Below are 44,638 nucleotides of genomic sequence, written 5' to 3' on the forward strand. Positions count from 1 at the left end.
CCGCAACACCGGCCACCGGCCACCGGCCACGACACGGTGCGGCACATACACCACACACACGCCGAAGGGCGGGGGAACACCACCCCCGCCCTTCGGCACGCCCACATCCCAGCACGGCGTCGACGCGGCTTCGACGTCTCCAGGTCGAGCCCGCGGAAGGATCGGTGCGGTCCCCGATCCTCGGGGACGGCCCGTTCGGCGAGCCGGCGCCCGTCGTCCGGTCCCGTCGGCGGGCACGCCGCCCGTAACGGGTGTATGTGCGGCCCTCCTTCATGGCGGGACCGCCGCGGTCGGCAGATGGCAGGACCACCACGGTCGGCCGGCGGGAGATCGCCTCCGTCCGTCCGCCTGACCGACTGCCGGCGGAGTCGGGCGGCCCGATCGCCGTTCCCGCTGCACGGATCGAGCGGGCTCGATCCCCGGCCGGGCGGGTGGACGACGCGGCAACAGGACGACGAGGCAACTCACCCGACACGACGCGGAGTTCCGTACGGGAGGGGAACCACCGCGGAAAACCGGAAACACCGAACGGCCGACGACGACGGGGATTCCGTCGTCGTCGGCCGTGGGTGTCGTGTGGGGAGCGGAAGAACTGCGACGCTACCGCGCGCCGAGGCCTCGACCGGTGGCCCGGCCGGCGACCGTGCTCGTCATCCGCGCCTACCAGCCGGTTCCGACGCCGATACGGCTGCCGAAGGTGTTCTGCCCGGTGCCCGGGTAGAGGTACATGTCGCCGGTCGCACCCTGTGGCGCCTGGACCGCGTCGAGGTCCGTCCTGCCGTCGCCGTTGAAGTCCCCGCTGACGATGGTCCTCATGATGCTCCACCCGGACCCCGCGGGTGCGGCGGCGTCGAAGGCGCCCACGCCGTTGCCCGGGTAGATGTACATGACGCCGTCGCCCTTGCCGACGGCGGCGATGTCGGACTTCCCGTCACCGTTGAAGTCACCGCCGGAGAGTTGATCCAGGTTGTTCCAACCGGTGCCCGCGAAGATCGGTGTACTGAACGAGCCCACGCCGTTGCCCGGGTAGACGTACAGATTTCCGTCACCCTTGCCGACGGCGGCGACGTCGGACTTCCCGTCGCCATTGAAGTCGCCCGCGGTGAGCTGGTCGAGGTTGTTCCAACCGGTGCCCGCGAAGATCGGTGTGCCGAACGAGCCCACGCCGTTGCCGGGGTAGATGTACAGCGTGCCGTCGCCGCCGACGCCGGCGATGTCCGCCCTTCCATCGCCGTTGAAGTCGCCGCCGACCAGGTTGCTCACGCCGTCCCAGCCGGTGCCCACCGTCGAGGGCGTGCCGAACGCGCCGCCACCGTTGCCGGGGTAGAAGCCGAGCTTGCCCGTGGAGACATCCACCGCGGCGATGTCGGTGGTGCCATTGGCGTCGAAGTCGCCGGACACCATCTTCGTCATGCCGAATTCCTGCTGCGGCGGCTCGGGAGTCGAAGCACAGTTGCGGCTCGTGAGCGTGGTTCCGTCGACGAACTTGGCTCCGTTGAAGACCGATTGCTGCACGGTTCCGTTGAGCTTCTGCTCGTAGTGCAGGTGGGGACCGGTCGAATTGCCCGTGCTGCCGACTCGTCCGAGTCGGCTGCCCGCCGCCACCGTGTCGCCCTGCTGGACGTCGAAGCTGTTGAGGTGCGCGTACAGCGTCTGCCAGCCGTTCGCGTGGGTGACGACCACGTACTTGCCGTAGCTCGTGTTGCCTCGGTCGGCGACCGTACTGACGGTTCCGCCCGCGCTGGCTGTGACCGGCTGGTTCAGGGTCGAAGAGGGTCCGCCTCGGGTCCAGTCGATCGCCAACGGCGGACTGTGATTGGTCCGTACGCTCCCGGTCCAACTCTGGTCGCAGGTGAACGGCATCTGGAAACCCACGACGGCGGCGTGGGAGGGCGGCGCGGCGGCGACGACGGAAGCCGCGACGGCGACGCAGAGGGAGGCGAGGATCGGAACGCTACGGCGCAGGCCGGCAGAACCCGACATGTGGTGAACTCCGTTTCGGGACTGGTACTTCGATGGATTGTGTGCTGATGGCACAGGCGGGACGCCGACGTGGTCCGGCACGGACGGTCGATGATTCGGTCGGTGTCCGGGCCGCGTCGGAGGGTCGAACCGCGGTGACTACCAGCCGAATCCGATGTCGAGGCGGTTGCCGAAGGTGTTCTGGCCGGTGCCGGGATAGAAGTACATGGTTCCGGTGGAGCCGGGCGCGGCCTGGACCGCGTCGAGGTCGCTCCGGCCGTCGCGGTTGAAGTCACCGCCCACGATGTCGCGCATGGTGTTCCAGCCGGTGCCGGCGGATGCGGCGGCGTCGAAGGCGCCCGCGCCGTTGCCCGGGTAGATGTACATGACGCCGTCGCCCTTGCCGACGGCGGCGATGTCGGACTTCCCGTCGCCATTGAAGTCGCCGCCGGTGAGCTGGTCGAGGTTGTTCCAACCGGTGCCCGCGAAGATCGGTGTGCCGAACGAGCCCACGCCGTTGCCGGGGTAGATGTACAGGTTTCCGTCGCCCCTGCCGACGGCGGCGATGTCGGACTTGCCGTCGCTGTCGAAGTCGCCGGCGGACAGGTGGTCGAGGTTGTTCCAGCCGGTACCGGAGAATATCCGGGTGCCGAATGTTCCGTTTCCGTTGCCTGTATATATGAACAGGTTCCCGGTTGATTTCTCGACGGCGGCGAGATCCGCCTTTCCGTCGCCGTTGAAGTCACCGCCGACCAGGTTGCCCACGGTGTTCCAGCCGGTGCCCGCCGCGCTGGGGGCGTCGAAGGAGCCGACGCCATTGCCCGGGTAGACGGAGAGGTTCCCCGACGTCGGAACGGCGGCAATGTCGGAATTGCCGTCCCCGTTGAAGTCACCCGTTGCCAACTCGGCCATACCGGGAACTACCGGCGGTTCGGCCGGGTAGGGGTCGGCGTGGTCACGACCCAGCCCTGCCGCCGGTCCACACGTGGGCCAAGCCCTCTCCGTCTGCCGGGCGAGTACCTTTTCGCCGATCAGGATCTGCTGCTTCTTGGTCGCGAGGTCGGCGCGGGCCGCGTATTGCGCTCCACCGAACTCCCGCCACGTGCTCATGGAGAATTGCAGCCCACCGTAATATCCGTTGCCGCTGTTTATCGACCAGTTTCCGGTGCTTTCGCACTGGGCAACCTTGTCCCAGGTGGCGATGGAGGCTGCGGTCGAAGGGCTTGCGGAGAGGGCGACGAGGGCGAAAGCGCCCAGCGCCGGCACGGCGGATGCGGTGATCAGACGGCGAAAAGATGACGCAGGCATGGTTTTCCCGAGGGTGAGTTTCGACCAGGAAGGCGAGGGCGCCGAATTCGAATTCCGATTCGAAATAAGTGGCACACGCTCGTGAATGACGCCGTGGTTCTTCCTTCGACTGCCGAAGGTGGCGGTCGTGGAAATCCTGGTCGCTGCTCGTCGGGCTTTCCATGGGGTGCGGCCGGCCCGAATCTGCCGTGGCACAAAGCGGCCGCGCGGTCCCGTACGGGATGCGAATCGACGTCCGGGGCAGCGGCTTCGGCACCCCCGGATGCGCGGGAGCGCAGGGGCACGAGCGCACGGCGGCGCACGGGGGCACGGGGGCACGGCCGGCGTCGCTCGGGCCCGGGTCGGCGGCTCGACCCGGGCGCCGGCGTCTTCGCCCGAGGGCCGGCCGCTACTCGAACCGCGCGGTGTCGCCCGCTCCTCGGCGTACGATCTCGGCCTCGTCGCTGGAGAAGTCGACGACCGTGGTCGGCTGGGTGCCGCAGTCGCCCGAGTCCACCACGGCGTCCACCACGTGGTCGAGTCGTTCCTTGATCTCCCAGCCCTGTGTCAGCGGTTCGTCCTCGCCGGGCAGGAGCAGCGTGCTGGAGAGGATCGGCTCACCGAGTTCGGCGAGCAGGGCCCGGGTGACGACGTGATCGGGAATCCGGACGCCGACCGTCTTCTTCTTCGGGTGCAGCAGTTGCTTCGGCACCTCGGACGTGGCGCGGAGGATGAAGGTGTAGGGACCGGGCGTCGATGCCTTGATGGCACGGAACACGTCGTTGTCCAGGTGTACGAACCGGCCCAGTTGGGCGAAGCTCTCGCACACCAGGGTGAAGTGGTGCCGGTCGTCGAGGTTGCGGATCGTCCGGATCCGACCGATGCCGTCACGGTTGCCCAATTGGCATCCCAGTGCGAAACAGGAATCCGTCGGGTACGCGACGAGCGATCCGGAGCGGATCAGGTCGACCACGCTGGTGATGGTGCGTTGTTGGGGGTTCTCGGGGTGCACATCGAAATACTTCGCCATCCGCCGACCCTAAGGGGACGACCGCCCGTTGCCGGCCAACGGATGTGGCTTCGGGCTTGATCGCGGCCCCGGACCTCGGTGCGTGGGTGCCGGCGCCGGTGTCGGGTGTGGTCGGCGGGGTGGGCCGGGAGCCGACCGACGAGGGCACGGACGGCTCCGGAGACGGCTCCGCCGAGGATGATCTCGGTGAGGGTCCGGCGTCGCGGATCCGGTGGCGGCAGTCGACTCGCGCACGTGCCCACGCTCGACGGGAACGCGGTTCCATGGGCCGCGCGTCGTCAGCCTTTTTCCAGGCTTTTATGCACACCGGCACCGGGTGCCAGGAATGCGCTGGGGATGGAATTTTGCAGAATCCGATCGGCCGCGGCCGGCTGATTCGTCAGCACGCGGGACGCCGGCACGAAGCCCCGGCTGCCGATCACCGGGTCCTGGGTGCGGATCGGGTTCGACTTTTCGGGTTTCTGCCCTGCGACCGCGTCCGGCGTGGCCCAGCGAACAATATCCGGTAGGGGCATACGGGGGTCGTTGAGGAAGGCGTTGGAAACGGCGGGACGGGGCTTGAAAACCCGGGCCAGGTTACGGAACCTGTGGGCGAGGGCCACAGTGGCCCAGTTCACTCTTCGCAACGAATCCACGACACGGGCCCCGACACGTCGGGCGCCCGTTCGATCGGCGATTCGCCCTCCCCATTCCCGGACGGAGTCGCCGGCCCGTTCTCGGAGGTTCGAGCGGCGGCCGGCACCGCTTCCGTGCCACGGGAGATCGAGATCGTTCATGAGTTCGCCATAGGCATCAAGGGCAACCTCGTGCGGCCGCACGGCACTGAGGCGCACGGCCTCGAAGGCTCGGGCACCCAACTCGTACTCCTGTCCATTACGAAATTCGAGCGCGTACTTTCCGAGGACCCGCCCGGCCTCGACAGTCGTCGTATTGTTTCTCGTGCGCCGAGCATTCCTTCCGATCTTGGAAATTATGTCGCTTCCCTTCACGCCGCGGCCGCCGTTCTTCTTTGCCTCTGCGTCGGCTTGTAGAATGTGTGCGAACTCGTGGGTCGCGACGGAGATCGGATTCGCCGGGACATCCTGCCCGCTCCATCCCTCCCTGACACCCTGGCTCAGAGATTTCAGGAAGACGTCCCGATTATCGACTCCCGCCCATTGCTTATCGAATACGATCCGTCCGTCGTCGGCAAACGCATAGGCATTGTTAAATGATTCCGGTATTTCCTCCACCACGACCTCGTACAATCCGGCGTCGGGAAAATCCTCGATACACCGCAGGAGGCCCTCGACATACTCACGAGCCGTCTCCGGATGTGTGTACTCACCACCCAGGCTGGCGGTGATCCCGACGCCGGCCATCCAGGCCTCGTCGACGAAGACCATCTCGATTTCGTCGACGGTTCTCGCGTTTCGCAGGCTCTCCCGAATCTCGGTGGGAGTTTCGGGAGGACGAAACGGGACGGACCTGACCCATGGATTCTCGATCGCCGGTCCCCTTCCGTCACCGATGATCCGACGGCCCATCGAGGCGCCAGGATCCCAGGCCCCCACACCCCTACCGCCACCGACCCCGCCCTTGGAACAGCCGGTTCGTCCGCCCACCCGTCCCGGTGCGAGGTCTCCGCGCACGCCCCGTTCCGGGGCGGCCGCGGTGCACGCAGCGGCGTACGGCACCCGAGGCGCGGTCGTGGTGGGCGCGTCCGGCGCCGGAGGCGGCGGTCCGGCGTGCCGTGGCGTTGCGCATGAGGTGCCGGCCGGCCGGGCGGGACGGAGCCTTTGGCACGTCCGACGCGCTGGGTCGACCGCCACGCACCGATCGCCGAACCCCCGCCGCAGGTTCGGCCGTTCCCGGCGGCCGAAGGGCCCGTGGGTGGGGTCGGACGACGCGCCGGTGCGCATCGTCCGACCCCGTTCGCGATCAGCGGTCGACCGTCAGCGGCCCGCCGTCGGCGGTCAACGGTCCGCGGTCAGTGATCGGTTGGCCGTTGGACAGGCTGCGCGCGGGGTCGGGCGCGGCGGGTGGTCGGCCGGGGTCTGCACCCGGGACTTGAGCCATACGTGGGGAACGCACACCTCTCCGTAGTCGGGGTCTTCCACGCCCCGGATCCCCGGTTCCACGCGCGCGAGGTAGGTGTCGGCGTCCGGATCGGGATTCGGGTCGGGGCCCGGACCGTCGGGCGCGGGTCGTGGTGCGGGCGGGCCCGCGGGCATGTGCCGGTTCCACCACGCCGCGTCGTAGCGGTCGTTCTCGGCGCAGTGATGCAGGACCAGGAAGCGCATCGCCTCCGCGTCCTCGGCCCCGGCGCCGAACCGCCACCAGAACGCCGCCGGTTCGGTCCGGCCGGTGAGGTAGAGCAGGCATCCGAACACCACGGCCCCGGCCGGGGTTCGGTGGTCGACGAAGTCGGCCAGCAGCCCGGTGGTGTCGGGGCGGGCGACCACCAGTCGGCACAGATGCTCCAGTTCGACCGCCGCCCGACCGCGGACGTTGTCGTCGACGCCCGCCTCCCCCGGGGACGAAGTGCGGGGCGGGGTCGGTCGGATCAGCTCGGCCGCGAGCCGTTCCTGCACGACGCGCGATGCCAGGCGCCGGAGCGCCGCGGCGGGGTCGTACTCGGCGAACGCCTCGTCGAGGGCTCGGCGTTGCTCCTGGAGTGCGCGGTCGAGTGGCTTCATGTCGTCTTTCCCTCGGGAGGATTGGGTCGGACGGGGTCGTAGGGGACGGTTCCGTACTGCGCGGCGGTGAGTTCCCGGCGGGCGGCGTGCACGTGGGAACGGACGGTGGAGATGGTGATCCCCAGGTAGTCGGCGACCTCGGCGGGCGGGATCTGCATGACCAGGTGCAACCAGGCGCAGGCGGCCCGCTTGGGGGGCATCAGCGAGATCGCGCGGTGTACGCCGTGCAGGTCGGGGACGAAGGTGGCGGGGTCGCCGAGGGCGCGGGTGCCGGCCGGGGTCGGGAAGACGGTGAAGTCGACGCTGATCTCGCGGCGGTGCACGGCCCGGCGCTGCCAGTCGACGGCTTTGTCCTTGAGCATGCGATAGGCCAGGGCCTGTGGCGGGCTGGGGTGTTGGACCAGAAGGTTCCAGCGCACGCACATGGCGAGCATCACCTCGGAGACGACGTCCTCGGCGTCCTGGCGCAGCGAGCCCAGGCGTCGGCGGGCGAGCGAGGTCAGGGTGGGACGGTAGGCGCGGGCGAAGTCGACGAACTCGTCGGCCCAGGGCAGTTCGACCGGCAACCTCGGGCCCTCGTCGGCGTTGCGGTGGGGTGCCATGGCGTGGCGGACGCGGGCGCAGCGGGCGGCGTGGTCGTCCAGGTGCTCCATCAGGAGCTTGACGACGGTGTCGACGGGCGGGCCGGGCGCGCGCAGGAGTTCGTCCCAGCGGCGGTCGACGACGACCATGACGTCCTCGACGGCCCGGACGGCGTCGTCCACGGATCCCAGGGATCGGTAGGCGAGGCGGGTCAGGGTGGGCAGGTGGGTCTGCGCGAACGCGTGGTAGTCGTTGCGCAAGAGGTCCGTCAGGTCTATGTCGAGGGATCCGTCCCGGGTCGGTGTCGCATGGATGGTCTCGACGGCGGGGGTGGGCGGTTCGGTTCTCGGGCGCGGCGTCGCGAAGGGGTCGGCCGGGTCGATACCGGCGAACACGTCGAGGTCGTCGAAGCCGTCGAGGCATCGGAAGACGTCGACCGGTTCCAGGCCGAGCGCGCGGATCTCCGCCTCGGTGGGGTCGAACCAGTGGGCGTCGATCCTTTCGGGGGATTCACTCATCGTCCGCCGCCTTTCCCGCGCACGGCGCGCGGGGCACGGAGGCCGTGACCGGGGCGGCCTCGGTGTCGGGAGACGCCGATCGGGCACGGTGTGGGAACTCCGTTGCGTACGAGGGAAACGAAGGTGAGCACGGCTATGAGGGGCCGGACGTTCCCGGCTCCGGTGGGCCAGGTGGTGCCTATCACTGGGGTGATCCTTCCGAACGATCGATACACGCGACCCGCGGATGTCCGGGGCGTACGCCGGGAGCGCGCGGGTGGCGTGCAATGCCTTCGCCGTTATCCCGTTCGCGGGGCCTGTTCCGTCCAGTCCGGGTTCCAAGATCTTTCGAACGGTGCTCGAACGGTGGGCGCTCGGCGCGCCGTCCCTCGTCGGGTCCGGCCGCCGTTCTCACGGCCCGGCGGACGGCGCCCGCGAACGGGTCGTCGTGATCGGGCCGTTCGGGATCGATCGAGGAGGCGGGGCCGGGATTTCATGGCGGATCGGGTGGTGATCGTACGACGCACGAGGCGGTGCGGGCCGGGCGACGGGGGGAAGACCCGCGGGCCACGGCTTCGCGCGCTGGGGTCCCTCAGGAGTCCCTCGCGAGTCCCGAAGGGTGTGGTCCGGGCCGGGCGCGGCCGTTCATGATCGTCGGCATGCCGTCGGTCCTCCGGATCCGTCGGCTCCATGCGATCACGACACGAAGGGTGGCTTCATGCGCGCCATCACCAGCAGGCTCGGCATCGGCGTTGCGGCCGGCCTCGCGGTTCTCGGGGTGACCACCGCCGTCGCCGCGCCCGCGAGCGCCGCGACGACGTCGATCTCCAACCCCACCAGGGGGGCCAGGGCCACGTACGACCAGGGCACCGGCTACCTCACCATCAAGGACACCGCGTCCGACGGTCGCCGGGCGACCGTGCACTACCGGAACCAGGGCCAGGTCGGCTACTGGTACCTGGACGCCAAGCGCGGATACGGAACGAGCGAGCGGGTCAAGGTCGGCCCCGGTCGTTGGTTCGAGATGCGGGTCTGCCTCACCGGCGACTACAAGTGCAGCGGCTGGACCATGGTCTACGGCTGACGGTTCGCCACTCCCCCGGGCCGGCGCCGTCGACCCGACGGCACCGGGTCCCTGGTGACGGAGCGACCCGGCCCGGAGTACCACGCGCAGACCCCGGCCCCATCCGCACGGCGGGCCACGCCACCGGCCGAGGCTCGCCGTGCGGTGCGTGGCGACAACGGCCGAGGCTCGCTGGGCGGCAGGCCACGGCAACGGCCGCGGCTCGCCGCACGGTGGGTCGCGACAGCCGCCGTGGGTTTGCGGGGGCTGTGGCCGCGATCGAGTCCTCTCGGGTGTGCGGGGGCGGGTATCGGGGTGGTTCGGCGGCTGGGTCGAGAGCGGGATTCGTGCGGCGATCGGGGCTTCGGCGCGGTGACGGCTTCCGGGCGCGTGGGTGTTCGGGTCAGGAGGTCGCGGGGGTGTTGGCGGTGGTCATCGAGGTGACCGCGTCTGCGACCGTGCTGCGGTAGAGGCCCAGTTTGGGCTTGAGGACCGCGGTGGCGGAGCCGAGGGGGAAGTTGAGGGTGTCCGCGTTGGCCATGTGCTGGGGGTCGGCGAGGACGTTGAGTTGGTCGGCCCGGGTGGTGGAGGTGCTCGCGCCTTCGGGGTTGAGGTCGATCACCGCATAGGCCGTTTGGCCGGCCGACAGCGGGTACGCCGGCGCGCCGCCCAGGCCGCCGGGGATCAGCGGCTTGACGCTCGCGGAGCGATCGGAGGACTTCGCGGTGTCGAGGTGGACCAGTGGGTAGTGGCTCAGACCGCACGCGGTGGTACCGGTGTTGCGGACCTCGATCACCCGTTGACCGGTCGCGCCGGGGCGCGGGGTCACGCGTATCGACAACTTCTGCGTGACGCACGGGTGGGCGTAGGCGTAGGCGTCGTCCGCTCCGCCGCCGGGCTTGCCGTTCGCGCCGGATGTGCTCCCGGCGGGCGCGCTCGGACGCGAGGACGCCGATGCGGACGAGGGCGGCGTGGCGGCGGGCTGCCCCGACGTGAGGGAGCCGGGCTGCGCGGCGAGTGCCCCGGCCGGCGGGGACGACACCGAACCACCAGCCGCGGGCGAGGATTCACCGTCGGACCCACAGGCCGCGAGGGTCAGGACGGCACCGGCGACGAGAGCGGTCGACAGGATCAAGGGGCGACGACGCACAGACATGGGGGCTCTTCTCGAACACGGGCATGAACAACGGGACGGTTTCAGGGACGAAACCAAGATCCGTTCGAGTTCCGCGCCGCGCGTCACAATCGACGAGACAACACACCCACGAAACCGTGACAGACGAACCCCTTGAACCCCGGGTGACGATCCGATAACCGGCGGTGCGGCCGTCGGCGTGAGTGCGACGGCCACACGCCATCGCCCCCGGGCCCGCCCGCCCGGAGTTCGGTGGCGGGGACGGGTCCGGGGACGAGAGGAAGGCGGATCGAGGGCGGAACGAGTGCGGGACGACGAGTCGGTCAGACGCCCGCGATGGACTGGATCCACGAGCGGTACGCGGTCACGTTCGTGTAGGCGGTGGTGGTCTGTCGGTCGCTGGTGGACGCAACGCCGACCTGGATGCCGTTCGCGTTCATCGGACCACCCGAGTCGCCGCCCGCGGTGATGCCGTTGCCGTAACGGGCGCAGATCGCCGAGCCGTTGTACGCGTCGCGGCAGCCGCCGGTGACCGTCACGTTCGCGACCTTCAGGAACTGCGACTGGCAGTTGATCTCCTGGCCGCACCGGGACGTCGCGCCCCAGCCGTAGACCTGGACGCTCTGACCCACCGTCACCGATCCGGGCTGCCCGAGTCGGGAGTAGGTCGCCGAGACGGAGCGGTCCAGGCGTACCAGCGCCAAATCCGCAGACGGATTGGTGTAGGTCTGGGCGCCGTTGGCCACGGTGCCGCCGGAGCTCTGGTCGAGGCTGCCGATCCGGAACGTCAACTGCCCACCGCTGACGCAGTGTCTGGCGGTGAGGATCCAGGTGGGCGCGATGATGGTCGAGGTACAGGTCTGCCTGCCGGCGGAGAACAGGCGGGCCGCCCATGGGGCGTTCTGCGCGTATCCGCCACCGATGATCGGCTGGGGACCGTTGGCCGACGGGTTCTCCTGGGAGACCCCGGATGGGGCGGGGGAAGCGGTGGCGGTGGCGCCGAGGGTGAGCACCATGAGCAATGCGGCCAAGAGGGCGGGGACGATCTTGGTTGTTCGCAAAGTTCCTCGTTTCCGACGACACGCGATATCTCGCGCGTGGGGTGCAGGGGGTACCAGGATCCCCAACGCCGGATTCCACGGGTAATAGCAGTCTGCCCTCTCGGCGATGGTATGGCTGGGAGGCGAATTGTGGTCGCCGCGGCGGGAGTTGGGCTGCTTGGGGAGGAATCGCGGTGGTGGCGGGATTCGCCGCGACCTCTCGACCCGAGACCGCAAGGGAGTTCGCATCATGAGCCGGTGAGTGGGTTCGGGTTTCGAAATTCCTTGATCGTTCAGGCGGGCGGCGCCTGCCGGACATGGTTCCTGCGCCATGGTCTTGGCGGCCGGACCTGGTGGTGCGGCCTGGGCGCGACGAGGAGTTGGGTGAACGTGAAGCTGATCGTGCGGGGTCGGAAAGCGGTATGGCGAGGACTGTCGGTGGGCGCGGCCTGCCTCGCGCTGTGTGCGACGGTCGGGCTCACCGGTACGGCGCACGCGGAGCAGGCGCCGCAGGGCACGAGCGCGGCGTTCCCGTCCGCGATCGAGGGGTGGAAGGCGATCGGGCAATACGAGATCGACGCTCGGTCCCAGGCTCAGGGGCTCGCCGGCGTACGGCCGCCCGGCGCAAAGCCGTACATGTACTACGCGGGGAACACCTCGATTCCCGCGCCTGTGCGGGAGCGCGGGTGGTCGCACATCGGGGACCCGGACTCCTCTCGCGGGTATGTGTTCGACGCCTATCAGGGCGGCGGGGACGCGACGTCCAAGATGTTCAGGGTGACCACGCCCTCCGGTGTCGCACACGAGTACGTACATGCGTTGGCGCCGGGTGAGGCGATGAACAACTCGTTCGCGGCGGTTGCCCCCGACGGCCGTTGGCTCGTCTCCGGCGAGTGGGACACGATGACCCGGCTGCTGGTCTTCCCGACGCCGATTCTCAATGGGGCCACGCCGCGCGGCGGAGGCGCGCTGCCGCTCGCCGCGACGATCGAGCTGGATCGTCCGGTCAAGGACATCCAGGGATGCACGTTCCTGGACGCCAAGCAACTGTTGTGTGCCTCGGACGACTCCGACGCGAAGCTGTTCCCCGTGCCCAAGCCACTCCTTCGGATCGAACTGAGGAAGGCGTTGAACGGGAAGACGGTGACCGGACACGTGACTTCGCTCGGTGCGCTCCCCCTGCTCAGCGCGTGTCCCGGTGCGGCCGTCGACTTCGAGACCGAGGGCGACGACTACGACCGACACACGGGGGTTCTGCGTGTCGAGATGATTCCGCCGCGTGACTGTGCGGCGCGCGCCACCGTGTACGAATTCAAGCGCGAGCGCTGACACACCGGTCGGCAAAGTGGGGGCGGCGGGCAGCGGGGGCGGATCCCGGTCGGCGGGGGCGCGGCGACGGGTCGTGGCGGGGGCGGGGGTTGTCACCTCGACGGCGTCGTCGCGCTGCGGTGGCCGTCCGCCGACCTGGTGGGAGTGGACATGACTCCGCACCGTCCATGATCATCCACTTGTAGAGTTGGCTGGTGTGCCGGGCACAAGGTGTGTCGCGGGCTGATGCCGGCCGGCGCTTCACGGGGGGGGTGGGGGGCGTGATGGGCGAGCGTGACGACGCCGCGTCCTGGGACGAATTGCGCACGGAGTGGGAAGCTCTGGCCGCGCTCGGCGAGGCCGTTCCCGAGCTGGGGATCGGTGCCGGCGCGCAAGGGACGCCGATTCCGGAGGATCTGCGCCGCACTCCCGTGGTGTTGTGCGTCGCGCCGGAGGAGGACCCTGCCTCGCTGCTCGCGGTCGTGGCCGCCGCACGCCGTGCTCCGGAACTGATCGCGGTCGTTGTCGAGTCGGAGTACGCGTCGATGGTCCGGGCGCTGTTGACCGCGTGCGATCGACGCGATGTCACGGTCACGGCACGGGCGGTCGACGCCGTATCGGCGGTGGACGGGCGTGTTCGCTGGGTGGGCACCGACAACGTGGCTCCGCTGCTATCGGTCTGCGAGGGTCTCCACGACGTGGCGACCCGGCTTCGGGTGACACAGGTGGTCGATCCCGCGAACGCGTCGAGCGTCGCGGCACTGCTGTCGGTGTTGTCCGCGGCAGGCGTCCCGGCGCCCGAGCTCCTTCCGCGATCGTTGTGCGCCCGGGCACTCACCGTGCACCCGGGAGAATCGTTGCACCTCCTGCTCGGACGGAACCTGCTTGCCTGTGTGGGGATCGCCGCGATCGAGGTGCCCGAGGGATGGTGGGCGCGGACGGCGAAGAGTCCCCTCCGTCTCACCGCCGCGCTCGCGCTGTCGGCCGCCATCGAGTTGCCCTTTCTGGACTCCGACCTCCTCGAGTGGCCGGGGCAGGACCGGACGCCCTGGACGGGTGTCGACGTGCACACCGATGCCTTCATCCAGTGGCTTCGCCGAGCCGTTGCCATACCGCGGTCCTGATGCATCCGCTCGAACAGAGGTTTCCCCGCGTCGGTGCGATCGTCGACTACTTCGGGCTCGGGGCCGGGGAAGCGGTCGCCGTCGAAACCGCCTACCGGACCGTCCACGACGTGTTCGGCCCGATCGTCACGTCCGTCGTCGACCACATGGCGCACGATTTCCGGGCAAGCGTGGCACGGAATCCCGCACATCGGATCGCGTTCCTGGGGCGCGACGGGCATGCGTTGGCAGCCGCGCTTCGTGGCCTCGACCCCGGGTTCTTCGAACGCCATTGCAGCGAGGTGGTGCTTTCCCGTCAGCTCGCCGACGATGCCCTGCGCGACGCGGAATACAGTCTCGGTACCCAGAACCCGCAGGTCGCGGCCCTTCGCGGCGACCTTATAGGGTCTCCGACGGACGTCGGGGGGACGGCGCGGATGCTCACGCGATACCTGCGCTCGGCCGGCATCCCGGTCGGCCGGCCCGACAGCGCGGTGACGATCGTGGACAACGGCTTCAAGGGAAGCATCCAGGAACTGTTGGCCGCCCTGTACCCCCGCACCACGTTCTCCGGCGCCTACATGGCCTACCTCGGCACACCGGACGATCCGCATCCCGGCACCAAACGCGGCTATCTGGTCGACATGCCGGAGGGCCCCGGCACTCCGTTCGGATTTCTCCCGGAGGATCGCGCCCAAACGTTCGCCTCTCTCGAAGGTGTCCAGACCTACGAGTACCTCCTGGCCGGTCCCCTCACCACCGCCGCCGGCCTCGAACGGGACCGCCCGGTCCAGGGTCTCCAAAGTCGGGCGCCGATGAACTGGTCCGGGCTCGCCTTCGTCAATCCCGTCCTGGTCGACGAACGACTTCGTCCCCCCACCACACGCGATGCGGTCAAGGCCGGGGCCTGGTTGGCGATCCACGACTATGCGCGAACCCATGCCGTTTCCGGAGCCTCCCGGGAATCACTCGACGTCCAGCGCGACGCGGGGACCGAACAGGTGCACAACTGGGTCGCCCGATCGGGCCCGGTCGAGCCCGAACTGCACAGCCTCCTGGACAGCTTCGCCCCCCGCATGGACGCGTCGAAGATCCTCAAGTTGTACGCGGCACTGGGCGATGCGCGTCTGCCGGCCGCGGCGGTGCGGCCGTGGTGGGAGGGCCTGGCGAAGATGGCCGATCAGGACAAGGGCGCCTACGTGGACGGTGTGGCAGCCGAATTGCGCAAGCCGAAGGTCCGTGAGGCGTGGGCGAAGTGGGCTGTCGGCCAGGGAGTCCCGGTTGAACCGGCGGACGCGAAGGGCCCACTGCCCATGTCGATCGCGGCGGCGGGGTGGGCTCCGGCTTCGACGACGCTGTCCTCTTCGGCGCAAACCGCGCGCTCGGAGACAGCGCGATCCACGGAATCCGGTCCCTCACGGAACAGCACGATGGACACGACCCGTGGGAGCGGGCAGGAGCAGCGTGGGCCCGCGGTGTAGGTCGCGAAGGGCGTGCGGACTCTTCGATGCGTCGGATGGTGGGCGAGTGCACGCAGTGTCGGGGTCCGGCTCCCGTCGTCGGCGTCATCCCCGGTCCGATTCGCGACCGAATCGGGCGGGGGGCTCGTGTCGGGGCTCGGCGCCATCGACCGTACGAGCGGCCTCCCCCGAACTCTCGTCGGCGGGGCCGCGAGAGGCGCCGATGTCGCCGGCCGGCGTGAAGCCGGCGGCGGTCACCCCCGCGCCCGCCTGGCGTCGTTGTTCGATGATCGCTCGGGCGCGTGCCGCCCGTGCCGATGCCTCCTCCAGGCTGATCGGCTCCTCCGACGGCCGGGGTTTGCCCGAACGCGGGTGCGGTGTGGGCGCGTTGCCGGCCTGCTCGGATCGGGGCGGACCCGAGGAGGCCGGGTCTGCGGTGGCGCCCTTGGCCTTGTGCCAGGTGGCCGCGGTGGCGCCGTTCCTACTGCTTCCGCCGTCCCTGCCGCTTCCGCCGTCCCTGCCGCTTCCGCGGCTTGAACCGTTTCCACCGCTTCCACCGCTTCCGCCGTCGACGACGCCCTCGGGTCGACGTCGGGCGCCTGCCGACCCGGGTGTCCGCAGCTCGAATCCATCGGCGCGCATCGCGTCGGCCCGGCGCTCGCGCCGGTCCAGTTCCGCGGCGGCCGCCCGAGCCTGTTCGCGTGCCTCGGCCGTGTGCGCGTACCACGCGAGCCGGGCGGCATGGATCGTCTCCAGCGTCCGGGCCCGAGTCTCCGCCGACGCGGCGCGCCACGCGGCCAGTTCGGCCGATTGCTTCGCCGCCTCCGACTCCCGCGCGGTGCCGGCGGTCCACGATGCCATCAGCGCTTGGACCCGCTCCTGTTGCCAGTGCGCCTGCTCCTCCGCCGCCGCCTTGAGTCGATCCGCGACATGCGGCGGGGCCCAGAGTTCCTCGCGCTCGTACCGCTCCAGGGATCGGCGCAGTTCGGCTTCCGAGGCTCCGTCGGCTCGGTGTGCGCCGGCCTCGACGCCGAGCGCCTCGGCGGCCCGGTCCCACGCGTACCGGGCGTCCACCGCGTCCGTGGCCGGGGTCGGACCGATCGCGTCGCCCGGCCGGGTGTAGCCGTACGCCTCCCGGTAGTTCGACACCAGGCCGGCCCGGCGCGTCCACTCCTCGCGGGCACCGGGATCGTCGGGCACCGCGCCCAGCCGCTCGAGGGCCCACGCGGGCGGGGACTGCGCGGCCGCGCGGCCCAGTTCGTCCACCCGCTGGTCCATCACCTCCGCGAGCCGTCGCAGGTACACACCCACGGAATCGTTCGCCGCGGGGGTGCGGGCGAGATAGCCCGATCGGGCGCGTGGCGCCCGGCGTTCGTCGCCTGCCCGCGTCGCCTGTTCGGCGTGACCCGCGGAACCGGGCGCGGCGCCTGCGCCCGAGGACCGCGTATCGCCGGTCGCGCCCTCCCCCGGGGACCGCGTGCCGGGTGTCGTCGCCGAGCCCGCTCCCCGCCCCTCCGCGCTCCGCGTCACGTGCCCGGTGGGCATCCGGCGGTCCGCGAGCTGGAGTTCCTGCTCCAGCCGCCAGTGCAGCACCTCGGCGACGCTGTCCGCGTCCGCCAACTCCCGGGCCTGTATCGCGGTCCGCAACAACCCGTAGGCGTCGTGGCCCGCCCCCTCGACGCGCCGCACCAATCGGGTCAGGGCACCGAACGCCGGGTCGTCCTGGACGCTCGCGCCTTCGCCCGCGCCGAGTTCGTCCATCAGCACGCTCAGACAGTCCGCCGCGACGCGCTGCTCGACCAGGTCGCTCCACACCGGCGCCCACGTCCGCAGCGAGTCCGCCTCGGTGAACGCGTCGCGGATGGCCTCGGTCGCCGAACGCTGCGCCTCGGTGCGGCTCAACACCGCGGCGAACACGGACCGCGCGCCCGCCTCGTCGGATTCCTCGGCCGCCAGGTAGACGTGGTTGGCCGCCCGGGCCCGGGTGAGCGCGACGTAGAGCTGCTCACGGCTCATGCCTGCGGCGACCAGCGCGTGCGCGGCCTCGACCGTGCGGCCCTGCACCGCGTGCACCGTTCCCGCGTAGCCCAGTTCGACGTGATCCCGGACGTACGCGGCCGGCACGCGCAGGGTCTCCCCGTCGTCGTAGGCCACCGTCAGCCCGCCGTCGGCGTGCCGCTCCAGCACGCGCACGACGTCCCGGTTGGTGGCCCAGTGGCCCCGCCCCGAACTCGTCAGCGTGGGATCGTTGCGCCGGAGCTGCACCCGGTCGCCGCGCCCCGCCACGTTGCCGTCCGCGAGCGGCACGCCCGCCGCCTCCACCCGTCCCAGACTCACCAGTTGCGCACGGGCGCGGCCCGACAACTCGGCGGCCAGATCCCGGGTGGGGACCACGAGCAGCGCGTCCAGGCCGGAGAGGTGATCCACCAGCCAGCCCCGGTAGGCCGCCTCCTTCATCTCCTCGGCGGAGCCGCCGTGTGCCCGCCCGCGCGCGTCGTACTCGGCGAAGACCCCGGCGTCGCCCTCGCGCACCCGCAGACTGGCCGCGCGTTCCCAATCGGCCCGGAAGCGGCGCACCTCCTCGAGGGTGTGCGTGTGCGGGAGATCGCGGGCGAGCAGGCCGAACATGCCACCCGCGCCGATCTCCGCGGTCTGCCCGTGGTCGCCGGCCAGGACCACCTTGGCGCCCGCTTCGGCGGCCAGGGACAGGATCTTGTCCAGGTCCGCGGTGGCGCACGTGCCGGCCTCGTCGACGATGACCAACTCGCCCGCGTGGAAGGTGTAGAGGTCCCGGTCGGGCACGATTTCCCCCGCCGCGATCGCGGCGTTGGCGTTCAGGAACCTACGGACGTTCGCGACCCGTGAGACCCCCTCGTCGGCCATCACCCGGGCCTGCCGCTGACCGACCGCCAGACCCTTGACCGTTCCGCCGTTCGCCTCCCACAGCGCGCACAGGGCCGCGATGGTGTAGGACTTCCCGGTCCCGGCCGGGCCGACCAGCACGTCGACGAACCGACCGGCGGTCGCCAGGTCCCGGACCGCGGCGGCCTGGTCCGCGCCGAGGGTCGCGCCGGCCAGGAATCGATCCACCGACGCCCGCGAAACGGCCCGGGCGCGTCCTTGCTCGGCGTGCGCGATGATCCGCGCCTCGACGTCCAGGTGCTCGACCGTGGTGTAGAGCACCGCCTCCGGCCGGGCGTAGCGCGAGGCGCCGTCGGACATCAGCAGCGCCGACGGCGCGGCCACGGGGTCCGGCGGGGTGAGGCGGATCAGGGCCGGGCCACCCGGCGTTCGCGACTGCGGCGACAGCGCCCGGGTGGCCAGCTCGGCCAGCAGGGACCGCACCTCACGATGCGTCAGACCGCCCAACCGGTCCGGGAGTTGACGATTGAGCTCGGCGACGAGTTCGGCCTGTCGGAAGGTGGGACGGTTCGCGGTCAGCTCGCGGATCGCCCTGGCGATCACCAGGTCCGGGTCGAACGGCTCGGCCGTGGCGGCGGCCCCGGCGTCGAACACCCGCCGGGCGATGCCGGCGAGCGACTCGCGCAGGTGCGTGGTGGCCGTCTGCTCCCAGCGCGCGAGCAGTTCCTCGCGCGACGGGGCGTGCTTCTTCTTGGGCGCGCGGGTGTGCAGCGTCGCGGTCTGGGCCATGCAGGTGAGCTCGTACGCCGAAGGCTTGCGTCCGTGCACGAGCCGGTACAGCTCCACCATGTCGGCGACCTTCGCCGAGATCACCCGGCGTCGGGACGAGAACTGTTCGCGGACCTCCTCGGGGATGCCGAGGATCTCGCGGGCCTTTCCGTCCGGGCGCGTGGCGAAGCGCACGTTCAGCGCTCGGGTCAGGGCCTCCTCGGCGACCCGCTCGGCGACGGCCGCGGCGGCGGGCCGCTCGGCGTACACGGCCCGTCCGTCCAGGGTTCGCCACCGCTCGACGCGTTGCCCGGTGTAGGGGTGCACCTCGACCGAACGCACCCGGTTGAGCACGGCGCAGTGCACGTGCAACTGCGGGTCGTCGTCGCGCGAGGTGTGCTGGCGAAAGGCGGCCACGGTCCACTCGTGCGCGTCCACGCGGCGCACGCCGTTGTGTCCGGCCCGGGAGAAACCGGCGTGTTCCTGGAGGTGTTCGAGCCCGGCGCGCACGCCCTCCATCCACGCGTCCCAGACCGCCTGGGCCTCCTGGTGGCGGCCCTCGGCCTGTAACGCGGCGTGCAGGACCGACCAGCTCTTGGGCGCGGAGAAGGTCAGGTCGAGATACTTCACGGCCCGCACCTGGGTGGCCCGGACCCGATCGGCCACCGCGTCCCGCTCCTCGGGAGTGGCCGTGTCCGGTAACGCCGCCAGGGCGTCCGCCAGGCGTTCCTTCACATCGCGGTAGTTGCGCGGCGGCGCGCCCAGCGGGGCGCCGGTACGCGGGTCGACCATGTCGCCGTAGAGCTTGCCCATGACCTCGGCGTCGACCTCGCCCCGGAGACCGAACGCGGCGGCGCCCGCGCCCAACCAGACACCGGGGGGCTCCCCCGCGACCTCGATCGCCTTGAGGTAGTAGTGCTCGGCCCCGCGCCCGACCTGGTCGGTGAGATACCGGTGATCGCTCCCGGCGGAGATCGTCAGCACGGGACAGAGGGTAATCATGGGGCCACGGATGTGGAAGGGACTTCAGGGATGCATAGGTGTGCAGGTTCTGTTGCTCTCACGCTCCGTGCGCCGATTACCTTGCCCTCTACGGCCGTTCTTTGACGGGGGACATGCGGCGGGACCCGGCGCCGCATCCACGGGCCGGGTTACGCTGGGGGTGGTTGCTCGTGGGAGCCGCCGGCGGGGGTCGGCGATTTTGCCCATCCGGGACCTCGGTCCCGGTACGGACTCCGGTCCGAGTCGCCGACCCCGTCCCGGCCGCCGGTCGGGACGGGGGCTCGCGACGGGGCACCGGGCCCCGTCGCGAATCCCCGACCCGGTGGGTCAGGCGGCGGCGCCGAGGGTCTCGGGGCCGGTCGCCATCCGCGTCAGGTAGGCGGCGGCGATGGGGATCGCGCGCTCGTCGACGTCGAACCCACCCTCGTGCAGGTGGGGGTGGTCGGCGGGGTCGACCCCGGGCGGCCGGACGCCCAGGCGCACCAGGTTGCCCGGCACGCCCGGCATGTCCGGGACCCCCGGAACGTTCTCGGTGCCCTCCAGGTACCAGGCGAAGTCCTCGCCGCCCTGGCTCTGTACCGTCGTCGCCACCGCCTCCTCGCCGAGCAGGTCCACCACCGCCGCGTGCGACAGGTGGCCGAGGGTGTTCACCACGGGCGGCATCCGGTGGTGCTCGAGCTTCCACGTGATGCCGGAGCCGCCGACGCGCATGGCGCCCTCGATGAGCTCGGTGAGGAGCTTCGGCATCCTGTGCCACGCGTCGGGGTTCGCGGTGCGCAGCGATCCGCCGAGGTCGCCCTCGGTCGGGATCACGTTGAGCGCGGTTCCACCGGCGTGCACCAGGGTCCAGGCGAACACCACGCCGTCGCTGGGGGCGAACCGCTGCACGAGTCCGGGCAGGGCGAACATCATGTGCTGCAGGCCCATGATCATGTTCGCGGTGAGGTGCGGTCGGGCGCTGTGCCCGCCCGTGCCCTCGGCGTGGAAGCGGAACGTGTCCATGCCGGACGTGATCGGACCGTCGAGGATGGCGAGTCGGCCCACCTCGACCGTCGGGTCGCAGTGCACCATGTGGATCGACTCGACGCCGTCGAGCGCTCCGTCCATCATGGCCCGCAGCGCGCCGCCGGGCTGGATCTCCTCGGCGGGCTGGAACAGCAGCCGCACGGGCCTGGGCAGCAGCCCCTGGTTGCGGAGTGCGACCAGGTTGAGCCCGGCACCCAGAACCGCGCTGGTGTGCACGTCGTGGCCGCAGGCGTGGCATGCCCCGTCCACGGTCGAACGCCAGGGGACGGTCTTGAGGTCGGTGATCGGCAGCGCGTCCATGTCGCCGCGCAGGGCGACGAACGGGCGGTCCACCGCGTCGGTGTCCTTCGGGAAGATGTCGCAGACGATTCCGGTGCCGCCGGTGAGGACGCGGGGGTGCAGCCCGGCCTTCTGCAGGCGGGCGACCAGCCGCCGCGTGGTGCGGGTCTCCGCGAAGCCCAGCTCGGGGTGCTGGTGCAGGTCGCGGCGGAAGGCGATCAGTTCGGGGGCGAGCTCGTTGACCCCGGAGAGGATCCGAGCGGCCGTGGGCGTGGTCATGAGTGGTGCTCCTTGGTGTGGGATGTCCGGCGAGCTCCGGGCGGGGTTTGCCAACCCGTTCGGCGCTCGTGAGGCCTTGGGAGATCGACGGAGGGATCCGCCGCGCGCGGCGTGGGGCTCGGTGATCGACGAGCCGCGCGCCCGGCCGGTGACTCCCTGGGTGGGCCGGGCAGGCGCAGCCAGACCATGGCGCGGGTGTGGTGTCCAGGCATCTTTCCCGCCTGGACACCATGCCCGGGGTATGGTCTCCTCCGGTGCCCGGTCGCACAGGGGGGCATCGGTCGGGTGTGGCTCGCCGATCACCGAGCCCCGCGCCGCGTGTGGCACCCTGCGCCGCTCTCCCGAGGACTCACGAGCGCCGGACGTGGGCAAATCCCGCCCGGGGCTCGCCGGATCCCACACCGGAGCACCACTCGTGACCGCGACCGCGGCCGCTCGGATCCGCCCCGGGGGCGGCGGGTTCGGCCCCGAACCGATCACCTTTCGTCGTGGCCTGTACCGGCACCGCGAGCTGGGCGCCGCGTGGACCCGCACCACGCGGCGGCTGGTCGCTCGCCTGCGGAAGGCCGGGCTGAACCCCCGTGTACTCACCGGCGGTTGTGCCGGAGTCGGCTGCGACGTCTTCCCGAACGGCGAGGCGGCGGACCGCCCGTTCGTCGCCCTGCGCGGCGACATGGACGCGGTGGCGATCACCGAACTCGGAAGACGTCCTCGGGCGTTCGACCGTGGACGGGGCATGCCATGCCTGCGGGCACGGCGTGCGTACCGGCGCGGTCCCGGGGGCCGGGCTCAACCTGGGCGGACTCCGTGACCCGGGGCTGTTGTTCGGGTCCGTGCGGCCGGTGTTCCGGCCCGCCGAGAGATCCGGCCCGGCGGCGCGCTGCGGGCCATGATGGACGGAGCGCCCGAGGGCGTCGAGTCGGGCCGCACGGTGCGCGGGGATCCGACGGTCGGGGTGGGCCGACTCGCCGTCCTCGACGGTGCGATCACGTCCGGCCTGGACATGCTCCGCTTGCGTGTCGAGGGCGCGGGCGGGCGCGGTGCCCGACCGCACGTCGCCGTGAACGTGGTCGTGGGGCTGTGGCGGATGGTGTTCGCCCCGCCTGGGCTCGTGTGGGTTCGTCCCCGGCGACGGCGTGGTGTTCGCCTGGACCCTGCCGCACGCCGGGGGAACCGCGCTCGACGTGATCCCGACCGGGGGCGCCTTCGGCGGATCGCCGCGCACCGCGCGCCCCGACGCGTGGCGCGGGATGGCGGAGATCGTCGCCGAGTTCGTCGAGGGTGTCATGCGCGTCGGTGGCGGCTTCGGTCGTGGACGGGCGGGCGCCGCCGGGTGTCGTCCGTGGGGAATGCCCTCGGTCGCCGGTCGTGCGCGGCGGTGGTGGACCTGCTCGGCGTGGACACGGTGGCGGGGGCGGTACGGAGCCGGGGCGGCGGGGACTTCGCCGCCCGCTGTCCGGTGGGCGCCCGGGACGTTCCGGGGGTCCCGGACATGCCGGGCGTGCCGGGTGCCGGTGGGTCTGGGCTTCCGGCCGCCCGGCCCCGACGATTCCTCCGCCTGTGCGACGGCGGTTCGGCGTCGGCGAGCGCGTGATCACCGTCGCCGCCGCCGGGCGTGCGCTGTGGTGACCGGCCCCGAGACCGTGCCACCGACGGACCCGCCGGGGCGGGGGTTCGCGGCGGTTCGGTGATCCGCCGCGAGACCCCGTCCCGACCGGCGACCCCACGTCCGGGCGTTCCGGCCTCGGGGGCACCCACGAACCGGGCCCGGGCGGGGCGGGCGTCGGGGCGCCCGTACGCCCGCCGACCCGCGCGCCGGGCGGGTCGCACCTTCGCATCGTGATGCACGGGTGTGGGTTCCGGCGCCGCTTCGCGGCGCCGGACCCGAAATGCGGCCCCCTGGGCCGCATTTCCCACCCGGCGCCCGACGGCGACCTTTTCGGGGCCATGTCCGCGGAGGGTTCGAACGAAGATCAGGTAACTCTTCGTACTATCTTGCTTCGAAGGCTTTCCTGTTGCCGCGCTTCACGAGAGACTTCGACCGTGAAGGCCACGCTGCGGGCGAAGTCGCCAGGAGGGAACGGGGATGCGCGGATGTCGACCGACGAGAGCGCACAGTCGCGGACCGGGAGCGGTCCGGCTCGTCTGCCCCGTCGGACGGGCGGGCGACGCCGGGTCACCAAGGTGCTGATGAGCGAGGACGAGTACGCCCACGTCTCGGCCAAGGCGGCGGACCAGGCGGTGAGCATCCCGAGGCTGCTGGTGGAGTCGGCCTTCGACGACGCGCCGACGGCCACCGAACGCCGTGCGTTCTACGCCGAACTACTCGCCGTACGACGGCAGTTGGCTCGATTGTCGGAGCAGTTGTCCGAGCTCGGCGCGGACCCGGCGACGCGGCACGCGCCGCCGCCCGGATGCGCGGACGTCGTGGGTCGACTGTCCGCGGTCCTGGACCGCCTCGACGCGGCGACCGGCTACCCCCGCCCGTCGACCGGCCCCCGAACGCAGGCGCCGTGATCGCCAAGCTCTCCGCGGCCCACGAGCGCCACGACGACATGGCGCAGCTCGTGACGTACCTCTTCGGTCCCGGTCGCGCCAACGAGCACGAGGACGCGCACGCGATAGCGGCGTCCACGGGTCTCGACCTCACCGGGGACCCGGCCTCGCTCGCCGCTCAACTCGACGCGCCCAGGCAGCTTTTCGACACCGAGGTCAAGCACGGATCGGTCTGGACGGCGAGCCTGTCGAACGCCCCGGGGGACCGCCGGCTCACCGACGCGGAATGGGCGACGGCCGCGCGTATGCTGATCGACCGTCTCGGCTTCGGCGAGGAGGAGGGCAGGGCGCCCTGTCGTTGGATCGCGGTCCGCCACGGCTTCTCCGGGAAGGGCAACGACCACATCCACGTGGCCGTCTGTCTGGTCCGCGAGGACGGCACCCGGGCGAGTCCGTGGCAGGACCGCGTCAAGGCGTCGGCGGTATGCGCCGAACTGGAGCGGCGCTTCGAACTGATCGCGGTCGAAGGCCGTCGGCAGGGGCGGGGGTTGCCCGGATACTCCCGCGCGAACGCCGAGAGCGCGGTGCGCCGGGGCCGTCCGGAGGTCGAACGGGACACCCTGGCACGGCACATGCGCGGCGCGGCGGTGGCCGCCGTCGACGAGGCGGACTTCCTCCGGCGCCTGTCCTCGTCCGGGGTCGTGGTCCGTCCGCGCCTGGATCGACGGGACGGCGAGACGGTGCTGGGCTTGTCGGTCGCCCTGCCGCCGCCGGACGGTACGAGCCCGGTGCGCTACGGGGGCGGGCGGCTCGCCCCGGACCTGTCGTTGCCGCGGTTGCGGTACTGGTGGGGCACGTCCGCCGCCGAGACCGATGACGCGGCCGCGGCGTCCGAACCGCTCGACGCCTCCGCGACGGAGCCCGCCTCCGACGAGGACGCCCTGGCGCGGTGGACTCGCGCGGCGACGGAGGTGGCCCGGCTGCGTTCGGCGGCACGCGAGCGGCCCTTGGACGATGTGGCCGGGTGGGCGGGTATCGCGCGGGAGGTCGCCGGCGTGTTCGCGGTGTGGTCGGCGCAGGCGGAACCGGATCGTCCCGGGCCGTTGGCCCGGGCGGCCGACGTCCTGGCCCGAACCGCGGTATTCGACACGCCACTTCGACGGGGTCCGAATCTGCGCTCGGTGGCCCGAACCGCCGCGGGCGCTCCCCCGCCGCGCGCGGCCGACGCGGCGCGGGCGGCGCTGCTGCGGGAACTGCGGCTCACCATAGGCGTGATCCACGATGCCGAGGCCGCGCAACGGCGCACCGCACAGGCCGCCCGGCTCGACGCGTTGGATCATCTGGACCTCGCGCCGCTGGAGGAGCGGATGAGCGCGGGCCGAAACGACGACGGGGTCACCGCCCGTAGGCCGTGACCCCGTCGGATCGGGTGCGTTCGCGGTATCAGGCGACCAGGGTCGGTGACTCGTCGACCAGGTCCGACTTCGCGGCGCCGGGCCGCTCTTTGACCAGGGCGGCCGGCAACTCGGAGAAGGTGATCGTCTGCTCGCGGAGCAGCTCGACGGCCGCCCGGGGGGACGGGTTCACGACCCGGAGCTGGCGTGCCGCGCTGCTGCCGCCGTCCAGCATGCGCCGGGCGACGGTGCGCACGAACGCGAGGTCGCCGGAGGCGACCAGGTCGGGCATCAGGTCCTCGATGAGCTGCCAGATGACCGTGCGCGCCGAGTCGGTGGCCATCGTCGTCGGGTCGATCAGGAGTCCCTCCAGGCCCGAGCGGGCAGCCCGCCAGGTCGCCGCGCGCAGCCACGCGGGCGAGTGCGCCGGCAGCCGTTCGCCGCTCTCGGCCGCCCGGACCCCGCGCTGGACGAGAGCGCGGAAGAGCACGGCGATGAGCACGGAGGTGTCCACGTCCGGACACGAGTCGCAGATGCGCATCTCGAGCGTGGGCACGTGCGAGGACAGGCGCAGGTCCTGGTAGTGCATGCCGACGTCGACGATCACGCCCGAGCGGACCATGCCCTCGAGCATGTCGTCGTACTCCCGCGCGGAAGCGAAGTTGTCCGCCGGCCCCGCCGAGGGCCAGCGCTGCCAGAGCATGTTGCGCCAGCTCGCGTAGCCGGTGTTGTCGCCGAGCCAGTAGGGGGAACTGGCGGACAGCGCGAGGAGTGTGGGCAGATGCGGGGAGATCCAGGACATCGCCCGCGCGGCCACGTCCCGGTCCTCGACGCCGACGTGCACGTGCAGCCCGCAGACCACCTGCTCGTCGGCGACCAGCGCGTAGTCGCGCTTGATCGCGGCGTAGCGGTCGCCCGGGGCCTGCGGCGAGTCCGCGAGGTCCATCAACGGCGCGGTCCCGGAGGCGATCACCGCCACCCCGATCTTCTCGGCGGCTCGGGCCAGGAGCGTCCGGGAGCGGATCAGGTCGGCCCGCAGATCGGCGAGTTCGACGTGCGGTTCGCTGTTGGTCTCGATCGAGGCTTCCTTGGCCTCGCCGGTGAAACCGACCGTCGGCAGTTCGGCGAGCAGTTCCGTACCTGCCGGGCTCAACCGCCCGGTGCGTCGGTCGACGATGTGAAACTCTTCTTCGACACCCACAGTCCGAATCGACATGTGTCCCCTTGAGATGTGTGTTGCGTCAGTCGTTGTGCTGCGTGGCCGACGGGCCGCGCCGGATCGGGCACCCGTACAACGGGACGGATCGAATGGGTGCGGTGGCCGGCACCGGAACCGCGTGGCTCGTGCAACCACGCGTAACCGCGGAGTGGTTGCGCGTGAAAGTCGGTAGTGCCCCGTGTTCTCGACGATCGGGGTGCCCCGAGGTCGAGAGAAGTCCGTGCAGGTCCGGGGCCGGCGAATGTGAGCGCCCGAAACCCATTGGCCTGCAAGGCCGTTGGACCAGCCTGCGACCCCGTGGCCCTGCTGCCAAGACCCACTGGGTCCAGGAACTCTTGCGCTGAGCGATCTTGGTTCTTGGTCTGAATCATGCATGACGCGGAACCGAACGCGAATTCCCGTTGTACACGCAAGGAATCGGCCTGCGGATGGTGTTTCCCGCGTTCGCCGTTCCTACCCCTGTCCGCCCCGCGTGTCTTCGGTGCGTTCATCCCGCGAGCCGACGACACCGTGGCACGCGCACGACATGATGACCGCATGGCGACTGCGCTCGGCGACTATCTCCGGGGTCGGAAGCTCGTCGGTCGAGCGTGGCTCGAGAGCGACGAGCGGTTTCGAATCGAGTATCGCCGGATGCGCCGCCGGGTGCCCATGTATCGGGTGGCCATCGGGGCGCTGCGGCTGCTGCACCGGCTCACCGCCGACGAGCGGCAGAAGCAGGCGGACCTGGGCGTGACCTGGTGGCCGCGGGTGGGTCCCGACGGTCGGATGTACGCCATGCCGAAGTTGTGGACCATCGACGAGCGGGAGCCGACCGACAAGCAGACCCCTGGTCCGCCGCGCACCGAGGCCGAGTTGTACCGCCGGTGGGAGGCCGGCGAGTGGTCGGAGCCGAAGGGCGGGGCCGAGACGCGGTCCACCGGCGACCCGGCGGAATTGCGGCGCGTCGCGTCGTTCGCGGCGCGTTTGGCGCGTGTCGTCTCGGGCGACGAGTGGCCTCAGATGATCCACGAGTACGAGCGCCGCAAGGCGATCCTCGCGCAACTTCGCGCGGGAGTCGTACCCGAGGGCAACCGGTACGTGGAGAACGGCTCCGTTCCGCCGGGTGTCCGGCCTCCACTGCACGGCTGGGCGGGTTATCACTGGGTCGGCGATCGCCCGTTGGACCTGGACTCCGACCGGCTGATGGATCGGGCGTGGGTGCTCGGTCGTACGCCGCCGCGGCAGTACCAGCCCTGGAGCGCGGGTCGGGTGACGTTCGCGGGGGCGTACTTCGGGCCCATGTTCGGCGAGCTCGGCCGCACCGTGGTCGGCGGCGAGGCCAACCCGGAGTTCCTGAGCCTGCGGGTCGCCTACGGTGTGTGGTGGGAGCAGAACGCCTCGATGAAGGGGGAGGCCCGGATCCTGCGCGGGGCGCGGATGGTGCGGTTGCGCGACCTCGCGAGGTTCGCCCACGCCGAGGCCGCGCACGTGGGACTCGCCCCCGCGCCCCGCAAGGCCGCCGGCGCGGCGCCGAGCTGGGAGACCCCGGCCCCGGAGGAGGTCACCGACGAGGTCGTCACGGCGGTCGCCCGGTTCGCCAGGTCCGAGGTGTCGACCGACGCGGCCGCACATGCCGAGCGGTCCATCGGCCCGTCCTCGGCCGTGTCGGCCGCCGCGGCCGCCGCCGAGGTCGCGGCGCAGGCCGGGCCGCACGACCCGACGCCCGCGCGGGTGTGGATGGACCGGCCGCCTCCCTACGACCGCAGTCTGCGCGCGGGCGGCGCGCTCTCGGCGAGCACCATCGCCGCCATCACCGCCGGTTGGGCGAAGCAGGTGCCCTCCCGCGGACTGCCCGGGATGGACCCCAAGCCCGACGGCCGTCCCCTCGGCGTCCACCCGTGGCGGCCGACGCCGAGCCGCGACGCGCGGGAGACGGATCGCGGGCGCCGGGACGAGCGGGAACGATAGCCGGGCGGCGGCCGGAGCCCCCGAAGCCTGCCTCCCGATCCGCCGAAGCATCGCCGCGGGCTTCGACTCCGACCCGCCCTAGCATCGCCGCGGACTTCGACCCCGACCCGCCCGAGTCCCGCCGAAGGACCCTCCCCGATCCGCCCGAGCACCGCCGCGGGCTTCGACTTCGATCGAGGGAACCGTCGGCCGAAGGCTCCGACCGAGTCGCCCCTCAGGGCTTCCGAGGGAAGCGTGATGGACCCTCCCTCTTGGCATCGCACGTCGCGGATTCCATGATCGGCGTCGTGATCCCTTTCCTACGCACACGCTCGGCCGTGGCCCTGGGCGCGGTGTCCCTGGTGTTGTGCGGCCCTGTGTCCGTCGCAGCGGCCGACCCCGCCCCGCCCGCCGAGGCCGTCCCGGCCAAGGTCGAGCTGGTGCTCGACCTGTCCGGTTCGATGAAACAGAACGACGCCGGCGGGCAGACCCGCCTGGAGGCCGCCAAGCAGGCGGTGAACCGCATCATCGACGCGGCTCCGGCGACCGCCCAGGTCGGCATCCGCGTGTACGGCGCGGCCTATCCCGGTACGGACAAGGCCCTCGGCTGTGCGGACACCCAGCTCCTGGTGCCGGTGGCGCTGATGAACGAGGGGGCCAAGGGCGCGGCGCGGCAACGGGTCGCGGCGCTGAACGCCGTCGGGTTCACCCCCATCGGCAACGCGCTGCGGGCCGCCTCCGACGACCTCGGCACCCAGGGCGAGCGCCACGTGATCCTGGTCTCCGACGGCGAGGACACCTGCGCGCCGCCGCAACCGTGCGAGGTCGCCAAGGAGTTGAACGCGAAGGGCACCAAGCTGACGGTCGACGCGGTCGGGTTCAACGTCTCCGGCGCCGCGCGCGATCAGCTCAAGTGCATCACCGCCGCCGGGAACGGCGTCTACGCCGACGCCAAGGACGCCGATTCGCTGGTCTCGAACATGTCCAGCCTGTTCCGCAGGGCGTGGACCCCCTACGACGCGTCCGGTCGACCCATCCAGGGCGCGACGACCGGTTGTGCCAACGCGCCGATCGTGGAGGACGGCCAGTACCTCGACGCGTTCGTCACCAGTCGCGACCTGTGGTACCGCATTCGCAAGAACCCGGGTGAGGATCTCGCCATCGGCGCCACCGCGATCTTCTCGGAGCGCATGCGGGTCGCCGACGATCGGGAGAACTCGGCTTTCCTGACCCACCTGTTCATCAGATCCGGCCCGCCGGACCTGCCGCAGAGCTGGCTCTTGACCGAGGGCGTGGCCCTGGAGGCGAACAACATCGTCACCACCGGCGCGTCCGCCGGGGCGAAGAGTTCCGCCAAGGCACCGGACGGGATCGGCTGCCTGCGCATCTCGCACAACGCCGAGGTGGATCCGCAACGCCGAATCCTGCTCGAACTCCTGGTCAGCCACCCCAGGCGGCCGGGGACCATCGGCACCACGTCCGGCCCCGCGCCCGCGAGCGCCGACGCCGGTGCCCCGGCCGCCGTGCCCGGCGCGCCCGGCGCCGGTGGCGACCGCACCTCGGTCGCCGCGTCGTCCGGCGACGACGACGGGCCCGGAACCGGAGTGACTCTCGCTGTGATCGCCGCCGCGGTGCTCGTCGGCGGCGTGCTGGGATCGTTCGCCGCCGGTGCCCGGCGCCGACAGGGGAGGCAGGCGTGAACGCCGTCGTACGCATACGCATACGCAGGATCGCGGCGTCGGCCGGGGCCGTCCTCGCCGCGGTCGTCGGCTCGGTGGTGGCCGCGACACCCGCCGCGGCGGACACCACGAGCGGATTCTCGTTCAACAGCGCGGGCGAGGTCGGGCCCGGGGTGTATCGCGAGAGCATGGTGGTGGGCGACTTCCTGTTCTGGCGGGTGTACATGCAGCCGGGGCAGAAGCTCTCGATCAAGGGGTCCGTCGACATCCCGGCCGATTTCCCGTACAAGCAGGGCCCGAGGTTCGTGATGAACCTCTACAACCCGTTGCGCGAGGCCATTCCGCTCCTGGACAACCCGACGAACCAGCTCGTGCCGGGCACCACGCACCTGGAGGCGACCTCGGGGGCGTGGACCGTCGGGGACGGCAAGAAGTACGAGAACTTCGACGGGACCAAGGGCTCGTTCAAGGAGTTCAAGGACGACAAGTACGCGCTGCGCGGGTCGTACTACGTCCAGATGTCCATCACCGGGGCCCAGGGGCCGCAGCGCGGCATCGTGGTGCCGATCCGGCTCGAGGTGTCGGTCGAGGGCACCGTGGTGCAACGACCGGATCAGCCGTTGGGGCCCGAGGAGGAGCCGCGGCCGGCGGCGGGCGCGGTGCCCGGTGCGCCGTCTCCGGCCCGGTCCGACTCCCCGGTACGGGCCGGCGCTCCGCCGGCGCCGGCCGCCCGCGCCGACGGCGGTGCGGGCTCGTCCGTGGCCTCGGATTGGGGCGTGCCGGCGGGCGGCGCGCTCGTCGCGCTGTTGGCCGCGGCCGGTCTCGGGTACGCGGTGCGCACGCGGTTCGCCGCCCCGGCGCCCGTACCCGTCTCCCCCTGGGCGGATCGGCTGCCCGGCACTCCCCCGCCGCCCGCGGCGCCGCCCGCCCCCGCCCGGGATCCGGCGTCGACGTGGCGGCCCGGTGTCGCCGATCGCGGGCCGGGCACGGCGCCCGAATCGCACGAGGTCACGCAGGAGTTCGAGGTGCCCGGGCGTGCGGAACGTCCGCCCGGCGCCGAGCCGCCCACGCAGGCTTGAGGAGTCCCGTAGGCAGACCTCGGCGGGGCGCGGGGCGGTGGTGGGTGGGTGCACGGCGTCGGGATCGATCGACGGGTGCGCCGCCCGCCGCCGCTCCGCGGCCGCCCACCGGCGTCGCCTTCCGCCGGTGTCGCTTCGCTGCCCGGAACGCCGGTGCGGCGCGGCCGGGTCAGGTCGACCAGCGCAGCGCCGTGTCGGGATCGGCGCTGTCCAGGACGCGGCGGCGCAGGCGTTCGTGCAGGGCCTCGCGCAGCGCGAGCACGCGCGGGGCGGTGGAGCCGGGCAGGAGGTGGCCCCGGTAGTGGTCGAGCAGGGTGTCGATCGAGGTGGTGGGGACGGACAGGGCGCGGTCGAGGTCGAGGAAGTCGGCCTCGCAGTCGCCGGTCAGGCGGTACGGGTCCGAGGCCAGTCGGTGGCCCAGGATCGCGCGTAGCCGGGCCAGTTCGGCGCGGACGGTGGCCGGGCGTCCGCCGGGGCCGTAGACCGCCTCGGTGATCGCCTTGGCCGTCATCCCACCGGGCTCGCTCAGCAGGGTCGTGACGATCTCGGCGTGCCTGCGCGTGAGTTCGTGCGTGGTGCCGGCGATCTCGAGCCGGGCCCGGCGCAGGCCCAGCGCCTGCAGGCGCAGCGGCGCGGTGGTGACCGGGCCCGATGCCGAGTCCTCGGCGATCAGCAGGTACAGGCCGCCGGCGGCGAGGCGCTCGACCAGCAGGACCTGCCCACCGGGCAGCAGCATCGGGCCTTCGCGCGGCGGGCCGGGCAGGCGCTGCGGCAGCCAACCGGGCGGATCCGAACGCAGGACGCGCCCCTTGGGGTCGACGATCGCGCTCTTGCTGCCGAGCCGGCGGGCGATCCGCTCCACGTAGCGGGTGCTCACCCGCGCCTCCTCGCGCAGCCGTACGCTCTCCAGCTCCGCCTGGGCCAGTCGGCGCGCGGTGTCGAGCAGGGGAACCGCGAGCGGTTGCCAACTGCGTTCGGGGCAGGTGAAGTCCAGGATGCCGAGCAGTTCGCCCCCGGCCGGATCGTGGATGGGGGTGGCCGTGCAGGTGTACGCGGTGGCCGCGGACAGGAAGTGCTCGGCGCCGAACACCTGGAACGGGCGGCCCGTGGCCAGTGCGGTGCCCACCCCGCTGGTACCCGCCGCGTCCTCGCTCCACAGCGCCCCGGGCAACAGGTGCACGCGTTCGGCGGCGCGCAGCGTGGGGTGTTCGCCCTGCACCCACAGCAGGTGCCCCCGCGCGTCGCTGAGGAACAGGAGGCGGCCCGGGTCGGTGACCAGGCCGCTGAGTGTGCGGCGCAGCAGGGGCCAGATCGTGGTGAGCGGATGTTCCTCGCGGTGTCGGGCCAGTTCGTCGTCGACGAGGGTGACCGGCGGGAGGTAGGCGTCGGGCGGCAACCCCTGTCGCCGCGCACGCGACCACGAGGCCCGGATCGGGTCCCGCACGCCCGTGGCCGACCCACCACCCAGTGCTCGGTCACGTGCGTCCGGTCCGTCCGCCATGCGTCCATCATGCCGGCGTGGGCCCCGGGGCGTCGGGCCGTGGCCGGGCGGGGCGGGTGCCGGATTCTGCAACGTTGCTGCAACCCCCCTCCGGTCTCTGGTGCGCGGGTCTCCCGCGCGCACACACTGCCGCAGCGCGGGTCGGCGATCGGCCGGCCGGGACCCGAGGAGAGACGTGCCCTATCTGGAGTTGTCCGACACCGTTCCGCTGTACTACGAGGAGCACGGCGCGGGCCGCCCGGTGCTGCTGTTGCACGGGTGGACGATGAACAGTTCGTTCTGGTCGGGGAACATCGCCGCGCTGGCGGCGGAGAATCGGGTGATCGTCGCCGACTTCCGGGGCCACGGGCGCTCGGGCAAGACCCCCGAGGGGCACAGTCTCGACCAGTACGCCCGTGATGTCCGCGAGTTGGTGCTGGCACTGGGTCTGGACGAGGTGACCATGGTGGGCTGGTCCATGGGTACCTCGGTGGTGTTGTCGTACGTGCGCCAGTTCGGCTGCGAGGGGTTGCGCGGCGCGGTGTTCGTCGATCAGTCGCCGCGTTTCATGGACGGGCCCGGGTGGGACTTCGCCCTGCAGGGCGGCTATTCGCCGGTCGATCTGGCGGTGTTCGCGCAGACCGTACGGCACGCCCGGCCGTTGGCGATCAAGCCGTTCATCGCGGCGTGTTTCGCCGAGCCGCCGGCGGCGGAGGCGGTGGACGCGGCGTACGCGGAGACCACCCAGACGCACACCGCGTCCGCGTTGGACGTGTGGATGGACATGGCGCACTCGGACTGGCGGCCCGTGCTGCCCGCGGTGAAGGTGCCGACGCTGCTGATCTACGGCGAGCGCAGTCGGATCTTCCCCGGGGACCTGGCCGGTTGGCTGGCCGAGGCGCTGCCCGACGCGCGGGTGGAGCGGTTCGCGGCGAGCGGACATGTGCCGTTCGTCGAGGAGGGCGAACGCTTCGACGCCGTCGTCACGGAATTCCTTCGCCGCTGATCTCCCGGGAGTGCGAAGGAACATGCGGGTCCGCCCGGCGGGTAACCCCGCCTCGCCCGGTCCGGGCGGCCCGCTACCCCAGGATCGAGGAAGGCCGATGATTGTGCTGCCCGGCAAGTCGACGGATACCCGTTCCCCCGTCGGTTGCCCGCCGGCGGACGGATCGCCGGCGGATCGACCGACGGCACGCGTGCCTTCGGCGCGGTCGCCCGAGTTGCGTACCGATCTCGCCCATCCGGCCCGGATGTACGACCACTACCTCGGCGGCAAGAACACCTTCGCCGTCGATCGCGACGCGGCCGAGGCCGTCCTGACCCTGGCGCCCGAGGTCCGCGCGATGGCCTTGGCGAATCGGGCCTTCCTGCGCCGGGCGGTGGCGTTCGCGACCGGTGTCGGCATCCGTCAGTTCCTCGACATCGGGATGGGTCTGCCCGCCGCCGGCGACACGTACGAGTGTGCGGTGCTCGGAACCGAGCACGCGCGGGCGGTGTACGTCGACCACGATCCGATGGTGCTGGCGCACGCGCGCGCGTTGTCCGCGCGGCCCGGTCGGGTTCGTGTGGTGGAGGGTGATCTCCGGGACCCGGAGGCGCTGTTGCGTCGGGTGGCCGGGCGGACCGGGGTGGACTTCGACCGGCCGGTGGCCGTGGTGTTGACCGCGGTGCTGCACTACCTCTCGGATGCCGACGATCCCCGGTCCGTGGTGCGGGCGTTGATGGACGCGACGGTGCCCGGCAGTGTTCTGGTGCTTTCGCACCTTGCCGCCGATCTGCGGCCGGACGCGGCGCGCACGACCGCCGAGTCGTATCGCCATTCCGCGGCGCCGTTGTTCCCCCGGACCGCGCCCCAGGTGCGGGCGCTGTTCACCGGGCTCAGTCCGATCGACCCCGGGGTGGTCCCGATCTCGTCGTGGCGTGCGGACCGGCTGCCGCGTCTGCTGGACAATCGCCAGTGGATGTACGCGGGCGTCGCCCTCAAGTCGCCGCCGACGGGGCGCTGGGAGTGTTCGGGCCGGGGTCGGGGTGTGGTCGGCCCGCGCCGCTCGTGTCTTTGAGGCAGCGAGCCGGGCGACGAGCCGGGAGCGGGACCGGGGACAGGACCGGGACCAGGACCGGGAGACGGACGGGGCGCGGGCGGCCGGGCCGGCGGCGAAGCGACGCCGACGCCGACGGGTGCCGGGCGCGACGCGCGGAGCTACCGGCGGATTTACCGGACCGTGGTACCCGGTCCGGCCTTACCGGTCGGTCCGTCGGTGACGATCATGGGCGCTGTCGCTCGGCGCCGATCGGGCGGTCCGTGGCACCCGCGTGTGGCCGAACGGGCGCACCCCGGCGCCTCGTTCCGTCGGCCTCGCGCCGGGCCGTGAGGAGTCGCTGTGCTCAAGCTGGGGATCGAAGAGGAATTCCACATCGTGGATCTGGCCACCAGGCGCACGGTGTCCTCCGCCCCCGCCCTCCTCGATCGGCTTCCGGCCGGCCCCTTCGTCGGCCGATCCAAGGAGTCGACGGTGGCGCTGGTGACCTCGACGCACGCGGAACCGGACGCGCTTCGGGCGCGGTTGTCCGAATTGCGCGGCACGCTGGTGCACCGCGCGGCCGGTCTGCGTCTGGGTGTGTTGGCGAGCGGCACCGCGCCGATGATGAGCCTCGCGGACGTACGGACGGCCCCCGAGGCCCGATACGCGGCCTGGGAGGGCGAATACGCGCGGTTGTCCCGGGGTTGGATCACGTGTGGCATGCACGTCCGGGTCGACGTCGAGGACCGGGACGCGGCGGCTCGGGCGATCGCCTGGATCACGCCGCATCTGGCCACCTTCTCGGCGCTGTCCGCGAGTTCGCCGTTCTGGGCCGGGCGCGACACCGGTTACGCGAGTTGGCGGCAGGTGTGCGTCGAGCGCCTTCCCGGGGCCGGCCCGATCGGGCCGGTGCGCTCGGCTCGGGAGTACGACGACCTGGTCGCGACCATGGTGGCGGTCGGTGTCGTGCCCGACGGCGACCTCTTCCTCCCGGCGCTGCGCCTGGCCCCGCGGGGGTCCGCGCTGGAACTGCGGGTGTGCGACGCGATCGCCGACGTCGAGGTGACGATCGCGATCGCCGCCCTGTTCCGCGCGCTCTACCGGCACGCGAGTGACGCCGTCGCCGCCGACCGAACGCCGCCGACACTCTCGCCCATGCTCACCCGAGGGGCGATGTGGCGGGCGGCACGCTCCGGGATCGAGGGCGACCTGATCGACCCCGTGGCCGCGGTGAACCTGCCCGCGGCCACGGTGGTCCGTGCCCTGGTCGCCGAGGTGGCCCCGTACTTGCGTGAGAGCGGCGACCTCGACATGGTCGAGGCCGCGATCGAGCGTCTGCTCGCACGCGGGTCCGCCGCCGCCGGGCAACGCCGTGCCGCGCGCGAGGGCGGCCCGGCGACGGTCGTGGATCGGGTGTTGGCGCAGACCATGGCGTGTGTCGGCATCTCGGATGCCTCGCCGTCGCCCGCGTCCCTGCTCGACATCGCCGCGAGCTGACCGCACGGGACGGCCGCCGGCGGGTACGCCGGTCGTCAGTTCGCCGAATACCCCGTATTACCGGGGGGTTTACCCGTCGAGAGTGCCCAACGCGGCCTGTTTCAGGGCGGGTCGGATCACGAGGATTCGGCTATGCCGCAGAACGCTCAAGAGGCCACACGCGAACGCACATCGAAACCGACGGCGGGCAATCGGACCCGACGTCCCGGCCCGCTCGTGGGGGTCGAGGGGCTGGAGGCACACGACGTCAGCTCCGCGCTCCTGCGTTCGATCGCCTCTCCCCCGCGCATTTTCGTCGGGTCGGCGCGCGAGCCCAACGCCCGGCCGGATTTCGCCACGTTGATGGCGTTGGCCGAAGCCGCCGGCGGTGAGCCGTACATCCGCGGCGGCCGGTCCGCGTCCGAGACGCTCACGGTGATCGCCATGCAGACCCATCGCTACGAGTCCGCCCGGCTGTTCCTGGCGGCCGGGCGCACCGTCGTCGAGCAGCGCGGTGTCTACACCGCCGCCGTCGAGGACGCGATCGCCCGGCATCCCGGTGACCTCGAGCAGGCCCACCAGGCCGCGCGGCGCTTCCTGGCGACCGTCGCCCAGTGGCGACCGCTGCCCGACCTGGTGCTGCTGACCGCGGACGAACCGCGCGCGATCGAGGAGCGGTTGCGCGCGCACGACCAGGAGAAGGGGCTCGACCCGACCCAACTCCAGTCCAAGGCGACCTTGTTCGAGCTGCTCGCGAAGGACGACCCGGACCGCTTCCGGATCTTCGATCGCCGAGACATCGGTGACGTTCCGGTGGGCGAGGCGGTGCGCGAGTGGTTGTCCCGCGTGTTGCCGACGGAGTAGGGCGCGCGCGTCGAGCGACCGCGCGGATCACCCGGACGGGGCGGCCCGCTTCGCGGCCCATCATGACGAAGCGCCCGCATGCCGCGGATCGGCCGGCCGGGGTTCGGCGGTCGTCCGGGGTGTGCGGGCGCTTCGTCCCGAGGCGAGCGGGTGATCGGCTCCCGCGCGGCGCGGCGCAAGGTGCACGAACGACGGCCGGATGCCGACCCCTTGCTGGGATCTGCACCCGGCCGTGTGTATGCGTGTGCGGCGTCCGCACCCTGAAGGAATGCGTCCGCCCGGAGCCGTGCGGACCGGGCCCCGGTGTCCTAGCGGGGCGACACCGCGTGCTGCGAGACACGCGGTCCGGTGGCGCGGTATCCGCCCCTGGTACCGCCGCCTCGGCCTCGGCCGTGTGACGAAGCGAAGCAAGTCATGTCGGTTTCCCTTCCGTTCCTGAAAGACGGTGCGGATCTGTTCAGGGTCGAGCCGGTGGTGTGATGAGCCGGGGAGCGCCGGGGAGACGGCGACGCAGCACCTCGACGCGCCAAGCCTGCGCTACGGAACACCTGTGGCCAAGACTTCCAGGCCCCGGGAACGTGGCGTAAAGCCTCAGCAGATCTGGTGCTCGCATTCGCTCGGTCGCCGGGTGGGGGCGATCGGGGACGGTTCCTCCCGTGTTCGCGAACATCCTTGCCTGGCGGCGCCGTTCGCACGGTGTCGCGAGACCCGCCCGTCATCGGGAAGGCCTCGGCGACAGGAGCCGCGAGGACCGACGACGAACGGACGGCAGCCGAGCAGGCAGCGGACGCGAGGACCGGGGGCGTCGACCGGCGGGCCCCGGGGTGCGCGCTCATGTGTCGCGCGATGGTCGCCGGCGCAGCACGAGGGCGGTGAGCGCCGCGCCGAGCAGGATCGCGGCGGGCAGTCCGACCCACACCAACGGGCCGCCGAACGCCGCCGAATCGTCCGCCGCCGAGGAGTCGGAGTCCCTCGTCGTGCTCTTCGCCGGAGTCTTCGCGCCCGGGTTCGCGGCGGTCGACGCGGTCTTCGCCGGCGGCGGTGAGCCTTCGGCCTGCTGCCCGCTTTGCGCGTACACCGGACCGGGTTCCTTGGTACCGCCCACCGAGACGTCCACGGCCAGCGAGCGCACCTCTCCCTCGCCCTGCGCCGCTACCGCGATGTAGTACCAGCCGGGCAGCATGTCGGCGACTTCCTGCTGCCGGTCGCTGCGGTTGAGGAAGCGCACGGGACGCGTCGCGAAGGGGTCCACGCCCTTCGAGAAGATGTGTTCGGTGTCGTGCACTCCCCACGAGTCCTGGGCCAGTTGCTCGCGGATCGGGTTGTAGAAGTGGGTTTGTACGCCGACGATCTCCTTGCCGCCGCCGACGCGCGTCTGGAAGGCGAGGCTTTGGCCCCAGTCGAGGCGGACCCGGTAGAAGGCCCACTCCCCCGGGGCGATCGTGTCGGTGTAGTGGCCGGACCCGGGCAGGGTGGTCGCCGAGCCGAACGAGCCGCCGCCGACCACCGGTTGCGGGGCGCCGCCGGGCTCGGTGTAGCGCGCGAGGTCGGCCTCGGCCGGGCCCTTGTCCAGTACCTGCGGTTCGAGCAGGACCTGGAGTTCGAGGGGTACCGGTGGTCCGGTTCCTCGGCGGGTCACCGAGAACACCTGTCGTCCGGGTTGCTCGCACCCGTTGGTGCCTCGACCCGATGCCGTCCAACTCACCGAAGCCGTGACGACCTTGGACAGTCCTTGGTCGAGTCCGGTGTCCGACGCGCAGAAGCTGCTGCCGCGCTCGCCGAGCTGCTTGACGTCCAGGGCTTCCAGGCCCTTGACCTTGCTGACGGTGGTTCCCGACACGTACGCGGTGTAGCCCGCCGGCACGTCGACGGAGTAGTACTTCACTTCCTTGTCGGTCAGTTCGTCCAGGTGGCCGCCGGGGGGCACGGCCGCGGCGCGCGCGGGATCGGGGCCGCCGTCGACGGGGGTGCCCGCGGGTTCGTAGCTGCGCAGTGCGCGTTGGGTCACCCGGGTCAGCTCGCGTTCGAGCGAGCCGGCGTCCGGGGCATCGGCGTAGGTTCCGCCCGAGGCCCGGGCGATGCACATCAGTTGTGCGCGGGTCTTGGCGTCCGCGGCGAAGCCGACGGTGTGCACGCGCATGTCCACGCCCTGCGCGGCGAGTTCGCGTGCCACCTGGCAGGGTTCCGGGGGCGCGCAGGTGTCCTCTCCGTCGGAGACCAGCACGATCGAGCGTGGGCCCTCCTTCGGCAGCGCCTCGGCGGCCTTGCGCAGCGCCGGACCCATCGGGGTCCAGCCCAGCGGCCGGATCGCCTGCGCCGCCGCCTTGAGGTCGCGCTCCGGCGCGGTGCCGACGGGTCGCACCACCGTGACGTCGCGGCAGCCGTCGGCCCTGTCGGTGGTGGACCCGCTCTGCCCGGTGCCGTACACCGTCAGTCCCATCCGCGAGCCCGCCGGCGCGGCGTCCACCAGCGTGCCGATCGCCTTCTTGGCGGCATCGATCCGGGTTTCGGTCCCGGCGCGTTCGTTCATCGACCCGGAGGCGTCCAGGACGAGCATCACCGGGCTGAGCGCGCCCGGTTCGGCCGCGTGTGCCGGTGATCCGCCGATGGGCGCCCAGGCGATGCCGAAGGCCAGCGCCAGGGCGGTGCACGCCGGGAGTGCTCTCGATCTCATGGCCGGGAATCTAGACTGGATTGCACTCGCAAACAATGGATTTGCAAATAGCAATGATGAATGATCCACCGTGCTCATGTGGGACATACCATCGGAGAACCTTCGTTGCAGTTGCAAATACCTTTGCCGTGATCGACATCGTGCGCCCGGGATCGCCGGACCGTTACCCGCGCGTATACCTCTGCCGGTTCATCAACTCGCCCTTGCCGCGCGCGCGAGGACGGCGAAAATCTTCCCCCCGGACTCTGTCATCGGATCGAGTCGACGCCTCGAGTTCGGGGAGCTTCACAGTGCAACGAGGTCTTACCGGTTCGATCGCCGCCGGCCTGGGCGTGGGCGCCTTCGCGCTGATCGCGCCGATCGCGGCCGCCGGGTCGGCGCACGCGGCCGACGACGACAAGAAGGCGTGTGGGCCGGTCACCATCGAATGGTCCATCGACGACAAGACGTGGTCCAAGGCCGGCCTGTTGGGCGCGCTCCACACCAAGGTGAGCGTGCGCATCGCCGGCGATGTCGCCAAGTCGTGCAGTTACAAGGTCTCCCTCGCCTCCTACAGCGCGGACGGACCCACCTGGAAAACCTCGGGGATCCAGCGGTATCTCGGCTCCAAGACGGTGACGCTGAGCAGCGCGCACAAGAGCGCCAAGCTCGACATCTCCAAGTACGCGCCGCCCTGCTTCGGCCAGATCGACCTGTACGGCAACGACAAGGTCTACGACGGGAAGGCCAACCCGCTGCCGCGTTATCCCGACGCGAAATATCCCGTCGATCTGATCGCCGGGTGGAACGGCGGCAAGGAATGCGCGCCGCCGACGACCAAGCCCCCCACCACGAAGCCGCCCACCAGCGCGCCGCCCACCACCAAGCCGCCCACGACCGCGCCGCCGACCACGGCGCCGCCCACCACGACCCCCTCGAGTTCGGCACCGCCGACCACGAAGCCGCCCACCACCACCTCGCCCCCCGAGGACCAGCGCACCCCCGAGACCGCCCCGCCGGTCACCGGCCAACTCGCCCAGACCGGCGGCAACAGCGGCGTCAAGCGGATCGCCGGCGCGTCCGTCGCGATCCTGGTCGCCGCGGTCGGCGCCCTGCTCCTGATCGGCCGTCGCCCGCACCGGTCCGGCCCCCGTTCGCACTGATCCGACGCGGATTCGTGCCGCGGCTCATCCGGAATGCGCGGATCCGCGGACCACACTCGCACCACGAGAGCCTCTGCTCTAGGCTCCCGACGTCGCACCGCTCCGGTGTCCTTTTCAGGGCTCCGGGCCGAGTCCCGGCGGCCTGACAGGCGCCCCTATACCGGTTGCGGGTAAGTCGACTTCGGGAGCAGCGAAGTACCGTGGAGGGCTTCTTGCGATTTCGTTCGCTCAAATTCGTGTTGCCCGCGTTCCTGTTGGTCGGCGCCGGTGTGACCTTCGGAGTGGCTTCGGGTGACTCGGACAACTCCAAGGCCACGGTGCCCACCAACGAGAACGCCTATGTGAGCCAGGTGGCACCGGCCAAGGCGCACGCCACGCAGACCTGGTTGTCGGTGTGTCCGGCAACCTGCGAGGGAGCTCCCCGCTCCGAACGGCGGGCGTTCGTCAAGTTCACCGTCGCGGGGGTACCCGCGGGCGCGCGCGATGTGCGGCTGAGTCTGGATCTGTATTCGGCCAGGACCACCGACACCTCCGTGCGCGTGCACAAGGTCACCGGTTCCTGGTCGGCGAAGAGCCTGACCTGGAACAAACAGCCCGCGTTCGGTGACGTGGTGGGCTCACGCGACGGCTTCACCGCGTCGCAGGTCGGCTCGATCGACGTCTCGTCGGCCTTCACCGGCAACGGGACGTACAGTTTCGCGCTCACGGCCGGGAAGGGCGCGCAGGGCGTCTTCCAGTCCTCGCGCGCGAGTGCCGCTCAGGCCCCGCGCCTGTCGGTGAGCTGGACCGATCCGGCCACCCCCACCACCGGGTCGCTCCCGTTCGAGATGCCGTCCACGTCGGCACTGCGCGCGAGCGACAAGAAGGTGTACGCGCATTACTTCACCCCCTACCCCGCTTCCCTCGACAATCAGGAGCCGAGCCAGGACTACTACAGCCGCAACTACCTCAACCCCGCGGGCGAGAGCGGCAAGCACGCCGCGTACGGCGGACTGCTGCGGGACCGACCGGTCCCACGTGGACCGTTGACCGGGGACTGGCAGCTGCAGGACATGCAGCGCGAGATCCGCGACGCGACCGCGGCCGGCGTCGACGGCTTCACCGTCGACGTGCTGTCCACCACCGGTGCGCACTGGACCAGGATCAAGAACCTGATCAAGGCCGCCGAGACCGTCGACCCCGGCTTCGCGATCGTGCTGATGCCGGACATGACCTCGCTCAAGGACGCCACACCCGCGAGCCTGGCCGCGTCGATGGCCGACCTGGCCTCCTCACGGTCCGTCCGGCGCCTGGCGGACGGTCGCGTGGTGATCTCCCCCTTCAAGGCGGAGCAGCAAACCCCGCAGTGGTGGGGCGAGTTCGCGACCGCGATGACCAATACGCACAAGCTGGGAACCGCGCTGGTCCCGGTGTTCCTGAACTTCTCGGCGAATGCCGACAAGTACGCGTCGGTCAGCTACGGATTCTCGAGCTGGGGCAACCGCAGTCCCAACCGTCAGGGCAACATCCAGTCGGACATCGCCAGGGCCCACAGCCTCGGCAAGATCTGGATGCAGCCGGTCGCGGTCCAGGACGAGCGCCCCAACCAGGGCATCTACGACGAGGCGAACAACACCGAGAACCTGCGCACTTCGTGGGACAACACGATCTCCGGGGGAGCGGACTGGGTACAGCTCACCACCTGGAACGACTACTCCGAGGGCACCCAGTTCCAGCCCTCGGCCAACTCCGGACACACCTGGGTCGACATCAGCGACTACTACCTGGTCCGGTTCAAGACCGGGGCCTGGCCCCGGATCACGCGTGACACGGCGTACCTCACGCATCGCGTGCAGTTCGCCGCGGCCAAGCCCACGGGCGGCACGCAGACGAAGTTGATGACACCGAGGTCGGGGACCAACGCGCCCCGGGACTCGGTGGAGGTGCTGACCTTCCTGGTCGCACCTGCGACGGTGAACGCGACGATCGGCGGCGCCGGCCAGAGCTATCAGGCGGCGGCCGGCGTACAGGCGAAGCTGTTCCCGCTCGCCTACGGCACCAACTCGGCGTCAATCGTCCGCAACTCGGCCACGGTGGCGACGGTTTCCTCACCCAACGTGGTGCGGAAGGACTTCGCCGCCCAGGACCTCGGCTACCGAGGCGCGAGCAGCGGCCGGCCGGGCGCGGGCTGACACTCCGCACCCACCGAGTGGAACAACCGTGGGGGCCGGGTCCGTTGCGGATCCGGCCCCCACTCGCGTCGGGAGGAAGCCACCGCTCGCGGGCGGCACGTCCACGTGCGCGGGAACGGAACGGGAACGACGGAGCGCCGACCCCCGGCCGGGGGTGGGCGCTCCGTCGTCGTATGGATGCCGCTGTCCGGCGTGCGGACGGTGGCACCTCGCATCGCCCGCCGCAGCCGCCGAAACGGGCGAGGTGGGAGGCTTGTCGGCACGACGCCCCGGAAGACGAGGCGCAACTCGTCTTCCGGGGCGTCGCAATCGCGTACGGGGCTCGGGCTGGGACGAATCTCCCGCTCCCGTACGGGTGTTGGCGCTCGGAGTCGGACGGCGATCACCGGGGAGGGTGCGCTTCCCCCGCGCCATTGAGGGGGAACGCCCGGCCACCGCCCGATCCGGGGCGCTCGGTTCCCTCGGTCCGCCTGGGCGGACGTCGGGTGGTCGAACCTCGGCTCGTGCACGCCGGGCACATCGAGTGCCCTTCGGGTCCTGAAGGATGACGAGGATCTTTCAGGACAAGCCGGGTGTCGCGAACGAAGGCGCGTGCCGCGGGGTGTGGCGGTGAGGCGCTTCGTTGCAACCAGCCTGCGGCATGGGAACCGGTTGGCCAAGTCTGCGCAGGCTGCGGGAATGTGGGGTGCAGGACAAGCGGAGCTGGCGCTTGCGGGCGGGGAGGGGCCGTGCGCGGCGGAGGTTCGTCTGCGCCGGGATCAGAGACCCATGGCCAACTGGGCCACTCGACCGGCCATTCGATCGGCCACCGGGTTCGGGACCTGGCCCGCCAGTTCCCTCGGCACCGACTTCTCCTGGCCCTGGGCGATCCGCCTGACCGCGTTGGCTCCCTTGGCGACGGCGAGAGTCGCCGAGGCGAGGCCCGCCGTGTGTGCGTCGAGGACCTTCGCGCCCACGCTCACCGCGAACTTGGTGCCGGCCGCGGCGACCTTGTACAGCTTGCTGTTCGCAACCACGTCCGGAGAGTTCCGGGTCATCCTCGCGATGGCACGCACCGCCAGATTGTGTTTCCGGGGCGGATCGACGTTGTCGCCGATCGCTTCCTTCCCCATGTCGTACTTGTGGATCGGCACTGGCGCCCTCTCATCTCGCTGCAATGTCTTTCCTCTTCGCGCCCGGAATGTCAGTCGCCGGGTTGTTGCACTCGACCGGTGTCCCGGCTGCGGGTCGCGGTTTTCTGGGGCCCTGTGCCGTTGCCGGTCTGCCCCAGGCCGGGCGTGGTCCGACCGGCTTCGGGCTTTGCCGCAACTGCCGGACCGGCAGCCCGGGCGATGCGGTTCGTGACACTCCGCACGGTCTCCGGGCTCAGCGGCTTGAGGCGGCCGGCCGTCGCCTCGGGCTTGACCGGCAAGGCCACGGAGGGTTGGGGGCGCGCGGGTTCGCCATTGCTGATGCCCACCGCGTTGGCGACCGCCGCGGGGCTGACCGGACTCAGACTATTGAGGGCGGAGGCCGCTCTGTTCGTCTGGGCGCGTGCCGTCCTGTTCGCAGCCCTGGTCTGACGCCGCGTCTGACGCGCCTGGCGAGCCGCAACCCGGTTCGCAACCCTCGCCTCACGCCGCGCCTGACGCCGCCCCTGACGAGCCTCCCGAG

General features: G+C 71.4%; 29 protein-coding genes. 15 read left to right on the top strand and 14 right to left on the bottom strand.

The features are described 5' to 3' along the window. Positions 1-660: 660 nt before the first annotated feature. From ACWCPW_RS30585 to ACWCPW_RS30610, 6 genes are all read right to left on the bottom strand, one after another. Entirely contained in the window at positions 661-1,983 is a 1,323-nt protein-coding gene (locus tag ACWCPW_RS30585) for an FG-GAP-like repeat-containing protein (protein ID WP_449764793.1), read from the bottom strand. Positions 1,984-2,121: 138 nt separating this feature from the next. Then, the gene (locus ACWCPW_RS30590; protein ID WP_449764794.1) at positions 2,122-3,465 is read right to left on the bottom strand and encodes an FG-GAP-like repeat-containing protein; all 1,344 of its coding nucleotides are present in this window, start codon (positions 3,463-3,465) and stop codon (positions 2,122-2,124) included. A gap of 193 nt (positions 3,466-3,658) precedes the next feature. Continuing rightward, positions 3,659-4,279, bottom strand: a complete 621-nt coding sequence (locus ACWCPW_RS30595; RefSeq protein ID WP_449764795.1) for an L-threonylcarbamoyladenylate synthase — start codon at positions 4,277-4,279, stop codon at positions 3,659-3,661. A gap of 278 nt (positions 4,280-4,557) precedes the next feature. Beyond that, positions 4,558-5,664 carry a hypothetical protein gene (locus ACWCPW_RS30600; RefSeq protein ID WP_449764796.1) on the bottom strand — a complete coding sequence of 369 codons (1,107 nt, stop codon included), beginning with the start codon at positions 5,662-5,664 and terminating at the stop codon, positions 4,558-4,560. Positions 5,665-6,234: 570 nt separating this feature from the next. Beyond that, entirely contained in the window at positions 6,235-6,957 is a 723-nt protein-coding gene (locus ACWCPW_RS30605; protein WP_449764797.1) for a hypothetical protein, read from the bottom strand. Next, positions 6,954-8,057 carry an RNA polymerase sigma factor gene (locus ACWCPW_RS30610; protein ID WP_449764798.1) on the bottom strand — a complete coding sequence of 368 codons (1,104 nt, stop codon included), beginning with the start codon at positions 8,055-8,057 and terminating at the stop codon, positions 6,954-6,956. Before ACWCPW_RS30610 ends, ACWCPW_RS30605 begins: the two co-directional genes overlap by 4 nt. A gap of 697 nt (positions 8,058-8,754) precedes the next feature. On the opposite strand from ACWCPW_RS30610, the gene ACWCPW_RS30615 reads away from it, so the two are divergent. Continuing rightward, positions 8,755-9,120 carry a hypothetical protein gene (locus ACWCPW_RS30615; RefSeq protein ID WP_449764799.1) on the top strand — a complete coding sequence of 122 codons (366 nt, stop codon included), beginning with the start codon at positions 8,755-8,757 and terminating at the stop codon, positions 9,118-9,120. Positions 9,121-9,502: 382 nt separating this feature from the next. Here ACWCPW_RS30615 and ACWCPW_RS30620 read toward each other — a convergent pair whose 3' ends face one another. Beyond that, positions 9,503-10,255, bottom strand: a complete 753-nt coding sequence (locus ACWCPW_RS30620) for a DUF4232 domain-containing protein (protein WP_449764800.1) — start codon at positions 10,253-10,255, stop codon at positions 9,503-9,505. 302 nt (positions 10,256-10,557) lie between these two features. Further along, entirely contained in the window at positions 10,558-11,250 is a 693-nt protein-coding gene (locus tag ACWCPW_RS30625; RefSeq protein WP_449764888.1) for a S1 family peptidase, read from the bottom strand. Between the two features lie 408 nt (positions 11,251-11,658). Here ACWCPW_RS30625 and ACWCPW_RS30630 point away from each other — a divergent pair, with 408 nt between their 5' ends. From ACWCPW_RS30630 to ACWCPW_RS30640, 3 genes are all read left to right on the top strand, one after another. Beyond that, positions 11,659-12,603, top strand: a complete 945-nt coding sequence (locus tag ACWCPW_RS30630) for a hypothetical protein (protein ID WP_449764801.1) — start codon at positions 11,659-11,661, stop codon at positions 12,601-12,603. A gap of 263 nt (positions 12,604-12,866) precedes the next feature. After that, positions 12,867-13,706 (top strand): hypothetical protein, encoded by an 840-nt coding sequence (locus ACWCPW_RS30635; RefSeq protein WP_449764802.1) that lies wholly within the window; start codon positions 12,867-12,869, stop codon positions 13,704-13,706. Further along, the gene (locus tag ACWCPW_RS30640) at positions 13,706-15,166 is read left to right on the top strand and encodes a hypothetical protein (RefSeq protein ID WP_449764803.1); all 1,461 of its coding nucleotides are present in this window, start codon (positions 13,706-13,708) and stop codon (positions 15,164-15,166) included. Before ACWCPW_RS30635 ends, ACWCPW_RS30640 begins: the two co-directional genes overlap by 1 nt. Before the next feature lie 84 nt (positions 15,167-15,250). Here ACWCPW_RS30640 and mobF read toward each other — a convergent pair whose 3' ends face one another. Together mobF and ACWCPW_RS30650 are read right to left on the bottom strand one after the other, a co-directional pair. Further along, positions 15,251-19,759, bottom strand: coding sequence for a MobF family relaxase (gene mobF, locus ACWCPW_RS30645; RefSeq protein ID WP_449764804.1), 4,509 nt, complete (start codon positions 19,757-19,759; stop codon positions 15,251-15,253). 345 nt (positions 19,760-20,104) lie between these two features. Further along, positions 20,105-21,361, bottom strand: a complete 1,257-nt coding sequence (locus ACWCPW_RS30650) for an amidohydrolase (protein ID WP_449764805.1) — start codon at positions 21,359-21,361, stop codon at positions 20,105-20,107. Between the two features lie 2,094 nt (positions 21,362-23,455). Between ACWCPW_RS30650 and ACWCPW_RS30655 the strand changes: the two genes are divergently transcribed. Next, entirely contained in the window at positions 23,456-23,878 is a 423-nt protein-coding gene (locus tag ACWCPW_RS30655; protein ID WP_449764806.1) for a hypothetical protein, read from the top strand. Beyond that, positions 23,875-25,272, top strand: coding sequence for a relaxase/mobilization nuclease domain-containing protein (locus tag ACWCPW_RS30660; RefSeq protein ID WP_449764807.1), 1,398 nt, complete (start codon positions 23,875-23,877; stop codon positions 25,270-25,272). The genes ACWCPW_RS30655 and ACWCPW_RS30660 overlap by 4 nt, the downstream gene beginning before the upstream one ends. 28 nt (positions 25,273-25,300) lie before the next feature. On the opposite strand, the gene ACWCPW_RS30665 is transcribed toward ACWCPW_RS30660, so the two are convergent. Next, on the bottom strand, positions 25,301-26,467 hold the full coding sequence (locus tag ACWCPW_RS30665; protein WP_449764808.1) for a carboxylate-amine ligase: 1,167 nt from the start codon (positions 26,465-26,467) through the stop codon (positions 25,301-25,303). Between the two features lie 540 nt (positions 26,468-27,007). On the opposite strand from ACWCPW_RS30665, the gene ACWCPW_RS30670 reads away from it, so the two are divergent. From ACWCPW_RS30670 to ACWCPW_RS30680, 3 genes are all read left to right on the top strand, one after another. Then, the gene (locus tag ACWCPW_RS30670) at positions 27,008-28,420 is read left to right on the top strand and encodes a hypothetical protein (protein WP_449764809.1); all 1,413 of its coding nucleotides are present in this window, start codon (positions 27,008-27,010) and stop codon (positions 28,418-28,420) included. 287 nt (positions 28,421-28,707) lie between these two features. Further along, positions 28,708-30,099 carry a vWA domain-containing protein gene (locus ACWCPW_RS30675; protein ID WP_449764810.1) on the top strand — a complete coding sequence of 464 codons (1,392 nt, stop codon included), beginning with the start codon at positions 28,708-28,710 and terminating at the stop codon, positions 30,097-30,099. Beyond that, entirely contained in the window at positions 30,096-31,157 is a 1,062-nt protein-coding gene (locus ACWCPW_RS30680; protein WP_449764811.1) for a hypothetical protein, read from the top strand. Before ACWCPW_RS30675 ends, ACWCPW_RS30680 begins: the two co-directional genes overlap by 4 nt. Before the next feature lie 169 nt (positions 31,158-31,326). Here the strand turns inward: ACWCPW_RS30680 and ACWCPW_RS30685 are convergent, their stop codons facing one another. Beyond that, positions 31,327-32,658: a GAF domain-containing protein gene (locus tag ACWCPW_RS30685; protein WP_449764812.1), complete on the bottom strand. Its 1,332-nt coding sequence runs from the start codon at positions 32,656-32,658 to the stop codon at positions 31,327-31,329. Between the two features lie 175 nt (positions 32,659-32,833). On the opposite strand from ACWCPW_RS30685, the gene ACWCPW_RS30690 reads away from it, so the two are divergent. From ACWCPW_RS30690 to ACWCPW_RS30705, 4 genes are all read left to right on the top strand, one after another. Beyond that, a complete protein-coding gene (locus tag ACWCPW_RS30690; protein ID WP_449764813.1) occupies positions 32,834-33,643 on the top strand; it encodes an alpha/beta fold hydrolase in 810 nt (269 codons plus the stop codon). Positions 33,644-33,833: 190 nt separating this feature from the next. Further along, positions 33,834-34,697, top strand: a complete 864-nt coding sequence (locus ACWCPW_RS30695; RefSeq protein ID WP_449764814.1) for an SAM-dependent methyltransferase — start codon at positions 33,834-33,836, stop codon at positions 34,695-34,697. A gap of 321 nt (positions 34,698-35,018) precedes the next feature. Further along, entirely contained in the window at positions 35,019-36,155 is a 1,137-nt protein-coding gene (locus ACWCPW_RS30700; protein WP_449764815.1) for a carboxylate-amine ligase, read from the top strand. A gap of 132 nt (positions 36,156-36,287) precedes the next feature. Continuing rightward, positions 36,288-36,998, top strand: a complete 711-nt coding sequence (locus tag ACWCPW_RS30705) for a hypothetical protein (RefSeq protein WP_449764816.1) — start codon at positions 36,288-36,290, stop codon at positions 36,996-36,998. Between the two features lie 832 nt (positions 36,999-37,830). Here the strand turns inward: ACWCPW_RS30705 and ACWCPW_RS30710 are convergent. After that, positions 37,831-39,672: a vWA domain-containing protein gene (locus ACWCPW_RS30710; protein WP_449764817.1), complete on the bottom strand. Its 1,842-nt coding sequence runs from the start codon at positions 39,670-39,672 to the stop codon at positions 37,831-37,833. Between the two features lie 290 nt (positions 39,673-39,962). Between ACWCPW_RS30710 and ACWCPW_RS30715 the strand changes: the two genes are divergently transcribed. Then, positions 39,963-40,814, top strand: a complete 852-nt coding sequence (locus tag ACWCPW_RS30715) for an LAETG motif-containing sortase-dependent surface protein (protein WP_449764818.1) — start codon at positions 39,963-39,965, stop codon at positions 40,812-40,814. Positions 40,815-41,026: 212 nt separating this feature from the next. After that, the gene (locus ACWCPW_RS30720; RefSeq protein WP_449764819.1) at positions 41,027-42,985 is read left to right on the top strand and encodes an endo-1,3-alpha-glucanase family glycosylhydrolase; all 1,959 of its coding nucleotides are present in this window, start codon (positions 41,027-41,029) and stop codon (positions 42,983-42,985) included. Between the two features lie 758 nt (positions 42,986-43,743). On the opposite strand, the gene ACWCPW_RS30725 is transcribed toward ACWCPW_RS30720, so the two are convergent. Next, positions 43,744-44,022, bottom strand: coding sequence for a hypothetical protein (locus ACWCPW_RS30725; protein ID WP_449764820.1), 279 nt, complete (start codon positions 44,020-44,022; stop codon positions 43,744-43,746). Positions 44,023-44,638 lie beyond the last annotated feature (616 nt).

The organism is Embleya sp. NPDC001921 (assembly GCF_053594475.1).

Excerpts from the sequence above, each read along its gene's own strand:
- ACWCPW_RS30615 (WP_449764799.1), top strand. The coding sequence starts at position 8,755 with ATGCGCGCCATCACCAGCAGGCTCGGCATCGGCGTTGCGGCCGGCCTC.
- ACWCPW_RS30605 (WP_449764797.1), bottom strand. The coding sequence starts at position 6,957 with ATGAAGCCACTCGACCGCGCACTCCAGGAGCAACGCCGAGCCCTCGAC.
- ACWCPW_RS30600 (WP_449764796.1), bottom strand. The coding sequence starts at position 5,664 with ATGGTCTTCGTCGACGAGGCCTGGATGGCCGGCGTCGGGATCACCGCC.
- ACWCPW_RS30705 (WP_449764816.1), top strand. The coding sequence starts at position 36,288 with ATGCCGCAGAACGCTCAAGAGGCCACACGCGAACGCACATCGAAACCG.
- ACWCPW_RS30585 (WP_449764793.1), bottom strand. The coding sequence starts at position 1,983 with ATGTCGGGTTCTGCCGGCCTGCGCCGTAGCGTTCCGATCCTCGCCTCC.
- ACWCPW_RS30650 (WP_449764805.1), bottom strand. The coding sequence starts at position 21,361 with ATGACCACGCCCACGGCCGCTCGGATCCTCTCCGGGGTCAACGAGCTC.
- ACWCPW_RS30635 (WP_449764802.1), top strand. The coding sequence starts at position 12,867 with ATGGGCGAGCGTGACGACGCCGCGTCCTGGGACGAATTGCGCACGGAG.
- ACWCPW_RS30685 (WP_449764812.1), bottom strand. The coding sequence starts at position 32,658 with ATGGCGGACGGACCGGACGCACGTGACCGAGCACTGGGTGGTGGGTCG.
- ACWCPW_RS30610 (WP_449764798.1), bottom strand. The coding sequence starts at position 8,057 with ATGAGTGAATCCCCCGAAAGGATCGACGCCCACTGGTTCGACCCCACC.
- ACWCPW_RS30640 (WP_449764803.1), top strand. The coding sequence starts at position 13,706 with ATGCATCCGCTCGAACAGAGGTTTCCCCGCGTCGGTGCGATCGTCGAC.
- ACWCPW_RS30655 (WP_449764806.1), top strand. The coding sequence starts at position 23,456 with ATGTCGACCGACGAGAGCGCACAGTCGCGGACCGGGAGCGGTCCGGCT.
- ACWCPW_RS30670 (WP_449764809.1), top strand. The coding sequence starts at position 27,008 with ATGGCGACTGCGCTCGGCGACTATCTCCGGGGTCGGAAGCTCGTCGGT.
- ACWCPW_RS30595 (WP_449764795.1), bottom strand. The coding sequence starts at position 4,279 with ATGGCGAAGTATTTCGATGTGCACCCCGAGAACCCCCAACAACGCACC.
- ACWCPW_RS30620 (WP_449764800.1), bottom strand. The coding sequence starts at position 10,255 with ATGTCTGTGCGTCGTCGCCCCTTGATCCTGTCGACCGCTCTCGTCGCC.
- ACWCPW_RS30725 (WP_449764820.1), bottom strand. The coding sequence starts at position 44,022 with ATGACCCGGAACTCTCCGGACGTGGTTGCGAACAGCAAGCTGTACAAG.
- ACWCPW_RS30665 (WP_449764808.1), bottom strand. The coding sequence starts at position 26,467 with ATGTCGATTCGGACTGTGGGTGTCGAAGAAGAGTTTCACATCGTCGAC.
- ACWCPW_RS30625 (WP_449764888.1), bottom strand. The coding sequence starts at position 11,250 with ATGGTGCTCACCCTCGGCGCCACCGCCACCGCTTCCCCCGCCCCATCC.
- ACWCPW_RS30710 (WP_449764817.1), bottom strand. The coding sequence starts at position 39,672 with ATGAGATCGAGAGCACTCCCGGCGTGCACCGCCCTGGCGCTGGCCTTC.